The sequence below is a fragment of the Fibrobacter sp. UBA2449 genome, assembly GCF_002342555.1.
Lineage (GTDB): Bacteria > Fibrobacterota > Fibrobacteria > Fibrobacterales > Fibrobacteraceae > Fibrobacter.
Genome location: NZ_DDQF01000005.1, coordinates 1 through 57,671 on the forward strand (window position 1 = coordinate 1; position 57,671 = coordinate 57,671).

Genomic DNA, 57,671 nt, shown 5'->3' on the forward strand with positions numbered 1-57,671 from the left:
TACAGAAAGAAATTTACATCTTCACCTTTTTAGCAAAACAAAAAATTTGAATCAATCTCTTAACGAGATAACATTTCTTCTAAAAAATTTCCTTTTGGGGTAGTATCAATATATTCATCGGGTTTCAATTGTATTTTTCCGCTATATATATCGATTTTTATTTGGCCATATCTGCTAGAGATGACGTCTTTCTTGCAAAAGTCATAATGACTCAACAAGGTGTGCACCCGATATTTGTCCTCATCTATTTTTTCAACAGACTTGGCTATGCGAAGCAACATATACTTTGATGATAAAAAGTACAATAGCATCATGAACAATATGAAAAAGACATACGCTTCAATAAACTTACTAGCATAAGGGCTTGTAAAATAGACTACTGATGTATACGCAATTATTGAAATGATGACAGCAGACCATACCGCAAAGAAAAACCAAACAAACTTCAGCAAACCTTGTTTTAGTACTAACATTATTTACTCCGGGTAACACTCTATACCCATCCAATCATAGGAAATTTTAGGCGGCGTGGGCCAGGTTTCTATTCGGCCCAGTGGTTTCCGTTGTAGTTCTTGGCGGTGTCAGCGTCCATGCCGATTTGGCGCACGAGGTCTTCCATGCTGGCAAATTTCTGTTCGGGGCGCAGGTAGGCCATCAGGTCGAGCACCAGGTGCTGCCCGTAGATATCCTCGCTAAAATCGAGAAGGTAGGCCTCGATAGCCATCTGGTGGGGCCCGGGCGCAGAGGGCTGCACTCCGATATTCACCACGGCGCGGCAAATGCGGCCATCCGCAAGCCTCGCGGATGCCACATACACGCCGGATTTCGGCAGAAACTTGTACTGTTCCACCTGCAAATTCGCGGTCGGGAACCCGATGGTATGCCCGAGGCGCTTGCCCACGACTACGGTTCCGGAGAGGCGGTAGGGTCGCCCGAGGTATGTCTGCGCGCGGGAAACGTCGCCGTTCAATAGCGCGTTGCGCACGGCGGAAGAACTCACGCGTTCGCCCTTGTGCAGCACGATGGAAAGCATCTGCGTGCTGAGTTCCGGGAACGCGGCGGTAATCGTCTCGTAGTTGCCCTTGCCGCCCGCGCCAAAGCAGTGGTCGTGCCCGAAGAACATGGAGCACACGCCGCGTTTCTCAATAAGTTCCTTACGGACAAATTCATCGAACGGGAGTTTCGCGACTTCGGGCGTAAACGGCAGCACCAGAAATTCGAGCCCGAGACTTTCAATGAACTCGCGTTTTTCTTCGGTGGTGGTGAGGAGCAGCGGATCGCCGGGGCCGCGCAACACGTAGTTGGAATGGGGTTCGAAGGTGATGACGGTCGGAATCCAGCCGTTCACTTCGGCGACGGCCTTCAGGGTACGGAAAAGCGCCTGGTGTCCCAGATGGCACCCGTCAAAATTTCCCATCGTCACGGCTCTTTTCTGTTTCTCGTTCACCAACATTCGTTCCCTACCTTGTCATCCCCGCGAAGGCGGGGATCTTCCTTACTCATCTTCCCCTAGATATATCTTCGGACAGATTCGGCCCGGTTCGTAGCGGCACACGCTCAGCACGTTGCCGCTTGCATCGGCGGCGAACACGAGCCTTTCGCAGTCGTCGCCACGTCCCTGCTGCCTTTCGGCACCTTCCACGGGCTCGCGCCACGGAATCCAGTTGCCCTTGCGAATAACCGCCATCTGGTCTGCATCGAGCTTCACAACCGGAAAATCGAGCACCTGTTCCACAGACTTGAGGTGTTCGCGCGTCAGGTCTTCCCCGCGCACGGCGGATTCCACGGAAACCTTCCCGATGCGGTGGCGACGAATCTGCGAGACGCACCCGCAAGTCCCGAGAGCGCGGGCAATGTCGCGCCCGAGCGCACGCACGTAGGTACCCTTGCTGCACACACACTCGATATCGAACGTCGCAAATTCCTTGCCGGAGCAGCCTTCGGTTAAGCCGCCCTCGCCCACGACCCTAAGCGATTCGATGTGAATGCGGCGCGGCTTCATCTCGAAATCCTTGCCGCGTTCGGCCCAGTCGCTCGCGCGGCGGCCATCAATTTTCACGGCGCAATAGCGGGGCGGAACCTGGTCTATGTCGCCCGTGAACTGCGGGAGAATTGCTTCCAAATCTTCACGAGTTAAACCGCCCTGGATCCTTCGACTACGCTGCGCTTCGCTCAGGATGACACTTTCATCGTTCTCCTCTTCGGCTCCAGGATGACAAGACTCATCCTGTTCCACGACGTCTCCATCCCATTCGAGGGTGTCGGTCTCGTAGCCCAGATGCAGGCGGAACGTGTAGCACTTGTCCTTCGCCTCCACGTAAGGCAACAGGCGCGTCGCACGCCCGGTGGCGGCGATAATCAGTCCCGACGCCCGCAAATCGAGCGTTCCGGCATGCCCCACGCGCTTAGTACAAAAGACCCTTTTCAACGGGAAAAGGGCCTTGAACGATGTTTCGCCGGCAGCTTTGTCCAGCAGGATGAATCCCGAAGGAGCCAACTAGAGTTCCCCTTTCTGCTTCAGCTCGGCGAGGATTTCCTCGATGTGCATCGCATGTTCCAGGTTCTCGTCCAGCACGAACTTCAGTTCGGGAATCTTGCGTATCTTGAGCGACTTGCCCAGCACGCCGCGGATAAAGCCCGCGGAATTGTTGAGGCCTATCAGGGAATCGGTCTTTTCCTTGTCGGTACCCATGACGGACACGAGAATCTTCGCATAGCTCAGGTCCTCGGTAATCGTCACGCGGGTAATGCTCGCAAGGCTGCTCACGCGAGGATCCTTCAAGCCTTTCTGCAAAAGCTTTCCGATTTCCTCGCGGAACTGTTCGCCCAGTCTGTCTGTTCTGCGGCTCATTAGGCGTCCTTTTCCTCGGCAGCCTTCTTGGCCTTCTCTTCGGCTTCTTCGCGGGCGACGTCTTCAAGCGTACGGGCAACCTTGACTTCCTTGAAGAAGATGAGGCTGTCGCCTTCCTTGATATCGTCGTAGCCCTTGAGGCCGATACCGCACTCGAAGCCACGAGCGACAGACTTGACGTCGTCCTTCATGCGCTTGAGCGACTGGACCACGGTCGTACCGAGTTCCACGCCGTTGCGGTACACGCGAACGTGAGAGGTGCGGTCCACTTCGCCGTCGGTAACCATACAGCCGGCGATGAGGCCGATCTTCGGAATCTTGAACACCTGGCGGATTTCGGCTTCGCCCGAAAGTTCCTCGCGCATAATCGGCTTGAGGAGGCCTTCCACGGCGTTCTTGATATCCTCGATGCAGTCGTAAATCACGCGGTAGTTGCGGATTTCGATGCCTTCCTTCTGCGCCATCTCGCGGATAGAGAGCGAGGGCATCAGGTGGAACGAGACGATGATGGCAGATGCGGTCGTCGCAAGCAGGATATCGGATTCCGTAATGGTACCCACACCCTTGCGGATGATGTTGACGCGCACTTCCCTGTTGGTAAGCTTTTCGAGGGATGCGGCAAGAGCTTCGGCAGAACCACCCACGTCGGCCTTGACGATGAGGTTGAGTTCGGAGAGCTTGCCTTCCTTCTTGTCGTTGAAGGAGTTCTCGAGAGAAACGGTCTTGCGGGCGCGCAGGTCGCGTTCGCGGGCCGCCATGCGGCGCTTGCTCGCGATCTCACGTGCCGTCTTTTCGTCGTCGACCACGATGAGGTCGTCACCGGCCTGCGGCGTACCGTCGAAGCCGAGCACCTGGCAGGGGCTGGAAGGCGGCACGGCCTTGAGCTGCTCGCCACGTTCGTTGAACATGGCGCGCACGCGACCGGCGTAGATACCGCAAACAAACGGGTCACCCACATGGAGCGTACCGTTCTGCACAAGGATCGTAGCCATGGAGCCCTTGCCCACGTCGAGCTTGGATTCCACGACAGCGCCACGGGCGTGAGCGTCCGGGTTCGCCTTGAGTTCCTGAACTTCGGCTTCGAGCGCGAGCGTTTCCAGGAGTTGGTCCATGCCCTGGCCCGTACGGGCAGAGACTTCCACACAGCTCGTCTGGCCACCCCACTGTTCCACTTCCACGCCGCGTTCAGCGAGCTGGGCGCGGATCTTGTCGGGGTTCGCCGTCGGAAGGTCAATCTTCGTGATGGCGACAACCATCGGGACCTTCTCGCGCTTAGCAAGTTCAATACATTCAACCGTCTGGGGCATCACCATGGAGTCGGCAGCCACAACGAGCACAATCACGTCGGTCACCTGGGAACCGCGGGCACGCATGGCGCTGAACGCCTCGTGACCCGGAGTATCGAGGAAGGTCACCTTGCCCTGGGCCGTCGTTACTTCGTATGCACCGATGTGCTGGGTAATGCCACCCGATTCGCCAGAAACCACGTGGGTCTTGCGGATCCAGTCGAGGAGAGAAGTCTTACCGTGGTCCACGTGGCCCATCACGGTCACCACCGGATGGCGCGGCTTCAGGTTTTCCTGGGATTCCTCTTCCACGCCGAGAGCTTCCTCTTCGTATTCTTCCATGAGCTGGGCCTCGTAGCCGAACTCGTCTGCAAGAATCTGGATGGTCTCGAAATCGAGGCGGGCGTTGATGGTCACCATCATGCCCATCTCCATGCACTTCGCAATCACGCGGGCGGGCATCTGGTCCATGAGGCCGGCGAGTTCGCCCACGGTAATGAAGTCGGAGGTCTTGAGAATTTTCTTCTCTTCGCCGGAATCGTTGTCGTTGTGTTCCTTGCGATAAACTTTCTTGACAGGCTTCTTGGAAAGGTCGGCCATCACGCGCGAGACGTTCTGGCGTACCATTTCCTGCTGCTGTTCTTTCTGCTGTTCCTGGCGGTCACGGCTGTTGCCACGGCGGTTCTTGTCGTTGCCGTGACGGCCATTCTGGCCCTTGCCCTGAGCGTTGCCGCCCTTGCCGGCATTCTGCGCGCCCATCCCGGATGCGCTCGCGTTGAACGCCTCCTGCATGGAACCGCTGGAGAACCCGCCGTTACGGCCGGTGTAGCCGCCGCGGGAGGAACTTGCATTCTGGCCGCCTTGGCGACCGCGGTTGTCGTTGTTGCCGCGCGGGCCGAACGAACCGGTGTAACCCTGGGCATTGCCCTGCGGGCGTCCGCCAGGACGGCGGTTGCCACCCGGACCGCGGCCACCCTGCTGTTGCTGCTGGCTCTTCGCGATACGTGCGAGGATTGCTGCATCGGGCTTGAAGACCTGGGCCTTCATCGGCGGCTGCTTGAGTTCGGTATTGGCCGTCATCATCGTTGGCGCGGCCGGTGCCGGAGCGGCAGGCTTCGGGGCGGGAGCCGCAACAGGCTTGGGATCCGTCTTGGGCGCCTCTGGCTTCGGCTCGGCCTCGGCGACAGGCGCTGCAACAGGCTTTTCGGGAGCAGCGGGTGCGGGAGTCACCGGAGCCGGCTTTTCGGGAGCCTTCTCTACGGGCTTTGCGACGACGGGTTCTGCAGCAGGAGCCGCATCCGGCTTCGGAGCGGGAGCCGCGGGCTTTTCGACCGCAGGCTTTTCTGCAGCGGGTTTCGAAGGCTTCGGCACAGCGGGTTTCGCAACCTTCGCAGCCGAATCCTTCTTGACTGCAGCCTTCTTGAGGCTTACCTTCACGCCGTTTTTCGTCGTCGATGTCGTCGTCGGCTTCTTCTCGGCAGGGGCTGCGTCAGACTCCGAAGAAGACGCCTTCTTCAAGTTCTTCGCACGGGAGTCCTGCTTCTGCTTTTCGGCAGCGGCGGCCTCTTCAATCTTCTCGAAATCGGCGGCATCCACCTTGGACACATGGGTACGAACGGTGACTCCCGCATCACGCAGGAGCTTCATGACCACGTCTACCTTGAGTCCGTGCTTGTTCGCCCAATCGATCGGTTTAATTTGTTCTTCAATACTCATCAATTAGCCTGTTTATAAAACCCTTTTCCTGAGATGCGACTACTCGTTCTCCTGAGCTTCGGTCTGAGCTTCCGCCACAGCCTCTTCCTGAGGTTCGGCAGCAGCGTTCTCCTGCTTGGCGGCATCGCCAAAGAGAGCATCGGCCTTGCGGGCGGCGGCACGGCGCAGTTCCTGCGGGCGCGGAGCGAGCACGAGAGCCTTAGCCTCGTCATCCTTCTCGGACCATTCCTTCTCGCCGAACACGTCGAGGTCACGTTCCACAAGCTGGGAAGCGAGCTTCACGTTCTGGCCGTTCTTGCCGATAGCCTGCGCGAGATTGTCGTCATTGATGACCACCACCACACGGCGCGTGCCCGGGACTTCGGAAAGCTTCACGACATTCGCCGGAGCGAGGGCACGGGTAATGAACACGTCCATGTTCGGATTCCAGTGCACGATGTCGATGCGTTCGTTACCGAGTTCGCGGACAATCGTCTGCACGCGAGCACCCTTCATGCCGACGCATGCGCCGACCGGGTCGATCTTCTCGTCGCGGGAGTATACGGCAATCTTTGCACGGTACCCCGGTTCGCGGGCGACACCCTTGATTTCGACGGAGCCATCGTAAATTTCCGGGACTTCCTGGCGGAAGAGTTCCTTGAGGAAGTCGCCACTTGCGCGGGAAAGAACGACCTGTGCGCCGTTCTTCGCGGAATCTTCAACGCGGGCGATGACAGCCTTCACGGACTGGCCCTGCACGAGGCGTTCGTGACCAATCTGTTCGCGGGGAGGAATCATGGCCTCGGTCTGCTTGCCCAAGGAAACAATCACGTTGCGGCCTTCGAGGCGGAGCACTTCGCCGCTGATCATCGTGCCGATGCGGCCGCGGTAGGTGTCCGTAATCTTCTGGCGTTCGGCATCGCGGATTTGCTGGGTCAGGAGCTGCTTGGCGGTCTGGATGGCCTGGCGACCGAAGGAGGTGGTCGGAACTTCCATTTCGAGGAAGTCACCCGGCTGGGCATCTTCGTTATATTCCTGGGCCTCGGCAACAAGCATGTAGCCTTCGTCCATCTCCTCGACTTCCTCGGCGGTCATGTTCGGGTCGTAGTCCGGATAGTCGTCCACAACTTCAACGCGGAGAAACACGTGAATTTCGTTCGTTTCCTTGTCGATGTCGACTTCAATCTTCTTGTCGATGTGCAGGTACTTGCGCGCAGCAGAAATCAACGCCTGCTTGAGGGCTCCCTCGATGACGGAGTCGTCCATGTTCTTGGCATCCATCACTTCCTTGAGCACTTCAACCAAATTGACCTTGGGTTCTTTAATTTTAGCCATTCTAGACCTTCCTATTATATTTGTACATCCACTTTCGCCACAAGCACCTCGGAGCGCGGCACGACGATATCGCCGGCATTTCCCTTGAGGGTGAGCGTCAAACTTTCTTCATCGCAAGCCTTGAGCTTGCCTGTCACGGGCTTTCCGGTGCTGCGGGTCACCCGCAAAAAACGACCAATGTTGCGTGTAAAATCAGCGACCGACTTGAGGGGGCGGTCCAACCCGGGAGACGACACTTCGAGCGTGTAGGCCCCCTCAATAATCTCAGGGTCAAGGTCAAGGGCGTCAGAAAGGTGACGGCTCACGTTCGAGCAGTCGTCAATCGAGACCCCTTCGGGTTTGTCTATGTAAAGGCGCAGCGTCTTGCGCTTCCCGGCACGGAACATGTCCTGTTCCACTAGTGTCACGCCAGCAGCCTCGCAAGCCTCGGCGATAAGCGTATCCAGTTTCTGGTTAACCAAATAGACCTCGTATAATAAACGGCGTTCGTATACGGCCCCGAAATCTGCTCATTTAAGCCGAAAACGGGTCCACGAACGTCAAGACGCACCAAATAGAGAAAAATTTTTTGCCTTAGGCAACCCAAAGAATCAAAAACAAGCGGCAAACGGGGCTATTAACGGGCCAGCACGAACTTCTCGATAACCTCGGTGATTCCCGAATGGTTGTTGTCGTTTACCGTCACGTAGTCGGCAATGTCTTTAGCCACCTGCGAGGCGTTTGCCATCGCGACACCGGTACCTGCCGCCTCTATCATCGGGCAATCATTCTCTTCGTCGCCCACCGCAATCGTATCGGCAACCGGCACCTTGTAAAAGTCGGCCATAAAGCGTACCGCAGCTCCCTTGTTGCTCTGCATGTGCGAAAACTCGAGCATCTCGGGCTTGCTGAACACGTCAAAGAGCTTGCCCTCGGTAGTCTTGCGCATCTCGGTGCGGAAATCCACGAGGCCAGAATGTTCGAAAGGCGTAATGATATTCACCTTGATGGGCGGCTTCACCACTACATTGACGAACTCGCCGTAATACTCGCGGATGTTCTTCACGACAACGTAATCCATCTTCATCAGGCGGCAATACGTCTTGAGCTGTTCCGTCTCGTATTCCGAGACAACGAGGTCGCCCGAGTAGGTGTGCGCGTGCATCCCGCGGGCGTGCGCGGCATCCATGATGGCCTTGACTTCGTCGACGGGAATGTACCGCGTGAGAATCGGCTTCTTTTCGCCGCAATCGTAGATGAGCCCGCCGTTGAAACTCACGAGGAAGAATCCCGGTTCCAGGAACCCGTACTGTTCCGCCAACTGCTTGACGCTCGTGAGCGGCCGGCCCGTAGTCATCACGAACTTGTGGCCCGCATCGATCATCGCGCGGATAGAGCGCATGTCGGTTTCCGAAATGCGCTTGTCGTCGGTCAGGAGCGTGCCGTCAAGGTCTGTGAACAGGATTTTCATCGCGGGCAAATATAGAATTAGTCCTTCACGCAACGGACGGAGAACCCGATATCTTTATAGTGAAAAAACGGATGCACAAACTCATAAGCATAGCCCAAGTAAATCGAGTACGCATTTTTTTCAGCATATTCCGTAGGACCATCGTATTCTATAGAAGTCCAGAAGTGCAACTCCTTACCCTTTGCTTGAAATTTCCCATATTCGTGGGAACGGATTCCTGCAGGAATAGCCGTGAAGCCGAATTCATCCGTTCCGTTGCCACTCTCATACCACCCGGACGTAGACTTGAGTTTTGTGCAGGCGGTCGATATACCCCCGACTGCAGCGGCCAATGTTTCCCATTCCGCTTTGCTCGGCAAGTGCCATCCCTCGGGGCATATACCACGCACAGGGTCAGTCGGCGAGCATGTCGAGCCATAACCACAACCCTTGCCGCTCGTACTCCAGGTGCCTACGCTGTCCATGGCAGCCGCCCAAGTATATAAGCGACCGTAATCGGAGCAATTCTTTGCAGCATTATCGTAGCACCAGCTAGTTGAATCAGAGCGGTTGAAGCCAAAGTCATAGGGAACGTCTGTGTATGCATAGTTGAGGTTTTCTGCCATCCATACCTGGTCACCAATCTTCACCGTCCTGTAGGTCTGACCGTCACGGTCGTCCTTAATGCAGTTCTTATCTGTTTCGACATTACACTGATTCTTTTTTTCTTCAGAACCCGACGACTTCGCCGAGCTGCTGGACTTGACTGAAGAAGACGAATCTCCCGAAGGCTTCGTCGCAAAATCGCTGTCATCATCGCTACAGGCGACAAAGAAAAACGCCAAGAAAAGTGCAAATGCAAAATGTATGGATCCTCGCCTTCGCGAGGATGACAACAGTCCAGGATGACACCATAAATTTGTCATATTTCCTCCTATTATATTTCAAAAATATAATAAAGAGGAATTTAGAGTCAAGAGCAATCAGAAAAACATATCTCCAAAGCGGACGATGACGCCGGCGAACACGACGCTCACCATGGTCATGAGCTTGATGAGGATGTTGAGCGAGGGACCTGCGGTATCCTTGAACGGGTCGCCTACGGTATCGCCCACCACAGCAGCCTTGTGCGTATCGGAGCCCTTGCCACCATAGTTGCCCTTCTCGACAAACTTTTTCGCGTTGTCCCAGGCACCACCCGAGTTATTAAGCATGGTGGCAAGCGCAAACCCGCTCGCAAGCCCGCCGGCCAACAGCCCGAACACGCCCGCTACACCCATGAATAGGCCCACCAGCACGGGCACGATCACCGCAAGAATAGACGGCACGATCATCTCGTGCTGGGCACCCGTCGTCGAGATATCCACGCAGCGCGCGTAGTTCGGCTCGGCGGTGCCCTCCATGATTCCCGGAATCTCGCGGAACTGGCGGCGCACCTCCTCCACCATCGCGCTGGCCGCACGCCCCACCGCCTTGATGGTGAGCGCACAGAACACGAACGTCATCATCGCGCCGATGAACAGGCCGCCGAGCAGCATGGGGTTCATCAGGTTCAGGTTGTAAATCTGCATGAAGTCCGCATAGTTCACCTTGCTCGCGACCATACCGAGCAGGTCGCCGTTCTCGGCAATCGCGCGCGTGCCGCCATCCAGGAACTTGACGCCCGCGACACCCGAAAGCGCATTGGCAAGGTCGTTCGCGCCGTTTGCAAACGCGACGGAACCCACCTTCCACACGCCCTCCGCAGAGGTCGCGAGGTGCCCGAGCCAGATCTTCACTTCTTCCACGTAGGATGCAAGAAGCGCCATCGCGGTAAGGGCGGCAGAGCCAATCGCGAATCCCTTGCCCGTCGCGGCGGTCGTGTTGCCCAGCATGTCGAGTTCGTCGGTACGGGCACGCACTTCAGGGTCGAGGCCCGCCATCTCGGCGTTACCGCCCGCATTGTCGGCAATCGGCCCGAAGGCATCGGTCGCAAGCGTGATGCCGAGCGTGCTCAGCATGCCTACCGCGGCAAAGCCCACGCCGTAGAGGCCCATCGCCATGTTCTCGAAACCGCCGGAGCAGCCGAACGAGAAGATGATACCCACCACAATCGTCACCACCGGGAGCCCCGTGGAGAACATGCCCACGGAAATGCCGTCGATAATCGTAGTCGCGGCCCCGAGTTTCGCCTGGCCCGCAATGCCGCGCGTGGGCTTGTACGCATCGGAAGTGTAGTACTCGGTAAACTGCCCGATAAGGATACCCGCGGCAAGGCCCGAAAGCACGGAGCCGAATATGCCCATCGATATGAAGTCGAGTTTCACGAGCACGAGGAGCGCCACGAGGATAAGCACCGAGGAGCCGAGCGTTCCCGTAAGGAGAGAACGCAACAGCGACTTCGTGTCGGCAGTTTCCTTCGTGCGGACCGCAAATATACCCACGAGCGAAAGAAGGATGCCGATTGCCGCCACCACCATCGGGGCGATTACGAGCTTCATGCCGCCCATCGGGAGGGCCGCCCCAAGGGCAGCCGTCGAGAGTATGGACCCGCAGTAAGATTCGTAGAGGTCGGCGCCCATCCCGGCGACATCCCCCACGTTGTCACCGACGTTATCCGCAATGGTCGCCGGGTTGCGCGGATCATCCTCGGGGATGCCCGCCTCGACCTTGCCCACAAGGTCGGCGCCGACATCGGCCGCCTTCGTGTAAATGCCTCCACCCACGCGGGCGAACAGCGCCTGCAGGGAAGCACCCATCCCGAAGGTAAGCATGGTCGTGGTGATTTCCACCATCTTCGCGTGCGCCCATTCGGCGTTATTCACCATATCGGTGCTCCAGGCCCCGAGCGAGAGCTTTGCGGCCACATCGGCACCGAAGTTCCACACGTTGTGGTCGTAAATGTAGTTGAGCGCAAAGAACCAGGCCGAAATATCGAGCAGGCCAAAACCAACGACCACGAGCCCCATCACAGCCCCGCTACGGAACGCGATAACAAGCCCGCGGTTCAGGCTGCTGATGGCACCGTTCGCCGTCCTGGAACTCGCGTAGGTCGCAGTTTTCATGCCCAAAAAACCGCAGAGCCCACTGAAGAAGCCGCCCGTCAGGAATGCCACCGGCACAAACGGGTTCTGGATGCCCATGACAGCTAGCACCACGAACACCACGAAAAGCACGGCAAACACGATAGAGACCGTCTTGTACTGCCGCCGGAGGTAGGCAAACGCGCCCACGCGCACGAAATGCGCAATCGCCTTCATTTTCTTATTGCCGTCGGGTTGCCGTTTCATGAAGCGGTAGAAGAAGAACGCCATGGCGAGCGCCACCAGCGCTGCGACCGGAACCAAATACCAATAGCATGGAATAGTAAGCATAGAGACCTCTTTTTTACTAGACCTGGCCGGCATCCGACGACCTTATAAAGAAATCTATACCGAAAAAGCCGAAAAAGGAGTAAAATTTTTAAATTTTCCCTCCATGTTGGAAAACCTCAATTTCCATTTCGCGTTTTACGACTGGCTGCTCGTGTTCATGGTGACCGCTTTGGGCGTTTTCAGCGCCTACACCAAGGATCCCCAGCTCAAGGCCGTCGCCGCCACCATCCCCATCCCCTGCGGATTCGCCTACATCGCCGTCGGTCTCCCGATGGGGGCAGCTAACGCCATTTCGGGCTTCATGTGCCTCCTGTACGTACATATCGTGCGGATCATGCACTACAAGGTCAAAATCCCGATTATTCCCTCCATCGTGATCGGTCTTGCCTGCTTTGTCGCCCTCGGGACCTTCCTCATGCCCATAGTCCCCGATACCGAAGCCATGTTCCTCGGGGCGTGCGCATTTGATTTCACCGTAGGCGTAATCCTCTTCCAAAAACAGAAATACAAGTCCGGTGTGCGTTACAAGACGCCCCTCCCCGTCTACATCAAGGCCCCGGCCATCGCGGGCGTAGTCGCCGGGCTCATGGTCATCAAGAGGCTCATGGGCGGGTTCTGCACAAGTTTTCCGATGATGAACTCCATCGTGAGCTACGAGAGCCGCTTTTCGCTGGGTGACCAGTGCAGGCAGCTCCCGCTATTCCTCATCGCGGGCCCCTTCATGTTCATCGAGATGCGCTACCTGGAAATTTTCCTGCACCTGAACCACTGGATTGTGCTCCTGTGCGGCTACATCCTGTTCGCCTTCATCTACTGGCCGCTGAACAAGGAACTCAAGCGCAGGAATGCCGTTAACTACAACAATCCGGCCCCGAAAGATCCGTAAAAAAGCACGGCGGCAAAAAAATTATTAGATATTTTCCGTCATGGATAGTCTGGAACTAAAGGTCATCGCGCGAATCGAAAGCGACTTTCCCGAAAAATTCGGGATTCCGAGGCAGAGCGGGATAGTTCCCGCGCTGCGTTCCACGATCCGTTTCGAACCAGAATTCCGCAACGCCGATGCCCTGCGTGGACTTGACGGATTCAGCCACCTGTGGCTCCTCTGGATTTTCTCGGAGAACGTGCGCGACACCTGGAAACCGACCGTGCGGCCGCCCAGACTCGGAGGCAACACTCGGCTCGGGGTATTCGCGACCCGCAGCAGTTTCCGCCCCAACCCCATCGCAATGAGTTGCGTGAAAATCGAGGAAATCCGGCTAGAAGGTTGCGACGGGCCCGAAATTGTCGTGAGCGGCGCAGACCTCATGGACGGCACCCCCATCGTGGATATCAAGCCCTACCTGCCGTACGCGGACGCCATCTCCGATGCGAAGGGAGGTTTCGCCACGGCAGTCGCCGAAGACAAGCTCCCCGTGGTCGTTCCCGCGGAACTCGCAGACGCTCTTCCTGCAGGAAAAATGGACGCACTCAGGGAAGTCCTCGCGCAAGACCCGCGCCCGCATTACCAAGACGACCCCGAACGCATTTACGGGTTTCCTTTCGCAGGCAAGGAAATCAAGTTCAAGGTCAACGAAAAAGGCCTAAGCGTAGTTTCCATCGCCTAGGCCTCATCACCACCCCTGGTTGCTTCTCCAACCGAACCCCAAAGAGGTGATTTTTACTTAATCTTCAACTTCTGCACCGAGCGAACAGCGCCCACCTCGACAGAAACAATGTAGTTTCCAGACGGAAGCATCGCGGAATCGAACCCGAGCATGCCACCGGCATAGCTGCTGCCAAAGTCAAGGACCTCGTTTCCAAGCAAACTGTAGACCTTCGCGACAATGCGGTTCGCGGACGCCATGACCGGGACGGACACGCGGTTATCCTTCACGACTACCTTTCCGATGATTCCGGACTGAGCCTGTTGCAAATCAATGGCATCCGTCGCAGAAGATTTCGGCCAGGACCAATTGTGATGGCTGGAACTGGACGCCGCGCTCGACGAACTTTCTGCCTGATGGCTGCTGCTTGACTTCGCCTCGGAACTGCTTGACGCGGCCGCGGTCGCAGGCTTGATCTTGTCGCCCAGCACCTCGATCATCTTTTCGGCATAGCGCTTGCCGAAGTCGCGGTATTCCTGCGAGGTAAAGTGCACGTTCTGGCCATCGCCCAATGCCTGGTTGAAGCCCTCGGAAGAGACTACGTAGAAGTTCTTGGACTGCTGCGGGAGCTTTGCGATGTTGTTGTTGGCACCGCTGCTTACGCCGCTGCGCAGAACTTCGCCAGCGAGGAACGGAATGTCGCTACCGAGACCCAGATCCTTGATAATGTTGTCGTAGACCTTCTTGACCTTGGAGGGCCACTGGCCGTTACCGGCATCCGTTTCGCCCTGGTGGAAGATAATGCCCTTGATGACGCCTTCTTCCTGGGCCTTCTTGGCCATCTCGATCATGCGACCGTAGGGATTGCCGCCATAGGTGTTGATTCGCTGGGTCATCCAGCTCTGCTGCGTCCTCGCATAATTTGCGTAGTTGTCCTTGTCAAACAGGTCAATACTGCACCCCGCGACAGCCACCACGATGACACCCACCTTGATCTGGGGATCCGTCTTTTCGACCATGGTACGGCCGAAGTAGTCCGTGGGGCCGAGCTTCGCGCCCTGGCAATGGGCCAGCGGCGGAACGGCAGTAGACCATTTGCCCTTGGTCTTCCCAGAACAGGAGCCGTTATCGGCCGCCCAGAGAACCTGGAAACGTTTGTCAACCGTCGTGTCCTGATTCCCGATATCGCCCTGACCTTCCATGTTGGACTGGCCAAACGCGAGATAGATATGGAAATTCGGGTCCGGCGCTGCGTATACAGCCGAAGCAACGCACGCTGCGAGTGCAATTTTCTTTAGATTCATTTTATACTCCATAACATAGACAGGTAACCAGCCCGTCACCATGTAAAATAAATCATAAACGCTCGATAATCGAGCCTAGAATCCAGATTCCGTTGTATAAAAAAGCAACACCAGCCCCTTTTTAAGGCTCAATAACATCAAAAAAAGATATGTCGACTAGCTAGTTGCAAAAGTTTTATATATATTCCCTAAAAACACTATCCGGAGAAGTTCTATGAAAAAAATTTTCCTGACCGCCCTTGCCGCAGCAAGCCTCTCGCTCCTTTCTGCCTGTGGAGACGACCCCGAACCGACCATGGTCGAAAAGTGCGCCAACGGTCTGAGCAAGGACTGCCTCGTCGGCACCTGGAACCTCCAGGCCATCAAGACACTCGACCTGAGCAGCGTCCACATCGACTTCGGTACAACACCGAGCACGATCGAGTTTACCAAGGACGGCAAGTTCACCTTCACCTGCACCTCCAACACGACCGAATCCGAAATGGCGGGCCGCGGATGTGCCGGGCAGAGTTCGTTCGGAACATGGGAAATCGCAGGCGCGAACCTTAACATCAAAATCGACATTTCCCGTTGCGGCGAACCCGTCGAAGGAAGCTACACGGTCACGCCGACCATCAACGACACCTACATGGACTTTCACGGACTCCTGTTCCATGTGAACGACATGACGGACCCGCTCACCAACAAGAACGCGACGGAATACTACATCCGCGCGGCAAACTAACGGCGCCAGCGGTTCTTCTCGTAGTCGCGAATTACATCCAGGGCACGCTCGAAGAGGGCGCGCTCTTTTTGTGATACCGACGCATCGCATTCAAGCCTACGCAAGAACGCCCCGACAGTCTCGCCGGGATGGCGCACAAGCCCGATTCTCGCGAGCGATTTTTCGGCGGAATCGAGCCCCTTGACCCAGTGCTGCACGGACTGCGCATAACCCGCATTCGACCTGCGGCGGCGAAGCACCCGCACGAACCTGAAAGCAATAACCGCAAGCGCGATGCACCCGAGAACCACATAGAGAGCGGCCCCCGAAAGGATATTCTGCACGGCATCCTGCCAGGAATTCAAGGCAAGCCTCCATTCCCCATCGCGCAACACGTGGAAAACGCGGGCCGCACGCGCACGCACCCATTCAAACTTCATGTCAAACCAGGAGGGGCGTTCCACCTTCATCACGAACAGCGGAGGCGTCGGGTCAAACGTTGCCCAGGTTCCCATGTTACGCATTTCTACCCATGCATGCGACGAGTTGCGGCGGAATATGGCGTACGGGCGTCCCGGTTCGACTTCCGGGCGGGCAAAACCCGTCACATAACGAGCCTTGATTCCAGCACGGCGCAACAGGAGCACAGACAACGTTGCATAATACTCGCAATAGCCGGAGCGGGTCGCCCAGAAAACCCGAAGCGGGTCAGCCTTCGCGCCCAACTTGGCGGCAGCCACCTTGGATTCGTCGACCTTCAAGGAATACGCAAAATGGTTCAGGAAATAGGAGCTTATCGCGTCAGAATATCTAGAAGGTTTCATTATAGCCGGTTTCTCGGGAATCGTGTCGAGCCCCATTTCCATCGCAACCGTATCAAGGAAGCCTGCGAGGGGAGCAAAGACCTGCAGGTAGGAACTGTCCGGCGTATCGCTAGCGTACGTACCCATGACGTACGGCCCCGTGGGGCCGCTCGGCAGCGGCATATAGTAGAACCAGTCTCCCCGCCGGGTTTCGCCCTGCTTGAACACATTCGACTTGAAATACTCCACGGAATCCGCATTCTTCGCGGCAACAGCAACGGCATGGTAAGGGGCGAAAATAAACCCGAAATTGTCGAGCGAGGATTGCACCCACACCGGGCGCGTGCTATCGGCAGACGACACGGAATCGCGGGTTTCGAACACGGCGTAATCCACCTTGTAGCGCGAAGCGTAGAGCATGCGGTCGTGGTGTGCCGGAAGTTTCCAGATGCCACCCACGTATTTTTCGTACACGGCTGCGCGCATATACTTCGGAGCGAGAGTATCCCACACGCGCAATACGACCTCGCGGTTGTACTTGCCTGCAAAGTTGGATTCGAACGACCCGAGCTTTACCACAGGGTCAAAGCCCATCAGGTTGCGTTTCTCATAGTAGTTCGCCATGCGCTCGGCGCTGTAGCTGCGGTGATGACGCCAGTACTGGAATCCCGCATACGAGATGGCGGAGAAGCCCGCCAAAAGGAGCAGAAACAGCGCATGTTTCCACCACTTGACTCGGGGCCTGGCGTAGGCATGGACAAGGATCAAGAGCGCTACAAGGACCGCCGCAGCTCCGTTTCCATACCCCTGATAGCAGCTCAACAGCATCGCCGCCACGCCATTGAAGAGGATAAAGACATCGTGTCCGCCATTGCCTAGACTTCGCATCTGCAACAAAGCAAGCGACAAGAGATAATATGCGGGAATATACACCAGCCATGGAGAAATTCCATATTCCGCCTGCGGGCTAAGCACCCACCAGATGGCAAAGGGAACAATCAGCCCGTAGGCTATCGACTTGCGGTACACAGGATTGCGCGAGGCATCGTTGCGGAAAAACACCACCATGAAAGCCGCAAAGAAAATAAAGCCCAGCCAAACCAACCCCGAAGAGAATCCCAGGTTGATGCTAGTCATGCCAAGGAGAAGCAACTTCGCCCATTCGCGCAGGGTGAATTTTTTCATAGCGCCACCCCCTCCGCATCAAGCCTATCCAAGTCGACAAACAGCGCGTCTTCCGCACATTCCTTCGCAGCCGACGAGGCTACAACAACCTGCTTATGGACAAGCGGGTTTGATTCCACCTCAAGCCCCAGCCGAAGCACTGGTCCCATCGGGCGGGCCGCGGGCGACCAGACTTTACCTGCAGGCGATCTTGCAGACGAGCCGCGAACCCACCTTTCGAATACTTCCGCACGCGGGATGCGCGCCAAGGCCTCCAGGCAAGCGTCGAAGCGGCTGTCCGCATTCAGCGCAATCTCGCTGTCGCAAATGAAGAGCCTACCGAGGATTCCACGCTCGCACAGCCAATGGCAAACGCCGGCCGCTAGCCGGATCAAGGGTTCCACGCGGTACTTTTCCTGTATCGAGCGCGCGGCGACATCAACGACAAGCACGACACCCGCACCGCGTTCCACCTCGAATTCCTTGGTGAAAGGGCGACCGTAGCGTGCGAACGCCTTGTGGTGCAAATCGCGCAGGGAATCGCCTTCGCGGTATTCGCGCACGCCCACAAAGTCGAGTCCGCGTCCGAAATCCGGCATGAGGAGCGGGGCGAACGCCTGGCCGTTCTTCCCCATCGTGAGATAGGCAAACGAACGCAACGCAATCTCGCGCGGGTACACGAGAAGTTCGGCTTCCCCGCAGACAAAGGGCCAGCAGAGCATTCCCCTGATCTCGGGAACGACAAGCGACACGCGCGGAATCACGAAGGCCCCGCGGCGCGACGTAGCTATATCGCAACGCAGCGTATGGTCGCTCCCGGGCGCGCATAGCGTCGCGGGCCCGGATTCCTTGCAGACAAGCGAAGTATCTATCCGTTCGCAAGAAAGCGTCGCGTAGTCAAGAGGACTCAGGGCGCGGAACTGGAGCTCGACATGCGCGACATTCCCTTCCACCGCATTCACGACGCGGATACCGCGGCCTTCGATACGGGTCTTGCGCGCCGTCATGAAAAGCGACGGGACAAGCGTCAGCATGAAGAGGAAGCAGACTCCCGAGAAAACCCACGGCAGCCAGAAATTCGCGACAAAGCCCACCACCAGCGAAAACAGGAACAGGCTCGCACAGGCGCGGCCCGCATAGGTGAAGCGTTCGCGCCACAGGTAATAGAGCCGCATCAGGATTCCGGCACGGCGCGGAGTCCTGGGGATAGAATCCAGAAACCACTTGAAAAACGACTGCCTCAAGCTTACCTGGGGATAGACGTTTGCGAGAGGATTCCCGAGAGAATGGCATGCGAAGCGCCGGGCGCGCTCTCCTTCGCGAACACGCGGTGTTCCATCACGGGGTAGAATACCCTCTGGATATCATCGGGGTTCACGAAATCGCGCCCCGCGACATAGGCGCAGGCTCGCGCCATCGCCAGCAGGTTGATACCCGCACGCGGGCTTGCGGCAAGCCGCACCCCCGCATCGCCGCGCGTCGCCTGCACGAGCGACACCGCATAGCGTTCCAGCGACTCGTCGACATGGACATCCCGCACCTGGGCCCGCGCGTCCAGGACGCCTTCCGGCGACGTCACCGCGCCGAGCTTTGCCAAAGGCCGCCCCGCGCGGTGGCTCCTCACGATGTCGAGTTCTGTCTCCGCCGTGGGGTAGCCGAGCGAAAGCCGTATCATGAAGCGGTCCATCTGCGCCTCGGGAAGCGGGAAAACCCCGTGGAATTCCACCGGGTTCTCGGTCGCGAGCACCATGAAGAGTTCGGGCAGCGCGTGGCGTTCGCCCTCGAGGCTCACCTGCCGCTCTTCCATCGCTTCCAGGAGGGCGCTCTGCGTGCGCGGCGAGGCTCGGTTGATTTCATCGGCCAGGAGCACCTGGGTAAACACGGGTCCCTTGCGAATTTCGAACTCGCCCGTATTCGCCTTGAACACCGCACCTCCCGTCACGTCGGCGGGCAAAAGGTCGGGCGTGAACTGGATACGCGCGAAGTCGGCACCGACAGCCGCCGCCAGCGCCTTCGCGAGCGTCGTCTTGCCCGTGCCGGGCACATCCTCGATCAGCACGTGGCCATCGGCAAGGAGCGCCATCACAAGCAGTTCAACGGAATCGTGCTTTCCAAGCAGCACGGAATCAAGAGCGTCAACAAGTTTTTTCACCATATCCGTAAAATACATTTCTATCCGCCCGCGCGGTTCAGAAATTTTCGCAAAAATGCCCGCCTTTCTTCTTTTCTATATTTTTGGTATGGAAATAGAGAAGCAAACCGTCGCCGTAGGGCTTTCCGGAGGAGTCGACTCCTCGCTCGCCGCCTGGACCCTCAAGCAGCAGGGCTACAACGTCGTGGGCATCACCATGTCCACATGGGACAACTCCATCCCCGGCATGCCCAAGATCGAGGGCCGTTCCGGATGCTTCGGCCCCAACGAGGACGAAAGCATCGCCGAGGCGCAGGAAATCGCGAAACGCATGGGAATCCCGCACTACACCGTCCCCGTCTCCGACGAATACAAGCGCCAGGTGCTCGACTATTTCCGCAGCGAATACCGCGCGGGCCGCACCCCCAACCCCTGCGTCCGCTGCAATCAGACCATCAAGTTCGGCGCCCTCCTGCATACCGCACGCAAGATGGGAATCGCCTTCGACCGATTCGCCACCGGCCACTACGCGCGCCTCGAATTTACCACCCCCGACAGGCCGTTCCTCTACCGTGCCGCCGACAATTCTAAGGACCAGTCGTACTTCCTTTCGAGACTGAGCATGGACCAGCTTTCCACCGTCATCTTCCCGCTCGGCGGCATGCACAAGGAAGACGTGAAGAACCTGGCCCGCGACCTCGGCTGGAACGACTACGCCGACAAGAAGGAAAGCCAGGACTTCCTCGAATGCGGAGACTACTCCGTACTCTTCGACGAGAGCGACAACGTCCCCGGCGACTTCGTGGACATCAACGGCAAGGTCCTCGGCAAGCACAAGGGAATCGTCCACTACACCATCGGGCAACGCAAGGGGCTAAACATCGGCGGCCAGCCGGAACCCCTGTTCGTCGTGAGCATCGACGCCAAGAACAACCGCGTCGTCCTCGGACCACGCAGCACCCTGCAGTGCCACCAGGTCCACGCCGTAAACCTGAACCTAATGGTCGACCGCGACTCTTCCCTGCTTACAGGCAAGCTGTCCGCGCAGATCAGGCTCGGGCACAAGGGCGCACCCGCGCACATCACTCAGCTCGAAAACGACAGTATCTCCGTAGAATTCGAAGAGCCCCAGTTCGCATCGACACCGGGGCAAATCCTGGTTCTCTACGACGGAGACGGTGTTGTCGCCTCCGCCGTCATCGACAAGTAAAAACTAGCCCTGGCTTTCGGTATATTCGCCGCCGAACGCCATCCCGCTCACCGAGAGGATCGGCGGGAACTGGATACGTTTCGCAAGCGCAAGCCCGCGGAAGCGCCTGTGCCATGCGCGCATGTCCTCGAGCGCATCGGCCTTCGTCTTGAAAAGCTTCTTGAAGTACTTCGGGTCCGCCCCGATTTCCCTGCAGAGAGTTCCCTTCTCGAGCAGTTTCTCCGTATCCTCGAGACCATGGTTCTGGTCTACCCAGTAGGCGAATAGCCTGTCGTGGTACGGGTACTTGATCGGATCGCCCTTGCCCTCGTCCACGTTCATCGCCTCGCTGAGTTCCGCACTCGCGGGTACGTCGATGGAAGCCTTCGGGATGATTTCCTTCTTGCGGTTGATATAGCGGGCCAGTTCGTACACCTGCGTCTTCCACAGGTCACCGAGCGCGCACATCACGCCACAGGTATCGCCATAGAGCGTGCAGTAGCCGGCAGTGGCCTCGCTCTTGTTGCCGTTGCAGGTGATACCCGCACCGAGCACGGATGCAATCGAAAGCAGCACGGAAGAAGAACGCGTACGCGCCTGCAGGTTCTCGTAGGCAAGCCCTTCGATATTGATTTTCCTGTCGCTGCGTTCGAACTTGCACTTGGAGAGGCTCCCGCGCACGGCTTCGAGCATGTCCGAAATCGGGGCCACCATGTAGGGCGTCTTCAGGTTCTTCGCGAGATCGCGGGCCGCATTCTTCGTCGTGTCGGAATTGAAGCGCGTCGGCATGTTCACGAGGTACACGTTCTCGGGCCCGATCGCTTCCGCATAAAGGACAGCAGAGACAGCGCTATCGATACCGCCGCTCGCACCGATGACCATGCGTGCGATATGGAACCGTGCCAGGTTTTCGCGAATCATGTACACGAGCGCATCATGGAGCTGCGCAATCGGCTCCGCGGGCTTCACGGACTTTTGACCCGAAATAAACTTCACGCGGCCCTTCGTAATATCCAGCAGGGCCTCGCATTCGCGGAACTGCGGCATGCGGTAGGCAATTTTGCCCGTCCTGTCGTACACGCGGCAACCGCCATCGAGCGCATAGATGTTCTTGCCGGAATTCTCCGTCCCGACAGCGCCCATGTAGACAATCGCCTTCTTGTTTTCCTTCACGAAATCCGTGCAGAACTCGTCGACGTATTCTTCCTTGACGATCGAGAATTCCTGATAATCAGAGACGACCTCGAAATCGTTCTTCCAGTCTTCGACACAGCCATTCACATAATGGTTGTACATGAATTCTTCGAGCATCGCACTCGTGCCCGCAAGAATCTCGATACCCTTCGAAACCTTTTCAAGTTCCACTTCCGCATCACGGCACCTTATCTGGAAGCCGATTTCGTCTTGCCTGGAGCCGAGCCTGCTGAAATCGCCGGATACCGAAAATTCCGGGAACAGCACCACCTCGGCACCCACCTTCTTGGCGCGCGCGACAGCGGCCTTCATCTTCTTGATATTCTCTTCCGGCATTCCCGGAACCACGTTCATCTGCGCTATATAAACCTTCATGGCAAGCCTCTTGTATATTCAATCCAAATATAAAAAACGCTGCCAGCACAAGACCGGCAACGTCATAATCACTCAATGGCGTTCAACCTCGCCACTATTCGTACTCCGGAGCAGTCCAGTTCTCGGGAATCGAGGGATCGTCGGGATCCGAATTGCCGTAGTTGAAGAACGAGCCGGCCTTCCATTTCGAGACGGAGCCCATCACGGCCGGAGTGCACTTGCCTCCCAGGCAGCCGGTCACCTTCATCAGCAGCTGGTTGCCGTAGACATCCCACGTTCCCTGCTTGAGCGCCTTGTTCTCGTTGCCCTTGAAGGCCTTCACCTCGAAGGTGCGGTCGGTGCGCAAGTCAAGAGACCAGGCGAGGCCGCCTTCGTCAGATTCCCATTCGCCCTCGAGATCGGCCGCAGGCACTTCGTTATACTTCAATTCGCTCAACGAGCACGAGACATCTTCCGCTGATATAGTCAACGTCTTATAATCCGAACTTACGGAAGCCGACACCAGCGCATATACGGCACTGCTATAGAATAGCGGGCGCATCAGGAGCTTGCCGCGGTGGATGTCGTAATATCCGGCAGACCAGGATACAAGAGAATCGTTCGTTTGTTTGGCATTTCGGACTACATCGGTCGCCACATAGCGGCCCTTATAAAAGCTATAACCCGTAAAGGTATTCTCGCCGGTCTTGCAAAAGAGTTCCTTCGATGCAAGGCTGTCGCCGTTCCAGACTACCGAGGAATTCTTCTTGACGGAAGTCTCGCCAACATCCTTGTATTCCCCGCCATCCAGGGAATACTGCAGCTGGTCATCCTCGTTCACGATAAATCTCATGGAGTGGTCGGAATCCTTCTCCACCAGCTTTTCCATGGACTTAATCGCATCGTAATCTATCTTGATAGAAGTAATGGCACCCTGGCTAAAATTGAGCACGCCATCCTTGAAATCGGACGGGGCGGCAAGCCATGCCGTATCGGGAATCCAGAGAGAGAACAGGCCGTGTTTCTCGCCCGTCGCAAGGTAGATGTCGCGTCCGAACAGGCCCTTGAGGGTCATGTTCTTCTCGAGGTCGTCGAGGGTGGCCGCGCGTGCCCCCTTGGGAATATCCTTCGAGACAGACGAGGACGATTCTTCCTCCTGCGAAGAAGAAGACTTCCCGGAATCATCGGCAGAAGACAAGATATCATCATCGGTATCGGACGGAGAGCTGCCGCCACAGGCGACAAGCGAAATCGAAGCGGCCAAAATGCCCGCACAAAGCAAATATTTTTTCATAAGAACCTCTTTCCCTTGAATATACTCTTTTATACGGGAAACGACACGGAAAAACGCAAAAAACATCCTACAAAGCGTTTTTCGGGTGATATCCGAGGTCTTTTTCCGCATTTTCGATGCAGGGAACGGCATCATAGAGGAACCCGGCGAGCGCCTGCTCGGCAGAAACGCGCCGTCCGCCAATCCAGTTCCGGAGTACGGCAAGCCTTTTCGCAACCCACCAGGGCAGCGGGAACATCAGGTGGCGTTTCCCCGCAGTTCGCAAGATGCGCGCCGCCATTTCGGCCATCGTCATCACCTCGGGGCCCGCAAGCGCATATGTATTCCCGATAGCCTCGGGAGTAAGACACGCAGCGGCAATTCCCTTCACGAGGTCCACGCTACGCACGGGTCTCTTGAGTGACCTGCCGCCGCCCGGAAGCGGGTAGACCGGGAACCTGCAGACAAAGTCCGCATACATCCTGAATTCAACACCCCCGCCGTCACCAATCACGAGGGTCGGCCGCACGATGGTCCAGTCAAGCCCGGATTCCTTTACCGCAGTCTCCCCCGCAAGCTTGCTCGCACCGTAGGGAGTGAGCACCGGATAGGTGACAGAAATGCTAGAAACATAAAGCAGGCGACGCACGCCCGAATCCTGGCAGGCAGAGACCACGTTGCGCGTTCCGCCCGCGTTGATGCGCTCGAACGCGGAAGCATCCCTCGAAAGGAGAATTGCCGCCAGGTGGAAAACGCAGTCCACGCCATCGAACGCGGGCCGAATGGAGGCGTAGTCGGCAACATCGCCATAAACAACATCAATATTTCGAGGAAACGACTGCACCAGGGGATCACCGGGGAGCGTCAGGACACGCACACACACACCGCGTTCCTGTAGCTCCCGGCATAGCGCCCTCCCTACGACGCCAGCCCCGCCCGTTACCAGAGCCCGCATCAGGACTCCAACATGTAACGCAAGTCCCTGACGCGCCCCGCAAGGGCCTCGTCATCTTCCATCATCTTTTTGAGGGACTGAATGGCGGCAATCACCGAGGTATAATCGCGCTTAAAGACCTTGCCCACATCCTCGACCGTTTCGGAGGTGAGCTCGCGGCAAAGGAACATCGCCACCTTGCGCGGCAAGGAGGCGCCCTTGTCCTGGCGCCTGGAAGAAAGCACAATCGTGTCGACACGGAAGGAGGCGGCCACGGTTTCGCTGATATTCTTTAGCGTAAGCGTCGCGCCATCGTTTTGCGGGGATACAAGCAACTGCTTGATGCAGTGGAGGCTCAGTTCCACGCCGTTCAGTTTGTGCATGGCGTCGAGCCAGTGAAGCACGCTTTCGATGAGGCGCACGTTCGCACGCGGCGGAATGGAAAGGAACCTGCAGATTTCCTCGCGGTCTTCAGCCACGAACGGGAGATTCTCCGACTTCTTGCGGATAACGTCCATGCGAGTCTTCAGATCGGGTTCCTCGATCCCGACGGCGACACAACTTTCGAGATGGTTCAAAAGAATCGACGTAAACTGCGGCGTCTGATCGTCCGTCGGCTTCTCGCCCGGCATGAGCTTGCGGAACGAACCCGGATGGCGGTCGCAACTCAAGATAATCTGCTTTCCCTCGTGACGGAGCGTGTTGATGAGTTTTGCAAGATGATCTTGGCAATAGACGCTGCTCTTGAGCAACTGGATATCGTCCAAAAGCAGCACATCGCAATCGATATACATTCCCTGGAAGCGTTCCTTCAGCTCGTTCGCGAGAGTCCAGTTTTTCTTGGAAGACGCTCTCACGATATCCATGGTATCGCGCAAGAAGTCATAGGCCTGGCGATAAACGACCTTGAGCGAGGAGTTCCGCGCGCAAAGCCTCGCCGCAACGGCATGGAGCAGGTGCGTCTTGCCAAGGCCAGTCGCCCCGTAAACCAGGAGCGGGTTCATGGCCATGTCGCCCGGATGATCCACGACCGAAAGGCACGCCTTCAGCGCCGTGTTGTTGCAATCACCCTCGACAAAGTTCTCGAAGGTATAGTTTGCATAGAGTTTCGGGATGCGACACGACTTCTTGCGGGTGCGAGCAGTCGCTTCCGCCTGCTTGACAACCGCAGGGGCCACCGCCGGAGCCGAAAGCTTCATTTCGGGAACCGCCGCGGACTGCGCAATTTGACGCACGCGGTAATCGACAAAGGAAGACCCGACAACCGAGGCAAACGCCTTGCGCAAAAGTTCGCCATAGTGGCTGTTCAGCCAAGTTTCACGAAACTGGTCCGGGACTGTCAAATAAGCAATGCCATCGTCGATTCCCTCGAATCCGACCGCATCGAGAATAGCCATTCCAAAATCATTGCACTGCGAACGCATGTACTCCATGACCATCGGCCAGGGCGACGCAGATAAACTCAATAAGGTAACCGTATTTTCCACAATAAACCAAATAAACCAAAAAAACTTCGGGTTTAAAAATTAGATAAAGGGCCAACAGCGAAACCGGGGCTTTCTCTTTTTTTTTAAAAGCCCCCCAAAAAGGGCCAAAAAAGGCAATTTCTCACAAAAAACTTTTTATTCCCGCTTCTATCCCCAAATCTCGGGAGTTTAATCACGCAGCAATCAAGGTATCATCACTACCGACTGCACAACATATCAACAGAAAAATTTTCAACCATCCCTTGACAGCGAAAATAATGACCATTTGTTCACCATAATCCTAACAAAATGCGTTTTTTTGTCAAATTTCGGCACTTTAGGAAGGCCCGAAATTCGTAAGTTGTTGATATTGTTGCCGTTATGTGAGTTTTATGTATCATTTTTTGCAGAATACGATATAGTATTCATCCACATGCCCCACTTGCCATTCCGGGGCACTATCGAGAGCGTCGAGAACCCTTCCCCAACGGGCATAGTAGCGGAGCGGAAAAACAGCGCGGTCGACCCCCCAGGAATCCGCCTCGGAGAAAAACAGTCCCGGCTCTTCGGCAAAGCGCAGATAGCGTTCAAAAAAGTCTGCCGTCTTGAGAATAAAGCGTCCATCGACATAGACGGAATCGGACGGGTTCACGAAAGCGAGGTAGCCGCCAGCGCGATCGTCATTGAAAAGCCTGCCAGCATGCGGATGAGCCGACATCCATTTCGCCGCATCGACAGGGACCCGCTGGTAGGCGACAAAGGAATCATAAGCGGCAAGGGAACGCGCCCAGAGCCCGAACACAAAAGCCAAGACCGCAACCCCCGACCATTTATAGAACAAATTAACATTTTGCAAGCAACATTCAGCACGAGATATTTCATGTAAAAAAGCAACGGCAAATATGGGTAGGAACAGCGCCATATTGCGTTCTGCGACTAACGCGAGTACCGCCGTCGTCAAAAGAGAAGCAGACAAAGTCCACTCCCGACGGTACAGGATGTTGCGAAGCGACCAAGCACACGACACAGCGCACATTGCAACCGCAAAGACACATCCTAAGACGTTTTCTCCCGCCGCAAGTATCGAAAACGGGCTACGGTTCTCGGCGATGGACGACGCAAACACGGCCGCCGACGGAGTAATGCCGAGAAGCCTATCCAAAAGCCCAAGCGGGTACAGAAACAGACGCAATCCATCCCCGTGCAACAAAGGCATCGCAAACATCGAAAGGAGGAATGCGGATTTCAGAAGGCGTTCGCGCGCGTTCGCACTTTTTACAATCTGCGGCAAAAGCACGGCCGCCGCAAAGAGCGGCCCCAATATATAGAGGCCCTGCACTCGGCACCACAGCCACTGCAAAATGAGAATCGCGACAGCCACGGGAACACGGCGCAATCCCGGCAGCAGATTCCAATAGACACCCAGAATCAACAGGCTGAACAGCACTGGCCGTATTTCGAAGCAATAGCGGAATACAAACAAAGTCACTGTCAAAGTAGCGGCAGTCACAGCATTGCATCGGATAGCCTTACGGAACGGCCAAAGGAACAGCGCAAACACAGTTCCCCAAAGCAACGCCTTGAAAGCGACAAGCAACGGCGCCCCGCCGAGAGAATACGCCGCATAGACGACCTGCTGGAAATACTCGTGAACATTCACTGCGGGAAGCCGCACCGGGGACCACGTCAGATACCACTCCCGAGCACAAGCCAGATGCCACCAGATATCCGTATCCGTCAGAGGAAACAGGGCAAACAGGGCAACCGAAACGGGGACCAGGAGCCCGCTACCGATTGCTCTTTTCGTGATGGCACAGAGTTTCAACAGAATGTCCAAGCAGTTTTTCGATTTCGGGCAGGAGCGAGCCTTTCACGCGCTCAAGGTAAAGGCACTGCAGCTGAATCATGCGGTCGCGATGACGCCCAGCGTGTTCCTGAATCCAGTTGCTCACGGCGGCCTGCCTGTTTTCGAGCTGGCTACGCAACGTCTGCTGGATAAAGGTCCGTTGCACTTCCATATAGCGGTGCATATTGAAAGGCAAGCGGTAGGTGCGGATAAACTGCTTCAGAAGGACCAGGAGCGAAAGGTTCTGCCCCTTGTGCAATTCGATGAAGTTCTTCAAGTCATCCAAATGATCCCTGAAAAAAGGGACGATTGCCTTATCGTCTATTTGATAAAGTTCCAACTCGTCCTGTTTTTTCGTCGCTTCGTCGACTGCCATATTCAAAATTTACGTATTAGACGCCCTATGCGCTGTGATTTTCTTTACAATGAACCCGAAATTGGCCTTACCCGTGTTTTTTAGCACATTTTCCTGTAAAAAGACGCGCCCTTCCGTCCCCGGGTTCAAGCGGTCGGCCGCCGCACCCCGGAAATCCATCAGGCTTTCCACCTGGATCGGATCCATCCCCGCGGGAGTCATGATTTCGAGCGAATCGTCCATGCAGAACGGGTTCTTCACGTTCACGCGGCAGGAATTCGTCGTAGCGTCATAATCGAGGATCTGTGCGGCGACACACCCGCCTTCGGCATCCACATGTGTCGCCTCGTAATTCTGCGGCAGGGGGCCACGTAAAAATCCCGGCATGAACCCGCGGCCGTCCACAAAGCGCATCGCCCTGCGGGACTCCTGCGGAACAAGGTCCTGAGAGCAGGGACATCCCGATTCCAGGGCGGCAACCGACGCATCGATGGCCATGCGATAAGCGCGCACTACTTGGGAAAGGTAATATACCGAGCGCGTGCGGCCTTCTATCTTGAACGAGTCGAGTCCGCCCTGCACCAGTTCGGGAATCACGTCCAGGGCGCAGAGGTCCCGGCTACTCATAAAGTATGTTCCCCAAGTATCCTCGTCCAGGGCCACCGGTGGAAGTTCGGGTCTATCCGTCCGCTGCAAGCTGAATTCGCCTTCGTGTTCGCGGTAATCCTCCACTTGAGGCCCGGAATTGGCATAAAGCCGGTAAGGCATACGGCAGCTGTTGTCGCAGGCCCCCTGGTTCGCATCGCGGTGGGTCACCCAGTTGCTGAGCATACAGCGTCCGGACATTGCCATACACACGGCACCATGAACAAACACCTCCAGTTCGAGGTCCGGCAACTTTTCCTTTATCTCCAAAATTTCAGACAAACGCAATTCACGACTCAAGATGATTCGGCGAACTCCCAAATCGTGCCAGAACTTTGCGGCGAGGTAATTCGTGGTATTCGCCTGCACCGAAAGGTGGATTTCCACATCGGGACGTTCTTTACGAAGCCAGCCGACAAATCCAGGGTCAGCGACAATCAGCGCATCAGGCTTGAGTTCTATCGCCGCAAGCAGCGCCTTTTGGAACGATTCGACCTTCACGTTACGGGGAATCACGTTGCTCGTGAGGTAGAATTTTTTCCCGAGGCTCCTCGCATAAGCGATACCTTCCGCCAGGTCATCCAAGCTCCTGAACCCGTTTTCGCGGGCCCGGAGGCTAAAAGCAGGTTGGCCCGCATATACAGCGTCCGCACCATAGGCATACGCATACTTCATGCGCACAAGGTCACCCGCAGGAGCCAACAGTTCTGGTTTTTTCATACAAGCTACCACTTGAATCCGGCGCGGAGGTACACCTTGCGGTCGTCAATGAGCGTCACCTCGCCCATAAAGCTCACATACTGACCTTCGTAGGCAAACGCCGGCGTGAGAGAATACTGCATTTTCGCCCCGTCGAGGAACTTCTTGTGTATCTTCATGTGGTTATGGCGCGGAGTCGTGTCATTTACGGCACTCCCGTAATCCGTCCCCTTCCAGAACCAGGTATTGCGAAGCGACGCGAAGATATGGCCGTCGAACTGCGCAAATACATTCCAATCTATCGTTTGGCTATTCGGACCGCCCTGGTTTCCGAGCGGATAGCCCAGGTGCGCCATCTGCGCCGTATTCTTCACGAAATGCGTATAGACATAGGGCTCGACACGGGCATATTCAGCGACAGTCCCCACTTCGAGCTTTTTCCCCTTGATATAGAAATCATGTCCCGCCTGCAAGCCGGCCATCCATGCCCACTTCGCTTCGATATTGTCGTTCTTGACGAGACTAATCGGAGATTCCATGTCATCGAGGAAGAATTCCGTATAAATTCGTACCTTGTTGAACAGGCGATAATTGAAATCCATCGCCAGGGAGCCATTGTTGCTGCTTTCGGAATAGTTGCCCTTTTCCATAAAGAGCGGAACCGTCGGCACAAACAGCCACGGCTTCATGTTATTGTAAAGCACCGTGAGTTCGCTAATGCCCACCGTCGCATTCCCGAAGGCAAGTTCGTAGCGGTGTCCAAAGAGGTTGCGCGTTTCGTCCTTATTCTTGTCGCTCATGCTCCCGTAAATGCGAAGATCGCCATAGAAGCTAAACACGCGCAAAGGTCCGAAGCGCAAATCGACACTCATCGAATTGAACGGGAGCGAGAACTGATTCAACGTGAGGTTGTTATAGTAGCCAGGGCCCCAGTGCATCACGTCACGACCGAAGTCCAGTCGGAACCAATCGTAATTGAACGACAGGTGCGTGCGATAACGGGCATAACTCGTATATTCGACCCCGGAGTTGTTTTCTTCTTTCTGCACTTCCAGGAATTCGCGGTCCCACGACTTCGGTTTAGCCGCGGAATGTCCTTCGTCGTAAATTCGCGCATCGAGTACAAACTCGACGGAATCGGCAAAGCCGCGCAGGTAGATGCCGCCGTCGATTCCAGGCCAAATGGTATCGCCCAAAGCCTCGCCTCCGCGATAGTCGATTCCACCCACAACACTCGTCGCAATTCCTATGCGCGGAGCCCTGACAGAATCATCATCGAATCCGTGGCCCGCAATACCCACGCCGTTCGCATTGTCGTAATAGAGAATCGCGTTCGATTCCGTTTCGACAAAATGCTTGCGGAATTCCGCATCACGTCGCGGATAGGTAAAGAACTGGCGGTCGCTACCGGTTGTCTGCCGATGGTATTCAAAAAGCATCGGAGCCATTTCAAGCGTCCGCAAATTGCGCGTGTGCTCGGGGCCAACGACCGGGGATGCAGCAATCACCTGCGAAGAAATAATTGCCACAAGAGCAAGAGAACGAGTTTTTTTTACGAACATAACTGCAATTTAGTTTTTTAAAAAGAGTCCGTGCCGTTGTCAAAAGCACAACAGGTCTTTTCTGACCGCATTCGTTCCGAACGGAACGAAAGCCCCCAAATATCGAATCGACTTTTTTCAAAACAAGCGAAAAAAAACTTAAAAAACGGACTTTCACTTGGTAATTTTGAAAAAGAACAAGCCCATTCAGGATTGTTGTTTGGAAAAGGGATACAATCATGACATCAAGAATTCAAAAAAAGCTCGCGGTTTCTTCTGCACTCGCCTTCGGCCTGCTCGCCGCCTGTTCGGACGACGCTCCTAATACCCAAGCGCCGACAAACAGCGATTTCGAAGGAATCGAAACTAACGGGAATGCCGATAACATCTGCCTCAACGAGAACTACACGGGATTTTACGCCGCTGACGGGATTACGGTCATGTGCTTCGATGCCGCAGGGAATCTCTCGTTCTGGATTGGAGAGGACGGCATTATCGGCGTCCCCGAATCCGAAGCAGGGACGCCCTCCGGAGACACCCCGGCGGACACAGGAACGGCACCCGTCGAACCCACCTCCAGTTCCGCGGCAACAACCGACTGCGATACTCGCGGAGCAACAATGTTGTATGTCCTGGACGGAATCACCTACTACCGGGCACAGGGCAAGACCTTCTACTTCGACAATGGCTGCAACAAGATCATGTTGGCCGAGGCGGTCGGTTCTTCTTCCAGCGAAGCAGCCGCCATCGCATCTTCTGCCGATGTCGCCGTAGCATCTTCGGGAGACTCCGAAACAGGCTCCAACGACACCCCCACCCCCGAAGCCGTATCCAATGGCAACGAGCCGTCCATCGCTTTTGCCGCTACGGGCGCAACCGTCGTAAACGACAACGGCTGCGTCAGCATCGAAGGGAGCAACGTCACCGTCACCTGCGCAGGCAACTACTTCTTCAGCGGAAGCAGCAGTAACGGACAGATCAAGGTCCTAGCCGGCGCACAGGACAACGTGTATCTCTTCATGAATTCGCTCACGCTTTCGAATACGACTTCGGCACCGGTTGTATCGCTCAACAGCAACAAGACCTTCATCGTCGCAAACGAGGGAACAAGCACATTCTCTGACGCATCGACGAGAAATTCTGTTATCTCATTTACAAACGCAAACGGGGCATCCGATACGACCTACGCGGGCGCCTGCATTTTCTCGAAGGATGACCTTACCATCAAGGGTTCCGGCACCATCAAGGTGACCGGCAACTATAACAACGGCATCCACAGCAGCGACGACCTGCGCGTCCGCGACAATCCGACCATCACCGTAACCGCAAAGAACAACGCCTTCAAGGGCAAGGACTTGGTCGATATCGAGGGCGGCACCCTTAACCTCACGGCCACAAGCGGCGACGGCATCAAGAGCGACGAATGTACCATAAACGGAAACGACACAACGATTACCGAAGGCAAGGGCATTGTCAACATCAAGGGCGGCACCATCAACATCGAGAAGGCGGGCGACGACGGCATCCAGGCCTACAACTACGTGTTCGTCAACGACTCCGTCTCCGCCCCGAAAATCACGGTCAAGAGCACCGGCAAGGGTATCGTCTCTGACGACCGCATCTACATCAACGCTGGCGACATCGATGTCACCTCGAACGATGACGGCATTCATTCCAACCTGAACATCTACATGAACGGCGGCAACGTGACCGTGAGCGCCGGCGACGACGGCATCCACGCCGATTCCGCGCTCCACCTCGCAGGATCCACCATCAACGTCACGAAGGCCTCCGAAGGCATGGAAGCGTTCTACATCTTCGCCGAAGGCGGAATCACCGCAACCTACGGCACCGACGACGGCTGGAACGCCGCAGGCGGTTCTGCCGACCCGGGCACCTCCAGCGGTTCCCAGTGGGGTGGTTTCGGTGGCGGCATGATGAGCAGCAGCAAGGGCTACATCGTCATCACGGGCGGCTACCACTACATTAGCGCCTCGGGCAACGACATCGACGTGCTCGATGCGAACGGTACGGCAAAGCAGTCCGGCGGAGTCGTCATCGTAGAAATTCCCGCAAGCAGCGGCGGCATGGGCGGCAGTATGGGCGGAAGGCCGGGTCAGAGCGGTAGCAGCGGCGGATGCGCAACGAACGGCGCGGGCGGACTCATCGACACCGACAACGGGTTCACCATTACGGGCGGAGTGTTCCTCGGATTTGGAAGCCAGACCGAGGAATACCCGAACTGCACAGCAACATCGTACACAGCAGGCACGGCCTACGGTAGCGCCAACGCAGCATTCGCCCCGAAGGGCTCGGGAAGCATGATCCTCTATGGCGGCTCAGTCACTTCCGTCGCACAGGTAAACACCAGCGGCATGAAGCAAGTCACCTTCCCCAACGGCCTTGTTTTCTACGAAAAATAGGCAAAGTGACCAAAATCACATATGCGACTTTTTTCAAGAGGAATATCTTCCCAAGGGCATTTAAATTTCTATAATTAGGGATACTCCAAACCAACCCCAAGGTCAGACATTCTAAGCGTTCGCGCTTGCGGTGTCTGGCCGCTTTTTTTATATATTTAAAGTCAAGAAGTCCCCCAGCGAGGTTTCCATGTTTTTTTTGCGCACTTTTCGCACTTTTTTAGCTGTTCTCTGCACCTTAGTCCTCGGCGCCTTTGCCCAGGTCGAGTTTCCCATGGGCGCCGAAGTCGTTAACGTCAAGGCAGACCCCTACAACGCGAAGGGAGACGGCAAGGAAGACGACACGGAGGCCATCCAAAGAGCTTTGAACGACCACCCTGATGGCGACTACATTATCTACCTGCCCCATGGCATCTACAAGATTTCTTCTGCGCTCACCTGGCCTACAGCAAACGGCAAACCCGAAAAGGACTACCGCCGTACTATTCTCCAGGGCGAAAACATGGGTAGCACCATCATCACCCTCCAGGACGATGTTCCGGGATTCGAGAACCCCGACTTTCCGCAGGCAGTCATCTACACAGGCGACGGCCCTGCCCAACGACAGAGGAACGCCATCCGCGACCTTACCATCCGCACCGGCAAAAAGAACCCCGGCGCCATAGGCATCCGCTTCAACGCGGCAATCCAAGGCAACATTACCAACGTGAAAGTTCAGTCCGGCGATAGCGCGGGCGTCTACGGAATCGACATGGGCTTCACCGAGAACATCGGCCCGTTGCTCCTGAAGAACGTCGAAGTCAACGGATTCGACGTGGGTGTCTACACTGCGGGTACGACCAACAGCATGACCTTCGAACACTTGACTCTCGGAGGCCAAAAAAAATACGGTCTCGACAACGACGGTCAGATGATTGCCACGCGCGGGCTCAGATTCAAGGGCAACGCGCCGGCAGTCTACAACCACGGCACGGACGCATCCCTCGTCATTGTCGATGCCACCCTCGAATATGACCCCGGCAAGAATGTCGCCAAGCCGACCACCGCCATCGTGAACGAAGGACAGCTTTTCGCACGGGCAGTCATCGTAAGCAAGTTCAAGTCCAAAATCAAGAGCACCGTCAAGGCACACAACGAGGAATTCAGCAATACCGAGATTATCGAGTTTTCCACGCAGGAAAACCACCAGCTCTGCCACAGCCCCAAGCAGTCCATGAGGCTTTCCGTGACCGAGACGCCGACCGGAAGCGATCAAAAGTCCATGTACTGGACATCCATCACCGGCGATTATGGCGGCAGGGCAAACGACGGATCCGATGATTCCAAGGCCATCCAGAGCGCCATCGACGACGGCGCAGAAACCATCTTCTTCCCGCCCGGAGGCCGCTGGACCATCAACCGCGACATCTACCTGCGCAACCGAATCCACCGCATCATCGGAACCGAAGGTAAGATTGACGGCAAAGGCAAGTTCATTATCGAGGAAGGCACCTTCCACGACATCACCATCGAACGCTTTTCCACCTTCGGAAGCGGCATCATCAACAACTCCAAGCGCACCGTGCTCCTGAAGAACATGTACGTGAAGTCATTCGAGACATCCGAATTCGGCAACGGTGACGTATTCCTCGAAGATGTCTCGGTAGGCACCATCCAGATGAACTACCAGAAACTCTGGGGGCGCCAGGTCACCATGATCGGCGACACCAAGGGAGCCAAGATTACAAACAACGGCGGAACGCTCTGGATTCTAGGCCTCACCGTCAAGGACGGCAACACCATCCTCAACAACTTCAACAAGGCGTCTGCCGAACTCCTCGGCGTGAACGTCATCGCAAGCGACAAGGCGAAGAACGCGCCCATGTTCATCAACGACAACTCGAACCTCTCCATTGTCGGCCTCAAGGAGACTCTTACCCGCGGGAACCCCTACGTGAAGATTGTCGAGGAATCGAGGCAAGGTTCGAAGGTCTACGTGCTCAAGAACACGGAACTGCCGAAGAACGAATCCGGCGGAATCATGATGAACCTCTACACAGGCTATGCCCCGAAGCAGGGCCACAACGATCCTCCCAAGGCGAGCATGGCCAAGGAACTCATCCTGGTGCAGCCGAACAGGCTCAAGCTCACCGGGACCGTCGAGGATGATGGCCGTGGCGACGGACTCTGCCGCGTGCCCGTTGTCTGGAAAAAGGGAGTCGGCCCCGGCAAGGTGACCTTCTCCGATTCCACCGAATACGAGACGGACGTGTCGTTCACGGCAAGTGGTCGCTACAACATCCTCTTTACCGCAAACGACGGCTACCAGACGGGCGCCGACACAGGCAAGGTCTATGTGTTCGACAAGCGCTACACCACGTTTGACCATTCGGGCGACAACATCCCGAGCGGGCGCGGCGCCGACACCTGGATTTCACAGTTCGACAACTATTCCCCGCACGGCACCGACGAAAACCTCCGTGTCGCTCACGACAAGAACGATGCCGGCAAGATTTACCTCAAGTTCGACCTGTCCGTGCTTCCGGGACCGCTATTCGATGTGGCCCTCAAACTCGACTTCGACCCAGATTCCATCAAGAAGCCTGTGCAACTGAACATCTTTGGTCTCAAGGAAACCGCCAAGGAAATGAACTTCGGAGAAGACAAGCTGGGAGTGGACTGGAAGAGCGATGAACTCACCTGGGAAAACGCCCCCGCGAACCTCGACCAGCCGGGCGGACAGTTCAACATCCGCAAGAACTCCGGTGGAGGTATCGACACGAAGTACGCAGACTTCCTCGGTATCATTACGCTCAATCCGAAGGCTCCCCTCGGAGCCTTCCTCCGCACGCCGACCCTCACCGAGTTCTTCAAGAGGAAGCACCCCTCCAACCTCTACACGCTCATCCTCACCGCCGTCGAGCCCGGCGAAACGCACATCCGCTCCCACAACTCGGGCAAGGATGTCGCCCCCACGCTCTATGTGGGCTACTACGACAACACGCGTTCCGTCGGCGGCGACGCCATGGACGGCGGCTACACGCTTTCGAAGGTCAACATCGACATCGTGAACCTGGAATGCAACTTCGACCTGACCGTGGGCTACCCGCAGTTCGTGCAAATCGAGATTATCAACGAATCGGGCAAGCGCATGCTCACGGTTGCCGCACGCGAAGTCCCCGGCGAAAAGAAAATCAATTTCAAGTTCAAGGCGAAAGCCTTCCCCACCGGCAAATACACCCTCAAGATTAACGGCGAAGCCTTCAACGCCGAACAGAAGTTCTTCATCCTCAACTAACGCGATTCCCCGGTATCCCTATGAACAAGCTTCTTTCTGCACTCATCCTCCTTGCCGCACTCCTTATCGCGTGCAGCGAGACAACGCATACAAACACATCGTCCGTCACCGACGGCAACGAAAGCTTTGCGGGGGAATCGTTCAGTTCGAGTTCCTCGCTCAGCACGCGCCTCGACATCGACTACCGCGACACCATCGACATCGGCGAGACGATGAACTTCTACATGGAAATGGCCACGTGGGACACCGTCAAGGTCAAGAAGGATTCCACCGACAAGAAGTCCGAAGATTCCACCTACGTCGAGAAGGTCTGCCGCGACGACATCGTCTGTCTCGACAGTTCGAGCACGACCGTTTCGCTGTTCCTCGGGTCGTTTCCGAAGGGAACCCGCATAAACGTTGCCGCAGCGACCAGCGGCACAGAAGAAGACACCATCCGCGTCCGGAGCGAAAAATCCGTCAATCTCAGGACGACCGGACCCGTCTGGAACTCCACGAAAAAGGATTCCGTCTACTCAGACTACATGCATTCCGGCTCCGGAGCCGACATGCTCCAAAACAGCTTCGTCGTGTTCAACGAGGACTTCTACTACCTCGACCTCAAGGCTAAATTCGACACTTCCGCCCACCTGCGCATCAAGGTTGACGTCGACACCTCCTACTACAATTACACCGGAGACTCCTCCCATATCGACATCGACTTGCGCGATACCGTCCGCGGCATTCTCGTCATCGGCGAAGCCCCCAAGAGCATCGAAATCGCCTTCAAGGTCGAAACCGGCTTCAGCGTGAACCTCTCCGTGCAGGGAGATGGAATCAACAAGTATGAACTGATTGACAAGGACAGCAATGTCTACTCCCCCGAGACAAACACGCTCGACACCCTGCTCGTCACCAACGATTCTTCCGCATGGACCCTCAGGCTGAATCCGAGCAACGTGGTAAGCTTCCTCTCCGGGCCTTTCGCCACCTTCGAAGCCGCCACGCGCTTCCGCAGGCTGAACCAGGGAGAATACCTCGCTAACCCCGATTCCATCGTCTATCCCGGCGACACCCTCGTCATCGTGCGTCCGGCAAACGATTCCACCAAGTACTACCTGCGCCAAGACCACTACGTGTGGCTCGCCGACCTCAAGAAGGGAGACTCCATCGTCGTCTACCACGAAATGCAGGGCTACTGCAAGTACATGGAATGCAACGGCACGCCAAAAGCCTACTATGCACTCATCAACGCGAAGGGAGATTCCGTCGGCACCATCAACAGCCTCCAGCACGGCTACAAGGCCAAGAAGGACGGTGCGCTCTACCTGCGCTACCTCCAGCTCAATTCGAAGGCGCTCACCGATTCGAACCTCACCCTCCGGACGTTCATCCAGCGCCCAGGCTCGCTCGATTCCCTCAAGTTCTACAACGAGGCCAAGGACATGACCTACACGAGCAAGCGCGTAGCCCCCGGCGACATCGTGCGCCTCGACGAATTCACTTTCCAGACGGTCCCCTACAAGACCAGCTCCAACGTCAAGTGGTTCGTCCCCTGCGAAGACCTCACCACCCTCGGTAATGCATCCTACATCAACCAGCTCGAAAACTGCAAGGGCGAACAGGAAATTTCCTCGTATTACCTGACCGCGCAGGAAGACGCCTCCGACAAAGACGCCCGACTCATCGCCCAGAGCATGGCAGACCCCCTGATGAGGGACACTTTGACCGTCCAGGTGCGCTAAAGGCCGGACCAGCCCTTGAAGACCGCCCCGATTTTACTATTTTTGGGGCCTAATCTTGCAGGTCGCGCCAAGCTCTGCCAACCTGCAAGCTGAACCAAAGAGCTTCCTCAAAGAGGTAACTATGTCCTCCTTCCGTGGACCAAAAGGTAAAGTAGCGCGCTCCCTCGGAGTCGCCGTTTCTCAGAAGACACAAAAGGCTCTCGATCGCCGCAACTTCGCGCCCGGCCAGCATGGCCAGAACCGCAAGAAGTCCGCTTCCGTGTACAAGCAGCAGCTCGTCGAGAAGCAGCGTCTTCGCTTCACCTACAACATTTCCGAAGCACAGCTCGCCAAGGCTTACAAGGAAGCCAACCGTCGCGAAGGCTCTGCCGGTGACAACCTGATGATCTTGCTCGAAACCCGCCTGGACGCTCTCGTCTACCGCATGGGTTTTGCCCGCACCATCTTCGCCGCCCGCCAGTACGTCGCACACGGCCACTTCGCCGTGAACGGTGTCCGTAGTTTCTCCCCCAGCCGCCTCGTGAAGGCCGGCGACGTGATTTCCGTGCGCGAACGTTCCAAGGAACACGTGCAGATCAAGGAAGCCATCGCCAACGCCCCGGCTGCTCCGGAATACCTGACTGTCGACGCCGGCAAGATGGAAGGCACGCTCGTGAAGCTCCCGCTCCGCGAACAGATCCCCGTCAAGCTCGAAGAACAGCTCGTCGTGGAATACTACTCCAGGTAGTAAACCATACAAACGAAAGTTTGAGAAAACGCCCGGCGAGAGCCGAGCGTTTTTCTTTTGCAGTTTCGAATCGCGCAAGAAGGAGGGAGCCGGTGCTCCCCGCAATCAGTCGTCCGCAGCGGACGCGCCCACCGCCTGTTCTAGCGTGGTGAGGCCCTGCAGCGCCTTGTTGATGCCGTCCATGCGGAGCGTAATCATGTCGCATTCCTTCATGGCGCAGCGCTTGATCTCGTCGCCGGATGCGCGGCGGATAACGAGGTTACGCACGGATTCGTTCGGCACCAGGAACTCGTAGATACCGCAACGGCCCTTGTAGCCCGAACCGTCGCACTTCTCGCAGCCCTTGCCGTGGTAGAACTGCATGTCCGGGGAGAGGTGCAACTCGTCGCGCAGGGAGTCCGAAATTTCCACCGGTTCCTTGCAGTACTTGCAGATGCGGCGCACCAGACGCTGGGCCAGGATGCCCTTGATGGCGGTCGACACGAGGAACGGTTCCAGGCCCATTTCCAGCAAGCGCGGGAACGAACCGGCAGCATCGTTTGTATGGAGCGTACTGAAGACCAAGTGACCCGTCAATGCAGCTTCGATAGCCATGGACGATGTCTCCTGGTCACGCATTTCACCGATCATGATGACGTCCGGGTCCTGACGGAGCAAGGCGCGGATGCCCGCCGCGAAGGTAAAGCCCGCGGCATTGTTAATTTGTCCCTGGTTGACGCCGTCGATGTTAAGTTCGACCGGGTCCTCCATGGTAGAAATATTGATCGTAGAATCGAGAATCTCGCGGATGGAAGCGTAAAGCGTGGTGGACTTACCGGAACCCGTAGGACCGGTAACGAGGATAATGCCGTTCGGAAGGTTAATCGCCTCGAGGAACTGCTTGAGCACTCGGGAATCGAAACCCATTTCGCGGAGCGGGAACTGACCCGAGTTCGGGTCCAAGATACGCATAACGATCTTTTCGCAGACACCGCGCTTGCGGAGCGAAATAGGGAACGAGCTCACACGGAGGTCGACTTCGGAACCCTTGTAGCGCACCGTGAAGCGTCCGTCCAACGGGCGACGCTTTTCGGCGATGTCCATCTTGGAGAGGAGCTTGATACGCGAAAGGATCTGCGGCATGAGGCGCGCGGGAATCGGAGCCATCACCTGCAGGTCGCCGTCGATACGGTAACGGAGCTTGAGGAAGGTCTCCTGCGGTTCGAGGTGAATATCGGAAGCGTGTCGTGCAATCGCTTCGTGAATCAAGGTCGTCACGATTTTCACCACCGCGCGTCCTTCTTCGTCGGTCAGTTCGGGCTCGTCGTTACCGCCTTGGCCGCGTTCCACCGTTTCGAGTTCCTCGCCATCCTTGGTTTCGCCGATAAGTTCGGCAAGGGATTCTTCGGCGGGGCCGTGGCCCGCAAACACGCGTTCGATGGTCTTCTGGATGTCGGCCTCGGAGGCCATCACCACGTCCACTTCCATCTTGACCTTGAACTTGACAATCTGGATGACGCGCATGTTGGTCGGGTCCGCCATGGCAAGCGTAAGCGCTTCGCGGACAACCTTGCGTTCGTCCTCGTTCTTCGAGATGAACAGCGGCACCACCTTGTAGGTCTTGCACATGTCTTCGGGCAGGTAGGTGTAGGCCTCGGAATCCAGGGCGAAGTTTTCGAGTTTCACATAGGGCACTTCGAACTGCCTGGAAAGGATCTCGATAAGGCGTTCTTCCTGCATGTAGCCGAGGTCCACCAAGGTTCGGCCGAGACGCTTGCCGCTCGCCTTCTGCATTTCGAGGGCCTTTTCCAGCTGTTCCTGGTTGATGTAGCCCTGCGCAAGAAGCATCTCGCCGATACGCATCTTGGTCGTCGACTGCATCTGCACGCCGAGGATGCTTGTCAGTGCGTCTTCCGTCACCATACCGAGACGGACCAGGATCTTCGCAAGGGCCATGCCCGTACGCTTGTGTTCAGAAACAGCATGGGCCAGCTGGTCTTCGTCCAGGACACCCTGACGGAGCAGCAATTCGCCCAAGTTCATTTTCACGTTGCTTATCATAAATGCGACCACGCTTGTGCTTTGACAATTTCAACACGGCCATCCTTACGCACCATGCTCACGCCGGAACCGGCCTTTACGGAACCGATTCGCGTCAAGCACTGCGACAAGGCGGCATTTTTTAAAAATATATCATTTTTTAAAGAAAATGCACATAATAGTTGATATTCCTCACCACCATTCAACGCAAATTCCAGCGGATCGAGCCCGAACCGGTCCGCAAGCCTGCGAACATCGGCATCCACGGGCAGCAGGCCCTCTTCGATTTCGATGGCGACCCCAGACGAAAGGGCAAGGTGGTTCAGTTCGGAGGAAAGGCCGTCGCTGATATCCATGCAGGCCCCGCAGACGCCATGCTTCACGAGTTCCGCGCCACAGCGTTCGTCGATTTGAGGGGCGAGGTGGTAGTCGGCGAGGTGCGCGAATTCCGCGCGAGCGTCCGGGCGGTTCATGAGAAGCCAGAGCCCCGCCGCCGACTTTCCCAGCGTTCCCGCGACATACACGCCGTCGCCCGGACGCGCGCCGCTGCGCAGCAGCGGCGAACCGCCTTCCATCTGGCCAAGAAGCGTCGTCGAGAACATGCCGCACTCCCCCGCAACCGTATCGCCGCCAATCAGGGCGATACCGCGCCGCGCAAAGCCTTCGGAAACGGCACGGCAGATGCGGTCTCGCACCTCGGCATTCCACGCCTTATTCACGCAAATGCCGAATACGGCGAGCTTCGGCACGCCGCCCATCGCGGATATGTCCGAGACGTTCGATACAATATGCTTTTCGACCGCCTGTTCGGGAGTGGACCAGTCCAGGCGAAAATGCGAACCTTCCACCGAGAGGTCCTTCGTCACGAGCCACCCGTCAAAGAGCGCGCAATCGTCTCCCGCGGGCAACCAGTCACGGTTCCCCGGTGCTTTCGGGTCCGGGGCAACGCTGTTTTCTAGAATCTTGCGAACAAAATTAAACTCGCCTAAATCAGGGAACATACCCCAAATTTAAATAACTCGCGCCCCCTCCAAAAAAACATCTTGGCGACAAATGGTGGATAAGTTGGCAATAATCGTGGGGTAAAAAATAAAAGTTCAAAACACCCTAAAAAATCTATTCACAATTCAAAATAAATACCTATCTTTTAATCCGTGGGACACATATTCTTCATAACGCCATCTTCCCCGGGCAGCCTCGACCGCATGAGCCAGTGGACTCTCCGGTGGCTCCTGGAAAACGACATGGCCGAGGACTGCACCATGTACACGTGCAACTCCGTGGAAGAGGCCTCCGGCATTCTGGAGACGGCCCTCATCGTAGGCGAGACCCCGTCTCTCATCATCTTCGACCATGCCGACCGCCCCACAGACGTGAACATCGAGTTCAGCAAAAGGCTCCACAGCAGCATCCCGGAATCGTGGATTGTGGAAATCGTCCCGGATTCCATGCCTATCCAGAAGGACATCGACAACAGCCTCTACTGGATCCGCCGACCGCTCGACGAAGACGAATGGCGCGAGACGCTCGAACAGGTGCTGTGCAAGACACCGACCCCGCAATGGGCGAGCACAGAAATCTAGATTTCCATACATGGAAAATCCGATTCTCAAAATCAAGGGCGTCAGCTACTTTGGCGTACGCTCGCCCAAGCATGTTTTGGCTGACATGGCCGACATCAAGGCAGCAGGCTACAACGCGGTACTCCACACGTGGAGCGAAGAAGACGAACAGTATTACTACGGAACGATGAAGGACATCGTGGACGGGAGCGCCGGAATGGGCCTCAAGGTCTACGTGAACCCGTGGGGCGTTGGGCGCGTGTTTGGTGGCGAGGCATATTCGGAGCTTACCGCCCGCAATCACGACATGTGCCAGGTGGCGCTCGACGGCAAGCCCAAGGTGGCCGCCTGCCCGAACCATCCGGAATTCCGCGCCTACATGCACAAATGGATTGAATCCGTTTGCGCGACAAAGGTCGACACGATTTTCTGGGACGAGCCGCATTTCTATTTCGAGAAGGGCGGACTGCAGAACTGGAGTTGCAGGTGTGAAAAGTGCCGGGCGCTGTTCAAGGCGCGTTTCGGCTACGAGATGCCCGCCGAACTTACCAACGACGTGTTGAAGTTCCGCGAGGATTCGCTTATTGATTTTCTGAAAGAAATGACCGAGGACGTTCACGCGCGCGGCAAGCGCAACTGCGTGTGCATGCTTCCGCCCTGGTTCCCCGCGGGGCTCGACGATTGGGGCCGTGTAGCCTCGCTCGAAAGCGTCGACGAAGTGGCCAGCGACCCGTACTGGGAACGCGGCGCAAGCGAGGAATGGGTACGCGAGAAATATGCGGAAACGGCTCGTAAACTCACAGATGTCGCCGCCCGCTACGGCAAGGCCGTGCAGATGTGGGTGAAGGCGTACCAGATTGAAGCGGGCCGCGAAAACGACCTCGCGATTGCTGTCGAAGAGAGCCGTGCCGCCGGCATCGACAATATCTTCGCGTGGAGCTACCGCGGCACCGAGACGCTCAGCTGGCTAAAAAGCGACAACCCGGACGAAGTCGCCCGGGTGTTCAGGAAATCGCTCGGTCTCTAACTGAACGCACAATCGCTAATTATTTCGTCACGCGTATCGTCGCAGAACCTGCGCGGGATTTTGCGATGAACAAGCCGCCGGTTTTCACGAGGGTTTTCGCGCTGGCGCGGAGTTCCTGCATTCCAGAGGCTCGCACCGTTCCCAGATAGTTGCCGTTCATGTCGAAGATGCGGTAGCTTTCGGCTCCGGCTGCGTGCGATAGCGCAGGCTTGATAAAGTCAGTGCATCCGTCAACGCAAACGAGTTCGTCTTCTCCGAACACAAAGTAATCCACGTCCATCCAGGAACCTGTCACCGTGAAGCGCAATATGTGTTCGCCCGCGGGGAGATTCACTGTCGCACGCACCTTGTTGTAGTCGTCGTAGTTGTCCTCGCCTTCGTTTTTCGGGACAGAGATCACGTCGGTGATGTTCTTGCCGTCAAGCGACATCTGGAAGCCCGAAGTCTCGTTTGCGGATGCAACCGATGCATAGAAGAAATATTCGCCCGCTTCCTTCACGTTCACGCTATATTCGAGCCATTCGCCTTCCTGGTTGTAACCCACGATGTAGCCCGTCGCCTTCTTGTAAATGTCGACGCCAGTACCTTCACGATAATTGGTGCCGCCGTGGTCTTCGGAATCATTTTCCTTGTAGGAGTCGTTGCCCGAGCCGACACCCGGAATGTCGAAGTCTTCCGCCTCGATCTTGCCCGGAATTTCAAACGGCTTGCCTTTGAAAGGCTTTTGCGGTTCGGGAACTACCGGAGCGCGGTTAATCGCCTTGAGCATCTGCTCCGCATAGCGCTTGCCAAATGTCACGTAGGCATCGTGACCGAAGTGGTAGCGGTCCACGCCGTTGCCGTCAAGGCCTTCGGACGATGCGTAGTAGGTATTGTCCATCGTGTTCGGGAGTTTCGACACGCGGTCGGAATAGCAGCAACCCGAACGCAGGAGCTCGCCCGCCACGAACGGCACCGTATCGGAACTCATGTCGAGCGCCTTGAGGATATCGTCGCGGGTTTTCTTCACAATTTTCGGCCAGTCCGGGTAGCCGCCGTCGGTTTCGCCCTGGTGGAAGATGAACCCCTTGATGACGCCCACCTGCTGAGCCTTCTTCGCGATATCGATAATCGTCTTCGTTACGTTGCCATCGCTTGCGTATTCCTTCGCGTAGTTCTTGAGCCAATCCTCCGCCGTAGAGAGGTAACTCGCATATTGGTCCTGGTCGAAGAGTTTGATGCTCGCGCCACCCACCGCGACCGGGATAATCCCGATGGTCACGTCGGGCATGCTGTCGGCCATCGTGCGCCCGAACCAGTCGGCAATCGAAATCGTGTTGCCGCAGTTGAAGAGCGATGGCACCGCCGGGTAGACCTCACCGATGGTGTTGCGGCCCTTGCCGCTGCACTTTTGCGAGGCGAAAATCTTGAAGCGCGGGTTTTCAACCTTGTCTGCGTTCTCGGCGTTCGCCGTACCGCCCATGTTGGACTGGCCGTACGCGATGTAGATGTGGAAATTCGGGTCCGGAGCGGCACCAGCAGGCGCGGTTCCGAACGCAAAGAAGCCCGCGGCAAAACACGCCACGGACGCAAACCGTGAGAGTTGTTTAAACATTCCCATACATACTCCTTTCAAACAACACTCTAAATTTACCCTCCAAAATGCGAAAAAGGCGCCCGAAGCGCCCTTATTCCATAGACAGATTGTCAATGCGTAAACTTTTTGAAAGGGTTAGGGATCGTCCTTGAGGCAACGGACAGAATGCCCGTAGTACTTGACTAGGACGCCCCAGCTCGCGCCATCGTAGTACAAATACATGTTGTACGCGAAATTGCCCGTCCACTCAGTAGCACTCCAAAAGTACGCGTAGTCGCCCACGTTGCTGTAATACCCATCGCTACCATACCTTTCGCCAGCAGGGAGCGCCGAAAACGAGAAGGCATCCGTGCCATTGCCGTTTCTGTTCCACCCGGACGTAGACTTGAGTTTTGTCCCTGCGGTTGATTTCCCATCGACTGCCTTGAACAAGGTTTCCCATTCGTCCTTGCTAGGCAGGTGCCAGCCCTCGGGACAAACTCCACGCACTGGATTTCTCTCCAAGCACGTTTTTTCAGCACCGCAACCTTCACCATTCGCACTCCATGTACCGGCGCTGTCCATGGCAGCAGCCCATGTGTAAAGGCGCCCATACTTGATGCAGTTGCTGGCGTTATCGTTGTAGCAGTAGCTATTTGCTGTTTCGTAGTTGAGGTTCTGAGCCATCCAGATCTGCGTGCCGATAGACACAGTCTTGTAAACCTGCCCATCGCGGCCATCCACCAACTCGCCGTACTCGCAGTTGTCTTCCGTTTCAGTCTTGCACGGAGTCGCCAATGAAACCAAATTCGACGAAGACCCGCCCGAGGGCCGAGTCGCAGAATCGCTGCCGTCGTCACCGCAGGCGACAAGCATCGTCGCACAAAGAAAAACACCAAACCAAAGGGAACGCATATTTCCTCCTAAAAACACAATCAAATAATAAAATTTTTTCGTTTTGGCGGTAAAAAAAAAGACCCCCGAACGAGTCGGGGGTGACAAAAGCGTCATTTTCGCGCAGGCGAAAGGGAGATGCCCGCCTTCGCGGGCATGACAAAACGACGAACGAGCGGTCTTATTTGGCGCGTTCGAGGTAAGAACCGTCGCGGGTGTCCACGCGGATCTTGGTGTTGTTCTCGATGAACAGCGGGATCATCACCTTGGCGCCAGTTTCGAGAGTGGCTTCACGCATCACGTTACCGCTGGTGTTGCCCTGCACTGCCGGAGGAGCTTCAACGATCATCAGGTCGACAAATGTCGGCGGGATGACTTCGATGGGGAGCGTAGAACCGCTCTTCGGGTCCTTCCACCACGTGACTTCGACGGTAGCACCGTCAAGCAGCCACACTTCGCAGCCGTTGAGGGCTTCCTTCGCGATTTCCATGGTTTCCTGCGTGGTATTGTCGAGGAAGTACCAGGTGGAACCGTCGTTGTAGAGGTAAGTCATTTCGGTGTAGGTCACGTCGGCTTCTTCGACAGTGTCGCCGCTCTTCCAAGTACGTTCGAGAGTACGACCAGTAACCAGGTTCTTGATGCGAACGCGGTTGAAGGCCTGGCCCTTGCCCGGCTTCACGAACTGGTTCTCGATGATTTCGTACGGCTGACCGTCAACCATGATCTTGAGTTTCTTGCGGAATTCGTTGGTGCTTACAGTACCCATATTATCCTCTTGTTGATTTTGATGCTAAATTTAGCAATATAATGGAAGAATCAATGGACGAATCCCCAAAAATTTTCACGCAAATTCCTGCATTTTTAGAATATCTGGGCCCGGAATGCTCCCCTGCCATCGCAAATGCGGCCCCGCACGGCAAACTAGACTTAAGCCCTAAGTTTCCTTTCGTGTGTTCGAGGCACTATGCCGACCTAATCAAGAAGGCAAACGAACCCGAGGCGCTTTTGCGCGAAATCCTACCGCATGTCGACGAGCGCGAGAACGTCGCCGGATTCGTGGACGATCCGGTAGGCGACCTGCCCGCGGGCAAGGCGGACTGCGTCATCCAGAAATACGACCGGAGGGCGCTGATTGTCTCGACCGCCACCTGCGGTGCGCGTTGCCGCTTCTGTTTCCGCAAGAACTACCCCTTCCAGAACATACCCGACGTGGCACGGCAGGTGAGCGACTGGCTCGACACGCACAGCGACATCTGGGAAGTCATCCTTTCGGGAGGTGACCCGCTCATGCTGGGCCCCGGTGAATTCCGCGACCTGGTGGAGGCGATAGCCATGCATGGTTCTGTCACCACACTGCGCATCCATACGCGACTCCCCGTAATGCGGCCCGATGTGGCGATGCAGCACTTTGAACTGCTACGCGAACTGCCCGCGCGCTTCGAGTGCGTACTTACGGCACACGTAGACCACCCGGACGAACTCGACGAGGAATCCCAGATGGTTTTCGGACAACTGAAGTATTCCGGCTGGACACTATTGAACCAGAGCGTTCTTTTGAAGGGAATAAACGACAGCGCCGAGACGCTCGAGAAACTGTGCCGCAAGCTTTTTGTCCAGGGGGTGCTCCCTTATTACCTGCACCAGCTGGACCACGCAAACGGCGTCGCGCATTTTGAAGTGAGCGACGAGAAAGCGCGCTCGCTGATTGAAGAAATCCGCAAGCGCCTGCCCGGCTACCTCGTGCCGAAACTGGTGAGAGAAATTGCGGGCGAAAAGAGCAAGACACCTGTGTAAAAGATGCTCGCCTTCGCGAGCATGACGAAGGAATGTGTCGCGAGCATGACGTCAGTATAGCGGCTTCCGCCGCGGTGACTAATGTGTAGTGTGAAATGTGAGGTGTGCGATGCGAAATCATTCATTACACATTACACATTCCACACTCCACATTCCACATTAAAATAAAGTTTTCACGCCGAAGCCGATTATACCGTCGAGGAAATCGCAGCCGTTGCGGAGCGCGTAATACAGGTTCACGCTCCAGTTCCCGCGATACTGCGTAAACCCGATTCCGTAGCCCTGCTCGCGCGCCCAGCCGTGTCCCGGAGCCAAACGGCGATATAGCCCAGGCTGGTAGAACGCCTCGATGCTCAGGTCATAACCGTCCTGCCACAGTAGGGCAAACTCCGAAAGCCCGTAGGCGCGACTGCGGAGCATGCGGTACTGCATTCCCTTGAAATCGCCCGGGCCGCCGAGCGCAAACAGGTCGGAGCGACGGAGATCAGCCTCCGTCGGGAAAATTCCACCCGCCATGCCGGCAAAGCGCGCAATGAAATTGCCGTACAACGGGTAATACGCCATCACGTTCGCCTTCGCCGAGAGGTAGTTGTCGAGTGAATCGGGCCGGTCAATCTTCCATGAAGCGGAGGCATCCAAGCGCATGCCGCTACGGGGTAACACAAACCTGTCGAGCGACACGTAAGACATTTCGAGGGAGGTGTGCTTGTCGTCTTCGCTGATGCCGAGGAACACGCCGATGCTGAAATCGAACCCGATATCGCGCGTAATGCCCGCCTCGCCCACGACGACCCTCTCGATAGTCGAGTCTTCAACAGTTTCCTCGTCGAAGTTACCGCGCACCACCACGTTCCATGCGGTCCCGAAAATCCAGGGTTCTTTGTAGCGGCCCGAGAGGTGCCGCGTATTTTCGCCGGTAAAGCCTTCCAGTTCTAGGTCGCGCGCCGTCCCCGTGATATTGAACAAATTAACATCCAATTTTCCTTCCCACACATTGCCTTCGCTGGAATACGTCAGTACGCCTTCCGCTTCCGACACATTTGCCTTCCGCATGCTGAACGCGGGCACAATCCTGTTCCTTGCGGGGTCGCGGAAGAGGCGCGTGGGAGCCGTGCAGTTGTAGTACCCGATGCGCGAAAGCCTGCGCTCGCTGCGTTCCAGGTCCGTGAGGGACACGGCCTCGCCCGCCTCGATGCCTGTGAGTCTTGCAAACACATCGCGCCTTGTCCCGCCGGAATCGAGATTTTCGGGCGTTGCCCACACGTAAGCCGCGCCCCGCTGGATTTCAAGTTCCAGCACATTCCTTCCATGCGTTCCACCCTCGTGCCGGACTTCGCCTCGCACGCGAGCCGCGATAAATCCCTGGTCCTCGTAATAGCGTTCCAGTTTCGCCGCCAGCGCCTTCCACGCGTCGCAAGGTTGCCCGAGGGCGCCCTTCATCTGCGCCTCGTCGAATGCGGTATGTTCACCCTTCCACGCGATGCTATCGACAGTACATGCGCCCTCGCCCTTCGCGAAAGCGAAGGCCGCCAAGAGCAATATGTACAACACCAATCGATTCATATCCTAATCTTCAAATTTAAAGTTCACACTCCACATCATCCATTATCAAAATACCGCACGGGCCTCGGTTGAAAGTTTCTGGAAAACATTTTCTTCGGAATCACCGAACCGCAGCACATAATGCAGGCCGAAAGAAATATTCTTGTTCACCGAAAGCGATGCGGAAGCCTCCAGCCTGAAGGTATTGCCGTCGCTGTAGCCCGACATCATCTGGTAGGGAACAGCATCGTCCCCCGTTTCCACCTGCACATAGGAGAAACGCACGAACCCATCGAAGGTGTTAATCCGTCGATAACCGAAACGCAACGACGCTTCCCAAAGGTAGGCGTCGAACTCGCGGCCCGTAGATTCCTCGCCCGCGCCATAGCGGTAGCGGCCGCCGGGTTCCAGGCTGAAGCCGTCCAAAAAATGGAAACGGTACTTGCCGGACACACTCCTGATATCCCATTCCAGATCCTGCAGCGCATCCAGTTCATCGCTCTCGACAAACCCGGTCAAACCCATGTAATGGTCTTCATTGATCTTGTAGCCGATTTCCGCCTCGTGACGGAATACGGACTCATAATACTCGATAGATGAAAGTTTCTTGTCGAAATTCGCCGACGGACGGTAAACCGCCAAGGCACCTGACGGATGCTCCCATTCCACATTCCCGCTCCAAGATAGCGCACCCGAGGAAACCCGGTGCAGCGCCGAAGGCAACAATGCCGGGAAATACAGCTTGCGTCCCGTCGTATCCTCGGAAAGCGCATTGAAGGAACCGGACAGCTTGATATCGCGCAAGATACCCGAATTTACTCCGAAGAGGCGCCCAGGCCACATTTCCATACTCGCAGTAAATCCCGAATTCGACGCCAGTACCGCCCCGATGGAATCGTTACGCCCCATTCCCTCGTACACAAAGTCGCCGTTGTCGACCCCCTCGATAAACGCGCCCGTCAGGCTATCGTAGCGCACGTCGCCCGTCCCCTTCGCCACCGCCTTGTAGACGGGAGTGTAAGTCTGTTCTTCCGTCAGCCCCAATTTGTACGAAACTGTCCCGTGGATTCCCGCCTTTTCATCGCCGAAACGGCCCGCCAAATCCCCCGCCCAGCTATTTTCGTCTCCCGATTCCGCAAGGTCGCGGTATTCATACTGCAAAAAATGCGTCAACTCAATTTGCTTCAGGTGAATTTCGGCAGACTGATTCCACCTCACTTGCCGCAGGGAATCGTTCCATTCTTCGCCATAGGAATCGCCACGCCTGTCCACGTTCCAGAATTCCGCAGCCTCGCGCACGTTCCAGGAATCCTTCACCAGCGATATCCCGGCATTCGCCCTGAGCGAAAATTCCTCGTCCACGAGCCCGGCGCTATCGCGTTCGGTATAGCGCACATCCGAACCGGCAAAGGGGCGCACGAACCCACGTTCCCATTTTTCGGAAAAATACCCCTGGAAACGCTCCCCGGCCGCCTCCGTCTGGCTCTGCACATGGATAAGCGAGAGCTCGGTCGCATGCCCCTGCACGTTACGAGTGAGCCCCCCCTTCACGCGCGAAGAATTCCAGCGTTCAAAGTCGCCCTGACGGTAGCCCCACGCGACATTACCGAACCAGCCCGCCCCCAGGCGGAAGCGCAGGGCAAATTCATCGTGCCGATAGCTGCCGTTTGCAAGCAGCGCGCTATCCAGGTCCCATTCGTCCTTTAGCTTATACGAATTCCAGTCGTTATCGCCGCCCTGGAACCCCGAAAAGTCGAAACGTTCCGCCACGTAGTTTCCGTATGCGGAAAACGCCACAGGAAGGGCGCGCATCGCGGCAGAGGAATCCGTCGTCAAGAACCAGCGGAAGGCACGTCCCGAAGGTCCGTTCACTTCTTCGGAAACCGTATTGCTGTCGCGACGGCTCGCCGCAAGCTCGAAATCCGCAAAATAGCGGTGCATCCCCTGCAAACGGATTCGCGCCCCGGCCATCTCGGTACGCATCGGACGACGCAACTCGCCCAGGGAGTCGTCACGAACAAACTCGCTTCCGTCATCGGACTTGAGCATCTTATAGTCGTCATCGCTCCACAGGCCCTTTTTAAGGCGGTCCACATCGTGCTCCAGCCGGAACCCCGACAAATCCAAATACAGGTTCGGATGCCGGAACGTCCCCGCCACGCCGTAAAGGCCCATTACGTTGTCCGCTTCGTAGGCATCATATTCCACGCGAATTTCGTCTTCGGGATGCGGCATCCGCGTCCCCCTGAAGTTCAATAGGCCGCCAGCATAATTCACCTCGTAATCCTTGCCCCGCGAAAGTTTCTCGCCGTTGATCCAGACGGATTCCGATTGCGGAACCACCGAAATGAAGCTTCCGTCACCGCTCAGGGAATAGCCCTCGCGCTGGCCACTCACGCCCGCAAAAGTGCGAGAAATACGCTGAACACCATCCGTTCCGGCCACGGCGCGAACTTCAGACAAATTCGTCCTAAACCCGACCATTCCCCCCAGTGTGGTCCGTTCCACCGAAAAAAGTCCAAGGTCGGAATCCTGCCACGTGAGGTCGCCCAGATGAAGCATCCAGTGTCTGGAAGTCGCCTTGAAATAGACCTGATCCACCTCCTGGAGCGTCGCGGTCGTCTGGTCTCCCGCCTTGCGGTCCACATCGCTAAGCAAAGCATCTATTTCGACGCTATCCCCGATCATTCCCGTAATGGAAAGCCTAAGCTGCTGGTCAACCTGGGTATCGTCGTCCCCCACGGTCACCTGCATGGTCTTGTAGCCATGGGTCTCAAGCGACTGCACAGGCCTCGCCGAATCTACAGCAACAGGGACGCTGTCGCGAAAAAGCGAATCGGGATTCCATACCGGAAGTTGTTCCACATCCAAGGCAAAAGCCTTGCACGCGACAAGGACGCCCGCCCACAACAAGCGCCTCACGGGCCCTACCTATCGGCTTCGATGCGGAACTGCTTGCTCGACAGAAGCTCCCTGCCGGCAACGAGGTCCACGCTCCATTCGCCCGGTTTCAGGAGTTTCGGGGAAATCTCGGTATGGCAGACGCTAAAGCTGGACTGCGAAGACTGCTTGTCTTCGATTCCCTTATGGATTTCAGCAGCCTTCATCACGCAGGGAGCCTTCTGGATAGTGTCCGTGCCCCAGTACCAAACGTGCAGCAACGTATCGGCAGAATAACGGACCGAACTGGAGACGGTAGAATAGAAGTAAAGTCGAGTATTTTCCTCGAAGACGCTGTCGACACCGAACGGCGTTCCACGCACGACATCGCGGCACACAACACTCTGCGCAGGAGTGAGGTCCGTCCCCGTGAAATTCTGCAACGAGAGGTCGTCGGTCAAGAAATCAACGAAGCGGTGGATGAAGAATCCAAAAAAGACAATGACAACGACGAAGGTCGTCTTCCTCAAATTGCGAAGTGGCGGAATGCCTGCCACGGAAAACCCCTGTTACCTGAGCTTGCTCGTGTTCTGCGTAAATGCGGGGACGGCATCCACCAGCTTTTCGACAAGCAGGCGGTTGAAATCGTCGATACGGTTCGGGAGTCTGGAACCCGGGAACACCTGCACCAGCAGCAGGGATTCATCGACAGGCGAAATATAGATGGAACGGTTTTCGCCGGAATACGATACCGATTGGAAATTTTCGCCACCGAGCATCATCCCCACCTGGCGGGCGGAGTCGAACGACGCCGTACTGAGGACGGCAAGCGGAGTCGCATCTATTCCGAGAGATCCCACTTCGGCAATAATGGAACCGTCACGATGGCACAGCACAATGTAGTTGGCCTTCACGCTAGCCTGGTAAGCAAGCATCAGGCGGCGAACCTTGCCAACGTCATCGGAAAAAATCGTAAAATCGCTCATTCAGCAACACTCCTGAAAAATCCGCAAATCACTTCTTCTTCGGGACATACGGACGAAGTTCGATTTCGTCGTCCGAGACCTCCTGGTTCGCCTTGTCGACCACGCGGCCGAACGAAGGCATGCGCGGAGCCTGCGGAACCGCACGGGGACGTCCGAACGGGGACGAGGCAACGTTTTTCTGGAAGAGCCCCGAACCTGCATTGCCAGACGGCATCGCGCCGGCAGTAGGCCTTGCAGCAAAAGAGGGCATCTTGAAAGGTGTGGCAGCGGGGGCTTCCGCCGGGCGCGGTTCGCGCTTGGGAGCGGGCTGGGAAACGGACACCCCTTCCTTGGTGAGGCTCACGTCGTGCACGCCCGTGTTGTTCACGCTTTCGGCGGCCTTGCGGAGGAACCCTTGCTTCACGTTGAACTTTTCAATCACGAGCATCGCGATAGTCTTGAGCGTCGTGACGACACCCTTGCCGTTGTGAGCCGTCGCCGGGAAGAACGGAACCTGACGCGGGTTAAGCTCGGCGTTCATCTCGTCGAGGGTAAACACGTTTTCCATATCGCGCTTGTTGTACTGGAGCACGAAGGGCATGTCGTCGAGGTCCATGCCGTAATCCTGGAGGTTCTGGCGGAGGTTCTGCAGGCTCTCGATATTCTCGGCCTGGCGCGACCGCTGCGAGTCGGCGACAAAGACAATTCCATCGACACCGCGAAGCACAAGCTTACGTGTACTATTGTAATAGACCTGGCCCGGAACCGTATAGAGCTGGAAACGGGTCTTGAAGCCCTTAATATCACCTAGATTGAGCGGAAGGAAATCGAAGAACAAGGTGCGGTCACCCTCGGTCGCAAGCGACACCATGTCCGTGCGCTTGTCCTGGGGCATTTTCTGGTGGATTACCTGCAGGTTCGTCGTCTTACCACTAAGACCGGGCCCGTAATACACCACCTTACAGCTGATTTCACGCGTAGCAAAATTAATCGAAGACATTTCTAATCCTTGATACTTGTCGCTAATCTAGAAAAAAATATCAGGAACGGAGCCGGAAAGAGCATGAGAAGCAACGATTTAGCCCCATTTAGACAAGTCCAACTCATTGCCGTACAACGGAATAGAGAGGTGCATCCGTAAAAAACACGAAATACCGATGCACAGAAGTGCACCGGTACGCAATTCGTCGAACTAGCGTGCGCGATTAGGCGAAGCCGTTAATGACCTTAGCGACCTTGGCCTTGTAGTTGGCAGCGCGGTTGGCATTGAAGCCGGCGCGGCTCTTGTTGGCAGCAACGTCGAGAAGGCGGAACAGCTTCGGCATTTCGGCAAGGGCGGCATCCTTAGAGGTAGCAGTACGGATGGCCTTGAGGCTTGCGCGAATTTCGGCGCGGGCTGCACGGTTCATGGCATTGGCCTTTTCGGCCTGACGCAAACGCTTTTTGCAAGATTGATGTTGAGGCACCTTAAATCTCCGGGTAAAACCTACTTAAAATTTTTTGTAGGGACAAAGATAGTAAAGAATGGGAATTTGTCAAGCCCCCAAATTGGGCGAATTTGCTAAATTTTAGCCATTATGATGCCATTCGTGAACCTGACAGCGCAAAGAGAGGCCTACCGAGAAGAACTCGAGGCCGCAGAAAGGGCAGTTCTGGACAGCGGATGCTACATCGGCGGGCCGGAAGTGGCAGCCCTCGAGAAGGAACTTGCGGATTTTTGCAATTCTGACGCCGGATGCGACCGCGCGGAACCCGAAACCAGGGCCATCGCGTGCGCAAGCGGCACCGACGCCCTCACCATCGCGCTCATGGCGCTCGGGCTTCAACCGGGGGACGAGGTCATAGTACCCGACTTCACGTTCATTGCACCGGCGGAATGCGTCGCGTTCTTGGGCGGCATACCGCGTTTCGCCGACATCGACCCCGAAACGCTCCAAATCGACCCGGAAAGCGTGAGAGCGCTGATTGGCCCCAAGACACGCGGGATTATCGGCGTGGACCTGTTCGGGCAAGTTGCGGATTTCAACGAGCTATGGGAAATCGCCGTCGCGAACGACCTCTGGCTTTTAGAAGATACAGCACAGGCATTCGGGGCGACATTCGCTCCGTGGGAAGGCATATCCCCAAACAAGCCCTGGCGCGCCGGCACCATCGGCAGCATCTCGATCACGAGTTTCTACCCCTCGAAGCCGCTGGGCTGCTATGGCGACGGCGGTGCGCTGTTCACCAGTGACCCGAAGTTGGAAGCAAAAATCCGGCAAATCGCGAACCACGGGAGCAAGGAACGCTACCTGCACGAGACCGTGGGCTTGAACAGCAGGCTCGACGCCCTGCAGGCAGCAGTGCTCCGGGTAAAGCTCCGCCACCTCGAAGAAGAACTGAAGGTGCGCCGTGAGAACGCCCACAAGTACGACGAATTTTTCGCTGAATACAACGCGAGAGCTTCTGCGGGTGCAAAAATCGTGCCGCAGCACATCGAATACGGATGCACGAGCACCTATGCGCAGTACACCGTGCTGGCCGACGACCGCGAAGCCTTTATCAAGAAACTGGACAAAGCGGGAATCCCGCACTGTATCCACTACCCCATGCCGCTGCACGAACAGCCCTGCTTCAGGGGGCTCGCACAGGGCAGCGAAAACAGGAACGCCATCATGGCGAGCCAGAAGGCAGTAAGCCTCCCCGTCTGCGCCTTTACCGATGTAGATTTTATCATAAACAAGCTGAGGTCCGTCCTATGAGAAACACAGGCCTGATACCCGAAATCGCCAACGACAAGACTCCCCGCAAGGTCTCGGAGTCCGCGCTGGAATCGCACGCCATCGTGCACCCCGTCGACACGAACGCGCTGAACAACGCCTTCGGGGGCTACCTGATGAGCCTCATGGACGAAGCCGCCTGCATCGTCGCCTTCAAGCACGCAGGCCGCAAGGTGAACACCGTTTCCATCGACGGAGTGCGGTTCTTCCGCCCGACGGCGGTCGGCACCATCCTCAATATCCACGCTAGCATGAACCGCGTGTTCAACACCTCCATGGAAATCGGGCTCAAGATAACCGAGACCGACCCCGAGAACGGAGCCGAACTCCCGGTCGCGCACGCCTATTTCACGTTCGTCGCCATCGACGACAACGGCAGGCCCACCGCCACTGCCCCCGTGGAACCCGATTCCGACGAAGCCCGCCGCCGCTACGAGCAGGCGCTTGTCCGCCGCGAAGCAAGGATTGAATTGGGGAAGAAACTCGGGTAACAGCGGCGCGGACTGTATACAGGCGGAACCATTATTTATGTTCGGGGCTCTTTCGCGGGCCCCTTCCCATTTCTAAAATTGTGCCATGCGCGGACCCCAAAAAGACGTCAAAGACCGCTCCCTGATAAGCCTCTCCTGGCCGCTTATCCTCACGTTCGCCGTGGGCATGATCCAGCCCATGATGGACAGCTGGTTCCTCTCGCGCACTTCCGAAACCGCTGCTGCCGGCGTCGGCGCCATGCTCCCGATTCTCGGAGCGCTCTTTACCGCACTCCACGCCTTCGCGCAGTCCGGCGCAAGCATTGTCTCGCAGTACATCGGCGCAAAGCAGAACAGTCACGCGAACAGCACGCAGACGATGGTCCTCTTCGGGAGTATACTGCTCGGGGTCGCCCTCACGCTCGTCATCTACCCGCTTTCGGGCCATATCCCGCAATGGATGGGCCTCACCGAAGAACCCGCGAAATACGCGATGATGTTCCTGAGCGTCGTCTCGTTCGGGTTCGCCTTCCGCGCGCTGCAGACCATCCTCACCGCACTCATCGCCACGCACGGCCTTACCGTATGGAACCTCGTGGGCAACACGCTCACCATCGCGAGTAACGCCGGCCTGAACGTCGTGTTTCTCGAAGGGTATTTCGGGCTTCCCAAGATGGGCGTTTACGGCGTGGCCCTCGCAACAGCGCTCTCGTGGCTGATATCTTCGGGCATCCTGTGGTTGGTGCTCAAGTTCAAGGTCAAGCACCAGAGCAGGGCCCGCGACTGGAAGCGCTCCCGCATACTCCTCCCCGACTGGATTCGTATCGGCCTCCCCGCCGCCGCGGAACCCATCAGTTTCCAGCTATTCCAGGTGTTCATTACCGCGATGGTCGTGTACGTGGGCACCACCGCGATGACCG

46 protein-coding genes and 1 pseudogene (1 of these 47 running past the window's edge) are annotated in these 57,671 nt (G+C 56.5%); 14 read left to right on the plus strand and 33 right to left on the minus strand.

Annotated elements, in window-relative coordinates; genetic code table 11:
* Positions 1 to 59: 59 nt before the first annotated feature.
* The 10 genes from B4B27_RS01515 to B4B27_RS01560 form a co-directional block, all read right to left on the minus strand.
* Entirely contained in the window at positions 60 to 473 is a 414-nt protein-coding gene (locus B4B27_RS01515) for a hypothetical protein (protein WP_290722983.1), read from the minus strand.
* A gap of 68 nt (positions 474 to 541) precedes the next feature.
* Complete coding sequence (ribF, locus tag B4B27_RS01520; protein WP_290722985.1) at positions 542 to 1,453, minus strand: riboflavin biosynthesis protein RibF; 912 nt, start codon at positions 1,451 to 1,453, stop codon at positions 542 to 544.
* 42 nt (positions 1,454 to 1,495) lie between these two features.
* Complete coding sequence (gene truB / locus B4B27_RS01525; RefSeq protein WP_290722987.1) at positions 1,496 to 2,497, minus strand: tRNA pseudouridine(55) synthase TruB; 1,002 nt, start codon at positions 2,495 to 2,497, stop codon at positions 1,496 to 1,498.
* The gene (rbfA, locus tag B4B27_RS01530; protein WP_072808365.1) at positions 2,498 to 2,851 is read right to left on the minus strand and encodes a 30S ribosome-binding factor RbfA; all 354 of its coding nucleotides are present in this window, start codon (positions 2,849 to 2,851) and stop codon (positions 2,498 to 2,500) included. It lies immediately after the preceding gene.
* Entirely contained in the window at positions 2,851 to 5,853 is a 3,003-nt protein-coding gene (infB, locus tag B4B27_RS01535; protein ID WP_290722992.1) for a translation initiation factor IF-2, read from the minus strand. The genes rbfA and infB overlap by 1 nt, the downstream gene beginning before the upstream one ends.
* Before the next feature lie 39 nt (positions 5,854 to 5,892).
* The gene (gene nusA, locus B4B27_RS01540; RefSeq protein WP_173381633.1) at positions 5,893 to 7,167 is read right to left on the minus strand and encodes a transcription termination factor NusA; all 1,275 of its coding nucleotides are present in this window, start codon (positions 7,165 to 7,167) and stop codon (positions 5,893 to 5,895) included.
* Between the two features lie 14 nt (positions 7,168 to 7,181).
* Positions 7,182 to 7,628 carry a ribosome maturation factor RimP gene (gene rimP, locus B4B27_RS01545; RefSeq protein ID WP_290722995.1) on the minus strand — a complete coding sequence of 149 codons (447 nt, stop codon included), beginning with the start codon at positions 7,626 to 7,628 and terminating at the stop codon, positions 7,182 to 7,184.
* A gap of 155 nt (positions 7,629 to 7,783) precedes the next feature.
* Positions 7,784 to 8,617: a Cof-type HAD-IIB family hydrolase gene (locus tag B4B27_RS01550; protein WP_290722997.1), complete on the minus strand. Its 834-nt coding sequence runs from the start codon at positions 8,615 to 8,617 to the stop codon at positions 7,784 to 7,786.
* A gap of 17 nt (positions 8,618 to 8,634) precedes the next feature.
* A complete protein-coding gene (locus B4B27_RS01555; RefSeq protein ID WP_290722999.1) occupies positions 8,635 to 9,441 on the minus strand; it encodes a fibrobacter succinogenes major paralogous domain-containing protein in 807 nt (268 codons plus the stop codon).
* A gap of 138 nt (positions 9,442 to 9,579) precedes the next feature.
* Positions 9,580 to 11,949, minus strand: a complete 2,370-nt coding sequence (locus tag B4B27_RS01560; protein ID WP_290723001.1) for a sodium-translocating pyrophosphatase — start codon at positions 11,947 to 11,949, stop codon at positions 9,580 to 9,582.
* 103 nt (positions 11,950 to 12,052) lie between these two features.
* Here B4B27_RS01560 and B4B27_RS01565 point away from each other — a divergent pair, with 103 nt between their 5' ends.
* The gene (locus tag B4B27_RS01565) at positions 12,053 to 12,835 is read left to right on the plus strand and encodes a hypothetical protein (RefSeq protein ID WP_173364872.1); all 783 of its coding nucleotides are present in this window, start codon (positions 12,053 to 12,055) and stop codon (positions 12,833 to 12,835) included.
* A 40-nt stretch (positions 12,836 to 12,875) separates the two neighbouring features.
* Entirely contained in the window at positions 12,876 to 13,556 is a 681-nt protein-coding gene (gene tsaA, locus B4B27_RS01570; protein ID WP_173381630.1) for a tRNA (N6-threonylcarbamoyladenosine(37)-N6)-methyltransferase TrmO, read from the plus strand.
* Positions 13,557 to 13,609: 53 nt separating this feature from the next.
* Here tsaA and B4B27_RS01575 read toward each other — a convergent pair whose 3' ends face one another.
* Entirely contained in the window at positions 13,610 to 14,839 is a 1,230-nt protein-coding gene (locus B4B27_RS01575; RefSeq protein WP_173381629.1) for a sialate O-acetylesterase, read from the minus strand.
* A 214-nt stretch (positions 14,840 to 15,053) separates the two neighbouring features.
* On the opposite strand from B4B27_RS01575, the gene B4B27_RS01580 reads away from it, so the two are divergent.
* Positions 15,054 to 15,563 (plus strand): lipocalin family protein, encoded by a 510-nt coding sequence (locus B4B27_RS01580; protein WP_290723008.1) that lies wholly within the window; start codon positions 15,054 to 15,056, stop codon positions 15,561 to 15,563.
* Here B4B27_RS01580 and B4B27_RS01585 read toward each other — a convergent pair.
* From B4B27_RS01585 to B4B27_RS01595, 3 genes are read right to left on the minus strand one after another with little or no spacing between them, the layout of a single operon-like run.
* A complete protein-coding gene (locus tag B4B27_RS01585) occupies positions 15,560 to 17,530 on the minus strand; it encodes a transglutaminase-like domain-containing protein (RefSeq protein ID WP_290723010.1) in 1,971 nt (656 codons plus the stop codon). The genes B4B27_RS01580 and B4B27_RS01585 overlap by 4 nt on opposite strands.
* Positions 17,527 to 18,753 carry a DUF58 domain-containing protein gene (locus B4B27_RS01590; RefSeq protein WP_290723011.1) on the minus strand — a complete coding sequence of 409 codons (1,227 nt, stop codon included), beginning with the start codon at positions 18,751 to 18,753 and terminating at the stop codon, positions 17,527 to 17,529. The genes B4B27_RS01585 and B4B27_RS01590 overlap by 4 nt, the downstream gene beginning before the upstream one ends.
* 2 nt (positions 18,754 to 18,755) lie before the next feature.
* Positions 18,756 to 19,664 (minus strand): AAA family ATPase, encoded by a 909-nt coding sequence (locus B4B27_RS01595; RefSeq protein ID WP_290723013.1) that lies wholly within the window; start codon positions 19,662 to 19,664, stop codon positions 18,756 to 18,758.
* A gap of 85 nt (positions 19,665 to 19,749) precedes the next feature.
* On the opposite strand from B4B27_RS01595, the gene mnmA reads away from it, so the two are divergent.
* On the plus strand, positions 19,750 to 20,850 hold the full coding sequence (gene mnmA / locus B4B27_RS01600) for a tRNA 2-thiouridine(34) synthase MnmA (RefSeq protein WP_290723017.1): 1,101 nt from the start codon (positions 19,750 to 19,752) through the stop codon (positions 20,848 to 20,850).
* Positions 20,851 to 20,853: 3 nt separating this feature from the next.
* Here mnmA and nadE read toward each other — a convergent pair whose 3' ends face one another.
* The 8 genes from nadE to B4B27_RS01640 form a co-directional block, all read right to left on the minus strand.
* Entirely contained in the window at positions 20,854 to 22,398 is a 1,545-nt protein-coding gene (nadE, locus tag B4B27_RS01605) for an NAD(+) synthase (RefSeq protein WP_290723020.1), read from the minus strand.
* A 94-nt stretch (positions 22,399 to 22,492) separates the two neighbouring features.
* Positions 22,493 to 23,671 carry a hypothetical protein gene (locus B4B27_RS01610; RefSeq protein ID WP_290723022.1) on the minus strand — a complete coding sequence of 393 codons (1,179 nt, stop codon included), beginning with the start codon at positions 23,669 to 23,671 and terminating at the stop codon, positions 22,493 to 22,495.
* 67 nt (positions 23,672 to 23,738) lie between these two features.
* A complete protein-coding gene (locus B4B27_RS01615) occupies positions 23,739 to 24,605 on the minus strand; it encodes an NAD-dependent epimerase/dehydratase family protein (protein WP_290723024.1) in 867 nt (288 codons plus the stop codon).
* The gene (locus B4B27_RS01620; protein WP_290723026.1) at positions 24,605 to 26,008 is read right to left on the minus strand and encodes a DnaA ATPase domain-containing protein; all 1,404 of its coding nucleotides are present in this window, start codon (positions 26,006 to 26,008) and stop codon (positions 24,605 to 24,607) included. Before B4B27_RS01620 ends, B4B27_RS01615 begins: the two co-directional genes overlap by 1 nt.
* Positions 26,009 to 26,447: 439 nt before the next feature.
* The gene (locus B4B27_RS01625) at positions 26,448 to 27,875 is read right to left on the minus strand and encodes a hypothetical protein (RefSeq protein ID WP_290723028.1); all 1,428 of its coding nucleotides are present in this window, start codon (positions 27,873 to 27,875) and stop codon (positions 26,448 to 26,450) included.
* A complete protein-coding gene (locus B4B27_RS01630) occupies positions 27,838 to 28,272 on the minus strand; it encodes a hypothetical protein (protein ID WP_290723030.1) in 435 nt (144 codons plus the stop codon). The genes B4B27_RS01625 and B4B27_RS01630 overlap by 38 nt, the downstream gene beginning before the upstream one ends.
* Before the next feature lie 9 nt (positions 28,273 to 28,281).
* Positions 28,282 to 29,616: a U32 family peptidase C-terminal domain-containing protein gene (locus tag B4B27_RS01635; protein WP_290723032.1), complete on the minus strand. Its 1,335-nt coding sequence runs from the start codon at positions 29,614 to 29,616 to the stop codon at positions 28,282 to 28,284.
* A gap of 5 nt (positions 29,617 to 29,621) precedes the next feature.
* On the minus strand, positions 29,622 to 31,157 hold the full coding sequence (locus B4B27_RS01640) for a hypothetical protein (RefSeq protein ID WP_290723034.1): 1,536 nt from the start codon (positions 31,155 to 31,157) through the stop codon (positions 29,622 to 29,624).
* A 218-nt stretch (positions 31,158 to 31,375) separates the two neighbouring features.
* On the opposite strand from B4B27_RS01640, the gene B4B27_RS01645 reads away from it, so the two are divergent.
* The 4 genes from B4B27_RS01645 (at position 31,376) to rpsD (ending at position 39,284) form a co-directional block, all read left to right on the plus strand.
* Entirely contained in the window at positions 31,376 to 33,559 is a 2,184-nt protein-coding gene (locus B4B27_RS01645; protein WP_290723036.1) for a carbohydrate-binding domain-containing protein, read from the plus strand.
* A gap of 271 nt (positions 33,560 to 33,830) precedes the next feature.
* Complete coding sequence (locus tag B4B27_RS01650) at positions 33,831 to 36,833, plus strand: glycosyl hydrolase family 28-related protein (RefSeq protein ID WP_173381616.1); 3,003 nt, start codon at positions 33,831 to 33,833, stop codon at positions 36,831 to 36,833.
* Between the two features lie 20 nt (positions 36,834 to 36,853).
* Entirely contained in the window at positions 36,854 to 38,557 is a 1,704-nt protein-coding gene (locus B4B27_RS01655; protein WP_290723039.1) for a hypothetical protein, read from the plus strand.
* A gap of 121 nt (positions 38,558 to 38,678) precedes the next feature.
* Complete coding sequence (gene rpsD, locus B4B27_RS01660; protein WP_173364855.1) at positions 38,679 to 39,284, plus strand: 30S ribosomal protein S4; 606 nt, start codon at positions 38,679 to 38,681, stop codon at positions 39,282 to 39,284.
* 105 nt (positions 39,285 to 39,389) lie between these two features.
* On the opposite strand, the gene B4B27_RS01665 is transcribed toward rpsD, so the two are convergent.
* A complete protein-coding gene (locus B4B27_RS01665) occupies positions 39,390 to 41,306 on the minus strand; it encodes a GspE/PulE family protein (RefSeq protein ID WP_290723641.1) in 1,917 nt (638 codons plus the stop codon).
* A gap of 14 nt (positions 41,307 to 41,320) precedes the next feature.
* Positions 41,321 to 42,304, minus strand: coding sequence for a thiamine-phosphate kinase (thiL, locus tag B4B27_RS01670; RefSeq protein ID WP_173381614.1), 984 nt, complete (start codon positions 42,302 to 42,304; stop codon positions 41,321 to 41,323).
* 153 nt (positions 42,305 to 42,457) lie between these two features.
* On the opposite strand from thiL, the gene B4B27_RS01675 reads away from it, so the two are divergent.
* Positions 42,458 to 42,886, plus strand: coding sequence for a hypothetical protein (locus tag B4B27_RS01675; RefSeq protein ID WP_173364853.1), 429 nt, complete (start codon positions 42,458 to 42,460; stop codon positions 42,884 to 42,886).
* Positions 42,887 to 42,896: 10 nt separating this feature from the next.
* Positions 42,897 to 43,892: a hypothetical protein gene (locus B4B27_RS01680; protein ID WP_290723043.1), complete on the plus strand. Its 996-nt coding sequence runs from the start codon at positions 42,897 to 42,899 to the stop codon at positions 43,890 to 43,892.
* Between the two features lie 19 nt (positions 43,893 to 43,911).
* Here B4B27_RS01680 and B4B27_RS01685 read toward each other — a convergent pair whose 3' ends face one another.
* The 3 genes from B4B27_RS01685 to efp form a co-directional block, all read right to left on the minus strand.
* Positions 43,912 to 45,492, minus strand: a complete 1,581-nt coding sequence (locus B4B27_RS01685; RefSeq protein WP_290723045.1) for a sialate O-acetylesterase — start codon at positions 45,490 to 45,492, stop codon at positions 43,912 to 43,914.
* A gap of 111 nt (positions 45,493 to 45,603) precedes the next feature.
* Positions 45,604 to 46,362, minus strand: a complete 759-nt coding sequence (locus tag B4B27_RS01690) for a fibrobacter succinogenes major paralogous domain-containing protein (protein ID WP_290723047.1) — start codon at positions 46,360 to 46,362, stop codon at positions 45,604 to 45,606.
* Between the two features lie 160 nt (positions 46,363 to 46,522).
* The gene (gene efp / locus B4B27_RS01695) at positions 46,523 to 47,107 is read right to left on the minus strand and encodes an elongation factor P (RefSeq protein ID WP_290723049.1); all 585 of its coding nucleotides are present in this window, start codon (positions 47,105 to 47,107) and stop codon (positions 46,523 to 46,525) included.
* A 41-nt stretch (positions 47,108 to 47,148) separates the two neighbouring features.
* Here efp and B4B27_RS01700 point away from each other — a divergent pair, with 41 nt between their 5' ends.
* On the plus strand, positions 47,149 to 48,135 hold the full coding sequence (locus B4B27_RS01700) for a KamA family radical SAM protein (protein WP_290723051.1): 987 nt from the start codon (positions 47,149 to 47,151) through the stop codon (positions 48,133 to 48,135).
* A 159-nt stretch (positions 48,136 to 48,294) separates the two neighbouring features.
* Here B4B27_RS01700 and B4B27_RS01705 read toward each other — a convergent pair whose 3' ends face one another.
* The 6 genes and pseudogenes from B4B27_RS01705 to rpsT form a co-directional block, all read right to left on the minus strand.
* The gene (locus B4B27_RS01705; RefSeq protein ID WP_290723053.1) at positions 48,295 to 49,698 is read right to left on the minus strand and encodes a BamA/TamA family outer membrane protein; all 1,404 of its coding nucleotides are present in this window, start codon (positions 49,696 to 49,698) and stop codon (positions 48,295 to 48,297) included.
* A gap of 45 nt (positions 49,699 to 49,743) precedes the next feature.
* A complete protein-coding gene (locus B4B27_RS01710; protein WP_290723055.1) occupies positions 49,744 to 52,599 on the minus strand; it encodes a hypothetical protein in 2,856 nt (951 codons plus the stop codon).
* 5 nt (positions 52,600 to 52,604) lie between these two features.
* A complete protein-coding gene (locus B4B27_RS01715) occupies positions 52,605 to 53,114 on the minus strand; it encodes a hypothetical protein (RefSeq protein ID WP_173364847.1) in 510 nt (169 codons plus the stop codon).
* Positions 53,115 to 53,126: 12 nt separating this feature from the next.
* Positions 53,127 to 53,543 (minus strand): roadblock/LC7 domain-containing protein, encoded by a 417-nt coding sequence (locus B4B27_RS01720; RefSeq protein ID WP_173364846.1) that lies wholly within the window; start codon positions 53,541 to 53,543, stop codon positions 53,127 to 53,129.
* Between the two features lie 415 nt (positions 53,544 to 53,958).
* Positions 53,959 to 54,522: pseudogene (locus B4B27_RS14625) on the minus strand (GTP-binding protein); the annotation flags it as partial.
* 205 nt (positions 54,523 to 54,727) lie between these two features.
* The gene (gene rpsT / locus B4B27_RS01730) at positions 54,728 to 54,988 is read right to left on the minus strand and encodes a 30S ribosomal protein S20 (RefSeq protein ID WP_290723061.1); all 261 of its coding nucleotides are present in this window, start codon (positions 54,986 to 54,988) and stop codon (positions 54,728 to 54,730) included.
* Positions 54,989 to 55,099: 111 nt separating this feature from the next.
* On the opposite strand from rpsT, the gene B4B27_RS01735 reads away from it, so the two are divergent.
* From B4B27_RS01735 to B4B27_RS01745, 3 genes are all read left to right on the plus strand, one after another.
* Positions 55,100 to 56,263 (plus strand): DegT/DnrJ/EryC1/StrS family aminotransferase, encoded by a 1,164-nt coding sequence (locus B4B27_RS01735; RefSeq protein WP_290723063.1) that lies wholly within the window; start codon positions 55,100 to 55,102, stop codon positions 56,261 to 56,263.
* Positions 56,260 to 56,772 carry an acyl-CoA thioesterase gene (locus B4B27_RS01740; RefSeq protein ID WP_290723065.1) on the plus strand — a complete coding sequence of 171 codons (513 nt, stop codon included), beginning with the start codon at positions 56,260 to 56,262 and terminating at the stop codon, positions 56,770 to 56,772. The genes B4B27_RS01735 and B4B27_RS01740 overlap by 4 nt, the downstream gene beginning before the upstream one ends.
* Positions 56,773 to 56,857: 85 nt before the next feature.
* Positions 56,858 to 57,671, plus strand: partial view of an MATE family efflux transporter gene (locus B4B27_RS01745; RefSeq protein ID WP_290723068.1) — the 5' portion only. It continues 527 nt past the right edge of the window; 814 of the gene's 1,341 nt are visible here — the first part of the coding sequence; the start codon lies at positions 56,858 to 56,860; its stop codon lies off the right edge, out of view.

What these genes read in the sequence shown, in the direction of transcription:
- B4B27_RS01515 (WP_290722983.1), bottom strand. Translation starts at nt 473, where the DNA reads ATGTTAGTACTAAAACAAGGTTTGCTGAAGTTTGTTTGGTTTTTCTTT.
- ribF (WP_290722985.1), bottom strand. Translation starts at nt 1,453, where the DNA reads ATGTTGGTGAACGAGAAACAGAAAAGAGCCGTGACGATGGGAAATTTT.
- rbfA (WP_072808365.1), bottom strand. Translation starts at nt 2,851, where the DNA reads ATGAGCCGCAGAACAGACAGACTGGGCGAACAGTTCCGCGAGGAAATC.
- infB (WP_290722992.1), bottom strand. Translation starts at nt 5,853, where the DNA reads ATGAGTATTGAAGAACAAATTAAACCGATCGATTGGGCGAACAAGCAC.
- nusA (WP_173381633.1), bottom strand. Translation starts at nt 7,167, where the DNA reads ATGGCTAAAATTAAAGAACCCAAGGTCAATTTGGTTGAAGTGCTCAAG.
- B4B27_RS01550 (WP_290722997.1), bottom strand. Translation starts at nt 8,617, where the DNA reads ATGAAAATCCTGTTCACAGACCTTGACGGCACGCTCCTGACCGACGAC.
- B4B27_RS01560 (WP_290723001.1), bottom strand. Translation starts at nt 11,949, where the DNA reads ATGCTTACTATTCCATGCTATTGGTATTTGGTTCCGGTCGCAGCGCTG.
- B4B27_RS01565 (WP_173364872.1), top strand. Translation starts at nt 12,053, where the DNA reads ATGTTGGAAAACCTCAATTTCCATTTCGCGTTTTACGACTGGCTGCTC.
- tsaA (WP_173381630.1), top strand. Translation starts at nt 12,876, where the DNA reads ATGGATAGTCTGGAACTAAAGGTCATCGCGCGAATCGAAAGCGACTTT.
- B4B27_RS01575 (WP_173381629.1), bottom strand. Translation starts at nt 14,839, where the DNA reads ATGAATCTAAAGAAAATTGCACTCGCAGCGTGCGTTGCTTCGGCTGTA.
- B4B27_RS01580 (WP_290723008.1), top strand. Translation starts at nt 15,054, where the DNA reads ATGAAAAAAATTTTCCTGACCGCCCTTGCCGCAGCAAGCCTCTCGCTC.
- B4B27_RS01585 (WP_290723010.1), bottom strand. Translation starts at nt 17,530, where the DNA reads ATGAAAAAATTCACCCTGCGCGAATGGGCGAAGTTGCTTCTCCTTGGC.
- B4B27_RS01595 (WP_290723013.1), bottom strand. Translation starts at nt 19,664, where the DNA reads ATGGTGAAAAAACTTGTTGACGCTCTTGATTCCGTGCTGCTTGGAAAG.
- mnmA (WP_290723017.1), top strand. Translation starts at nt 19,750, where the DNA reads ATGGAAATAGAGAAGCAAACCGTCGCCGTAGGGCTTTCCGGAGGAGTC.
- nadE (WP_290723020.1), bottom strand. Translation starts at nt 22,398, where the DNA reads ATGAAGGTTTATATAGCGCAGATGAACGTGGTTCCGGGAATGCCGGAA.
- B4B27_RS01610 (WP_290723022.1), bottom strand. Translation starts at nt 23,671, where the DNA reads ATGAAAAAATATTTGCTTTGTGCGGGCATTTTGGCCGCTTCGATTTCG.
- B4B27_RS01615 (WP_290723024.1), bottom strand. Translation starts at nt 24,605, where the DNA reads ATGCGGGCTCTGGTAACGGGCGGGGCTGGCGTCGTAGGGAGGGCGCTA.
- B4B27_RS01620 (WP_290723026.1), bottom strand. Translation starts at nt 26,008, where the DNA reads ATGCGTTCGCAGTGCAATGATTTTGGAATGGCTATTCTCGATGCGGTC.
- B4B27_RS01630 (WP_290723030.1), bottom strand. Translation starts at nt 28,272, where the DNA reads ATGGCAGTCGACGAAGCGACGAAAAAACAGGACGAGTTGGAACTTTAT.
- B4B27_RS01635 (WP_290723032.1), bottom strand. Translation starts at nt 29,616, where the DNA reads ATGAAAAAACCAGAACTGTTGGCTCCTGCGGGTGACCTTGTGCGCATG.
- B4B27_RS01640 (WP_290723034.1), bottom strand. Translation starts at nt 31,157, where the DNA reads ATGTTCGTAAAAAAAACTCGTTCTCTTGCTCTTGTGGCAATTATTTCT.
- B4B27_RS01645 (WP_290723036.1), top strand. Translation starts at nt 31,376, where the DNA reads ATGACATCAAGAATTCAAAAAAAGCTCGCGGTTTCTTCTGCACTCGCC.
- B4B27_RS01650 (WP_173381616.1), top strand. Translation starts at nt 33,831, where the DNA reads ATGGGCGCCGAAGTCGTTAACGTCAAGGCAGACCCCTACAACGCGAAG.
- B4B27_RS01655 (WP_290723039.1), top strand. Translation starts at nt 36,854, where the DNA reads ATGAACAAGCTTCTTTCTGCACTCATCCTCCTTGCCGCACTCCTTATC.
- rpsD (WP_173364855.1), top strand. Translation starts at nt 38,679, where the DNA reads ATGTCCTCCTTCCGTGGACCAAAAGGTAAAGTAGCGCGCTCCCTCGGA.
- B4B27_RS01665 (WP_290723641.1), bottom strand. Translation starts at nt 41,306, where the DNA reads ATGAACTTGGGCGAATTGCTGCTCCGTCAGGGTGTCCTGGACGAAGAC.
- thiL (WP_173381614.1), bottom strand. Translation starts at nt 42,304, where the DNA reads ATGTTCCCTGATTTAGGCGAGTTTAATTTTGTTCGCAAGATTCTAGAA.
- B4B27_RS01680 (WP_290723043.1), top strand. Translation starts at nt 42,897, where the DNA reads ATGGAAAATCCGATTCTCAAAATCAAGGGCGTCAGCTACTTTGGCGTA.
- B4B27_RS01685 (WP_290723045.1), bottom strand. Translation starts at nt 45,492, where the DNA reads ATGGGAATGTTTAAACAACTCTCACGGTTTGCGTCCGTGGCGTGTTTT.
- B4B27_RS01690 (WP_290723047.1), bottom strand. Translation starts at nt 46,362, where the DNA reads ATGCGTTCCCTTTGGTTTGGTGTTTTTCTTTGTGCGACGATGCTTGTC.
- efp (WP_290723049.1), bottom strand. Translation starts at nt 47,107, where the DNA reads ATGGGTACTGTAAGCACCAACGAATTCCGCAAGAAACTCAAGATCATG.
- B4B27_RS01700 (WP_290723051.1), top strand. Translation starts at nt 47,149, where the DNA reads ATGGAAGAATCAATGGACGAATCCCCAAAAATTTTCACGCAAATTCCT.
- B4B27_RS01705 (WP_290723053.1), bottom strand. Translation starts at nt 49,698, where the DNA reads ATGAATCGATTGGTGTTGTACATATTGCTCTTGGCGGCCTTCGCTTTC.
- B4B27_RS01720 (WP_173364846.1), bottom strand. Translation starts at nt 53,543, where the DNA reads ATGAGCGATTTTACGATTTTTTCCGATGACGTTGGCAAGGTTCGCCGC.
- B4B27_RS01735 (WP_290723063.1), top strand. Translation starts at nt 55,100, where the DNA reads ATGATGCCATTCGTGAACCTGACAGCGCAAAGAGAGGCCTACCGAGAA.
- B4B27_RS01740 (WP_290723065.1), top strand. Translation starts at nt 56,260, where the DNA reads ATGAGAAACACAGGCCTGATACCCGAAATCGCCAACGACAAGACTCCC.